The sequence below is a fragment of the Komagataeibacter saccharivorans genome (genome assembly GCF_003207825.1).
Lineage (GTDB): Bacteria > Pseudomonadota > Alphaproteobacteria > Acetobacterales > Acetobacteraceae > Komagataeibacter > Komagataeibacter saccharivorans.
The window spans coordinates 115,344-164,449 of sequence record NZ_NKTY01000006.1 but is presented as its reverse complement, the minus strand read 5'-3'; the positions used below and the strand labels follow the sequence as shown (position 1 = coordinate 164,449).

At 62.0% G+C, this 49,106-nt stretch carries 48 protein-coding genes (1 of these 48 only partly in view); 24 read left to right on the top strand and 24 right to left on the bottom strand.

Going from position 1 to position 49,106, the window contains the following annotated elements:
• From CFR79_RS16010 to spt, 5 genes are all read left to right on the top strand, one after another.
• Positions 1-261: hypothetical protein (locus CFR79_RS16010; RefSeq protein ID WP_220030239.1), on the top strand; the 261-nt coding region annotated here is incomplete at its 5' end.
• 458 nt (positions 262-719) lie between these two features.
• On the top strand, positions 720-1,853 hold the full coding sequence (locus CFR79_RS06095) for a sensor domain-containing protein (protein ID WP_110547254.1): 1,134 nt from the start codon (positions 720-722) through the stop codon (positions 1,851-1,853).
• A gap of 53 nt (positions 1,854-1,906) precedes the next feature.
• On the top strand, positions 1,907-3,646 hold the full coding sequence (locus CFR79_RS06090; RefSeq protein ID WP_181417367.1) for a fatty acyl-AMP ligase: 1,740 nt from the start codon (positions 1,907-1,909) through the stop codon (positions 3,644-3,646).
• A gap of 192 nt (positions 3,647-3,838) precedes the next feature.
• Positions 3,839-4,090: an acyl carrier protein gene (locus CFR79_RS06085; protein WP_025812499.1), complete on the top strand. Its 252-nt coding sequence runs from the start codon at positions 3,839-3,841 to the stop codon at positions 4,088-4,090.
• Between the two features lie 6 nt (positions 4,091-4,096).
• On the top strand, positions 4,097-5,299 hold the full coding sequence (gene spt / locus CFR79_RS06080) for a serine palmitoyltransferase (protein WP_110547252.1): 1,203 nt from the start codon (positions 4,097-4,099) through the stop codon (positions 5,297-5,299).
• On the opposite strand, the gene CFR79_RS06075 is transcribed toward spt, so the two are convergent.
• Both CFR79_RS06075 and CFR79_RS06070 read right to left on the bottom strand, forming a co-directional pair.
• A complete protein-coding gene (locus tag CFR79_RS06075) occupies positions 5,283-6,251 on the bottom strand; it encodes a hypothetical protein (protein ID WP_162900379.1) in 969 nt (322 codons plus the stop codon). The genes spt and CFR79_RS06075 overlap by 17 nt on opposite strands.
• Before the next feature lie 12 nt (positions 6,252-6,263).
• Positions 6,264-7,244, bottom strand: coding sequence for a diacylglycerol/lipid kinase family protein (locus CFR79_RS06070; RefSeq protein WP_110547250.1), 981 nt, complete (start codon positions 7,242-7,244; stop codon positions 6,264-6,266).
• 158 nt (positions 7,245-7,402) lie between these two features.
• On the opposite strand from CFR79_RS06070, the gene CFR79_RS06065 reads away from it, so the two are divergent.
• The 8 genes from CFR79_RS06065 to CFR79_RS06030 all read left to right on the top strand — a co-directional run bounded on the left by CFR79_RS06065 (position 7,403) and on the right by CFR79_RS06030 (position 14,496).
• Positions 7,403-8,317, top strand: a complete 915-nt coding sequence (locus CFR79_RS06065) for a metallophosphoesterase family protein (RefSeq protein WP_110547263.1) — start codon at positions 7,403-7,405, stop codon at positions 8,315-8,317.
• Positions 8,318-8,370: 53 nt separating this feature from the next.
• Positions 8,371-9,549 carry an LptF/LptG family permease gene (locus CFR79_RS06060; RefSeq protein WP_102324296.1) on the top strand — a complete coding sequence of 393 codons (1,179 nt, stop codon included), beginning with the start codon at positions 8,371-8,373 and terminating at the stop codon, positions 9,547-9,549.
• On the top strand, positions 9,546-10,655 hold the full coding sequence (locus tag CFR79_RS06055; RefSeq protein WP_102324297.1) for an LptF/LptG family permease: 1,110 nt from the start codon (positions 9,546-9,548) through the stop codon (positions 10,653-10,655). The genes CFR79_RS06060 and CFR79_RS06055 overlap by 4 nt, the downstream gene beginning before the upstream one ends.
• The gene (locus CFR79_RS06050; protein WP_102324298.1) at positions 10,652-11,434 is read left to right on the top strand and encodes a sterol desaturase family protein; all 783 of its coding nucleotides are present in this window, start codon (positions 10,652-10,654) and stop codon (positions 11,432-11,434) included. Before CFR79_RS06055 ends, CFR79_RS06050 begins: the two co-directional genes overlap by 4 nt.
• Before the next feature lie 8 nt (positions 11,435-11,442).
• On the top strand, positions 11,443-12,210 hold the full coding sequence (locus CFR79_RS06045) for a nucleotidyltransferase family protein (protein ID WP_110547249.1): 768 nt from the start codon (positions 11,443-11,445) through the stop codon (positions 12,208-12,210).
• An 18-nt stretch (positions 12,211-12,228) separates the two neighbouring features.
• Positions 12,229-12,729 (top strand): MmcB family DNA repair protein, encoded by a 501-nt coding sequence (locus CFR79_RS06040; RefSeq protein WP_110547248.1) that lies wholly within the window; start codon positions 12,229-12,231, stop codon positions 12,727-12,729.
• Between the two features lie 25 nt (positions 12,730-12,754).
• The gene (locus CFR79_RS06035) at positions 12,755-13,540 is read left to right on the top strand and encodes an inositol monophosphatase family protein (protein WP_102324300.1); all 786 of its coding nucleotides are present in this window, start codon (positions 12,755-12,757) and stop codon (positions 13,538-13,540) included.
• A 128-nt stretch (positions 13,541-13,668) separates the two neighbouring features.
• On the top strand, positions 13,669-14,496 hold the full coding sequence (locus tag CFR79_RS06030) for a lipid-binding SYLF domain-containing protein (RefSeq protein WP_456305869.1): 828 nt from the start codon (positions 13,669-13,671) through the stop codon (positions 14,494-14,496).
• Positions 14,497-14,534: 38 nt separating this feature from the next.
• Here the strand turns inward: CFR79_RS06030 and mltG are convergent, their stop codons facing one another.
• The 10 genes from mltG to CFR79_RS05980 form a co-directional block, all read right to left on the bottom strand.
• Complete coding sequence (mltG, locus tag CFR79_RS06025) at positions 14,535-15,539, bottom strand: endolytic transglycosylase MltG (RefSeq protein WP_110547247.1); 1,005 nt, start codon at positions 15,537-15,539, stop codon at positions 14,535-14,537.
• A 49-nt stretch (positions 15,540-15,588) separates the two neighbouring features.
• On the bottom strand, positions 15,589-16,872 hold the full coding sequence (fabF, locus tag CFR79_RS06020) for a beta-ketoacyl-ACP synthase II (protein WP_110547246.1): 1,284 nt from the start codon (positions 16,870-16,872) through the stop codon (positions 15,589-15,591).
• Positions 16,873-16,947: 75 nt separating this feature from the next.
• Positions 16,948-17,187, bottom strand: a complete 240-nt coding sequence (locus CFR79_RS06015) for an acyl carrier protein (protein ID WP_003618476.1) — start codon at positions 17,185-17,187, stop codon at positions 16,948-16,950.
• Between the two features lie 256 nt (positions 17,188-17,443).
• On the bottom strand, positions 17,444-18,199 hold the full coding sequence (gene fabG / locus CFR79_RS06010; RefSeq protein WP_102324304.1) for a 3-oxoacyl-[acyl-carrier-protein] reductase: 756 nt from the start codon (positions 18,197-18,199) through the stop codon (positions 17,444-17,446).
• Positions 18,200-18,265: 66 nt separating this feature from the next.
• Entirely contained in the window at positions 18,266-19,237 is a 972-nt protein-coding gene (gene fabD, locus CFR79_RS06005) for an ACP S-malonyltransferase (protein ID WP_102324305.1), read from the bottom strand.
• A 75-nt stretch (positions 19,238-19,312) separates the two neighbouring features.
• Complete coding sequence (locus CFR79_RS06000) at positions 19,313-19,837, bottom strand: YdcF family protein (protein WP_110547245.1); 525 nt, start codon at positions 19,835-19,837, stop codon at positions 19,313-19,315.
• Positions 19,838-19,842: 5 nt separating this feature from the next.
• Positions 19,843-21,120, bottom strand: a complete 1,278-nt coding sequence (locus CFR79_RS05995; RefSeq protein WP_408884561.1) for a class I SAM-dependent methyltransferase — start codon at positions 21,118-21,120, stop codon at positions 19,843-19,845.
• Between the two features lie 12 nt (positions 21,121-21,132).
• Entirely contained in the window at positions 21,133-21,891 is a 759-nt protein-coding gene (locus CFR79_RS05990; RefSeq protein WP_110547243.1) for a glycine betaine ABC transporter substrate-binding protein, read from the bottom strand.
• Between the two features lie 35 nt (positions 21,892-21,926).
• Positions 21,927-22,565, bottom strand: coding sequence for a Dabb family protein (locus CFR79_RS05985; protein ID WP_110547242.1), 639 nt, complete (start codon positions 22,563-22,565; stop codon positions 21,927-21,929).
• Between the two features lie 37 nt (positions 22,566-22,602).
• Positions 22,603-23,427, bottom strand: a complete 825-nt coding sequence (locus tag CFR79_RS05980; protein WP_110547241.1) for an acyl-ACP desaturase — start codon at positions 23,425-23,427, stop codon at positions 22,603-22,605.
• Between the two features lie 179 nt (positions 23,428-23,606).
• Here CFR79_RS05980 and sucC point away from each other — a divergent pair, with 179 nt between their 5' ends.
• The 7 genes from sucC (at position 23,607) to CFR79_RS05945 (ending at position 30,293) form a co-directional block, all read left to right on the top strand.
• Positions 23,607-24,806, top strand: a complete 1,200-nt coding sequence (gene sucC, locus CFR79_RS05975) for an ADP-forming succinate--CoA ligase subunit beta (RefSeq protein ID WP_102324311.1) — start codon at positions 23,607-23,609, stop codon at positions 24,804-24,806.
• A 4-nt stretch (positions 24,807-24,810) separates the two neighbouring features.
• Positions 24,811-25,683 (top strand): succinate--CoA ligase subunit alpha, encoded by an 873-nt coding sequence (sucD, locus tag CFR79_RS05970; RefSeq protein ID WP_110547240.1) that lies wholly within the window; start codon positions 24,811-24,813, stop codon positions 25,681-25,683.
• A 111-nt stretch (positions 25,684-25,794) separates the two neighbouring features.
• Complete coding sequence (bioB, locus tag CFR79_RS05965; protein ID WP_110547239.1) at positions 25,795-26,814, top strand: biotin synthase BioB; 1,020 nt, start codon at positions 25,795-25,797, stop codon at positions 26,812-26,814.
• 83 nt (positions 26,815-26,897) lie between these two features.
• Positions 26,898-27,533, top strand: coding sequence for a 7-carboxy-7-deazaguanine synthase (gene queE, locus CFR79_RS05960; protein ID WP_110547238.1), 636 nt, complete (start codon positions 26,898-26,900; stop codon positions 27,531-27,533).
• A gap of 2 nt (positions 27,534-27,535) precedes the next feature.
• A complete protein-coding gene (gene queC / locus CFR79_RS05955; RefSeq protein WP_102324315.1) occupies positions 27,536-28,273 on the top strand; it encodes a 7-cyano-7-deazaguanine synthase QueC in 738 nt (245 codons plus the stop codon).
• Entirely contained in the window at positions 28,266-28,793 is a 528-nt protein-coding gene (locus tag CFR79_RS05950; protein ID WP_110547237.1) for a 6-pyruvoyl trahydropterin synthase family protein, read from the top strand. Before queC ends, CFR79_RS05950 begins: the two co-directional genes overlap by 8 nt.
• A gap of 30 nt (positions 28,794-28,823) precedes the next feature.
• Complete coding sequence (locus CFR79_RS05945; protein WP_110547236.1) at positions 28,824-30,293, top strand: SulP family inorganic anion transporter; 1,470 nt, start codon at positions 28,824-28,826, stop codon at positions 30,291-30,293.
• Between the two features lie 151 nt (positions 30,294-30,444).
• Here CFR79_RS05945 and CFR79_RS05940 read toward each other — a convergent pair whose 3' ends face one another.
• From CFR79_RS05940 to CFR79_RS05900, 9 genes are all read right to left on the bottom strand, one after another.
• Positions 30,445-31,323: a hypothetical protein gene (locus tag CFR79_RS05940; protein ID WP_408884560.1), complete on the bottom strand. Its 879-nt coding sequence runs from the start codon at positions 31,321-31,323 to the stop codon at positions 30,445-30,447.
• Positions 31,324-31,325: 2 nt separating this feature from the next.
• On the bottom strand, positions 31,326-32,276 hold the full coding sequence (locus tag CFR79_RS05935; protein WP_110547234.1) for an MlaD family protein: 951 nt from the start codon (positions 32,274-32,276) through the stop codon (positions 31,326-31,328).
• A complete protein-coding gene (locus CFR79_RS05930; protein WP_102324320.1) occupies positions 32,276-32,971 on the bottom strand; it encodes a P-loop NTPase family protein in 696 nt (231 codons plus the stop codon). The genes CFR79_RS05935 and CFR79_RS05930 overlap by 1 nt, the downstream gene beginning before the upstream one ends.
• Before the next feature lie 2 nt (positions 32,972-32,973).
• Positions 32,974-33,870, bottom strand: a complete 897-nt coding sequence (locus tag CFR79_RS05925; RefSeq protein ID WP_373280085.1) for an MlaE family ABC transporter permease — start codon at positions 33,868-33,870, stop codon at positions 32,974-32,976.
• The gene (locus CFR79_RS05920; RefSeq protein WP_110547233.1) at positions 33,867-36,209 is read right to left on the bottom strand and encodes an adenylate/guanylate cyclase domain-containing protein; all 2,343 of its coding nucleotides are present in this window, start codon (positions 36,207-36,209) and stop codon (positions 33,867-33,869) included. The genes CFR79_RS05925 and CFR79_RS05920 overlap by 4 nt, the downstream gene beginning before the upstream one ends.
• A gap of 94 nt (positions 36,210-36,303) precedes the next feature.
• Positions 36,304-36,984 (bottom strand): DNA polymerase III subunit epsilon, encoded by a 681-nt coding sequence (gene dnaQ, locus CFR79_RS05915; RefSeq protein WP_110547232.1) that lies wholly within the window; start codon positions 36,982-36,984, stop codon positions 36,304-36,306.
• On the bottom strand, positions 36,981-37,610 hold the full coding sequence (coaE, locus tag CFR79_RS05910; RefSeq protein ID WP_110547231.1) for a dephospho-CoA kinase: 630 nt from the start codon (positions 37,608-37,610) through the stop codon (positions 36,981-36,983). Before coaE ends, dnaQ begins: the two co-directional genes overlap by 4 nt.
• Before the next feature lie 11 nt (positions 37,611-37,621).
• Positions 37,622-38,488, bottom strand: coding sequence for a shikimate dehydrogenase (locus CFR79_RS05905; RefSeq protein WP_110547262.1), 867 nt, complete (start codon positions 38,486-38,488; stop codon positions 37,622-37,624).
• Between the two features lie 11 nt (positions 38,489-38,499).
• The gene (locus CFR79_RS05900) at positions 38,500-39,348 is read right to left on the bottom strand and encodes an N-formylglutamate amidohydrolase (protein WP_110547230.1); all 849 of its coding nucleotides are present in this window, start codon (positions 39,346-39,348) and stop codon (positions 38,500-38,502) included.
• Between the two features lie 231 nt (positions 39,349-39,579).
• Here CFR79_RS05900 and argH point away from each other — a divergent pair, with 231 nt between their 5' ends.
• Both argH and CFR79_RS15795 read left to right on the top strand, forming a co-directional pair.
• The gene (gene argH, locus CFR79_RS05895; protein WP_102324325.1) at positions 39,580-41,007 is read left to right on the top strand and encodes an argininosuccinate lyase; all 1,428 of its coding nucleotides are present in this window, start codon (positions 39,580-39,582) and stop codon (positions 41,005-41,007) included.
• Positions 41,004-41,174: a hypothetical protein gene (locus CFR79_RS15795; RefSeq protein WP_181417369.1), complete on the top strand. Its 171-nt coding sequence runs from the start codon at positions 41,004-41,006 to the stop codon at positions 41,172-41,174. Before argH ends, CFR79_RS15795 begins: the two co-directional genes overlap by 4 nt.
• A 10-nt stretch (positions 41,175-41,184) precedes the next feature.
• Here the strand turns inward: CFR79_RS15795 and CFR79_RS05890 are convergent, their stop codons facing one another.
• Positions 41,185-41,583 (bottom strand): cytidine deaminase, encoded by a 399-nt coding sequence (locus tag CFR79_RS05890; protein WP_110547229.1) that lies wholly within the window; start codon positions 41,581-41,583, stop codon positions 41,185-41,187.
• A gap of 79 nt (positions 41,584-41,662) precedes the next feature.
• Here CFR79_RS05890 and lysA point away from each other — a divergent pair, with 79 nt between their 5' ends.
• Together lysA and CFR79_RS05880 are read left to right on the top strand one after the other, a co-directional pair.
• Complete coding sequence (gene lysA / locus CFR79_RS05885; RefSeq protein ID WP_110547261.1) at positions 41,663-43,033, top strand: diaminopimelate decarboxylase; 1,371 nt, start codon at positions 41,663-41,665, stop codon at positions 43,031-43,033.
• Positions 43,030-45,780 (top strand): DUF4175 domain-containing protein, encoded by a 2,751-nt coding sequence (locus CFR79_RS05880; RefSeq protein ID WP_110547228.1) that lies wholly within the window; start codon positions 43,030-43,032, stop codon positions 45,778-45,780. The genes lysA and CFR79_RS05880 overlap by 4 nt, the downstream gene beginning before the upstream one ends.
• 316 nt (positions 45,781-46,096) lie before the next feature.
• Here the strand turns inward: CFR79_RS05880 and CFR79_RS05875 are convergent, their stop codons facing one another.
• Together CFR79_RS05875 and CFR79_RS05870 are read right to left on the bottom strand one after the other, a co-directional pair.
• Positions 46,097-48,721 carry a cation:proton antiporter gene (locus tag CFR79_RS05875; RefSeq protein ID WP_110547227.1) on the bottom strand — a complete coding sequence of 875 codons (2,625 nt, stop codon included), beginning with the start codon at positions 48,719-48,721 and terminating at the stop codon, positions 46,097-46,099.
• 222 nt (positions 48,722-48,943) lie between these two features.
• On the bottom strand, positions 48,944-49,106 hold the end of the coding sequence (locus CFR79_RS05870; protein WP_110547226.1) for a thiamine phosphate synthase. 458 nt of this gene lie beyond the right edge of the window; the window shows 163 of its 621 coding nt (coding positions 459-621); its start codon lies off the right edge, out of view; it ends in the stop codon at positions 48,944-48,946.

The window sequence follows — 49,106 nt, the reverse complement described above, 5'->3', positions numbered from 1 at the left end:
AGTCTCACCCAGTCCAGACCGCCAATCATCGCCCCTAAGAGCAACAACCGCGCCGCCAGCATATCCCTTCCAGATACTCTCATATTCTCTTGTCAAAGACCCGCCGGAGCAGCATCGCCGTCCGGTGAAGGGGCTTTTACGGATATAAGCCCCCCCTGTCAACGCTCCGCTAAAAACGCTAAAAAGGCAGGGAATTCAGCCATAAAACAGCAGTTCCATTCCCTATCCGAACCAAAAAACCAGAAGAAAAATGAAAAATAAATGAAAAAAGGAGGGGCAAGCCCCTCCTTTCCTCAGATATCGAAAAACAGGGCATGTCAGATGAAGCCCCCCTCTCCCGACCGGCGGATCAAGAAGGCCGCCATGAAATGATCTGATGCCCACACCTAATCTATATAGATCAGCGCCGCACGCAGTCCGATGCCCCTTCCATGATGGACCTGAAGCCAAAGGATGTTCTGCTTTCGCCATGCAAACAGCATTCCCCGCAGCAGGCATCGTAATTATGCCACGCTGCCTGCCGCTCACTCATGCGCGTAAGCTGAAATGCCAGGGACCGCAAAAGACCAAACGACACCAGCGACCCGGATCACGTTAAAAATCGACGCCGGGCGCGATAACATATGTTACCTTAAAGCGTGTTTCGTGCCTGCCATAACAAGGATAAAATTCATCTTAAGATTGTGCCCCAAGCTCAGATGAACAGGCTCTTTAATTAAGTGTCCCATATTCTGTTTCCATACATCGCCCAACCCCATCAGGAATTCCACTCGCTCCCGATCGCGCTGGAGATGAGCCGCCTTTACCCGGAAATTCAGGTTCATATTGCCAGCCTGACGCCCGAGCGGGATGGGCGGATACGCATCCTTTCCCAACTCTATCCAAAATCATCGGTCACTTTTGACATTCTCGAAATGCCAGACTGGGCTCGTCGCCACATTGCACGCCATGGCCCCACCCCTCTGACCAAGATAATGGTCCTTTTTTTGAACAGAAATTATTTCCGCAGGTTTCAGGCGATCGTCGTTCCCGAACGGACATCGCTCTATTTACGCAAGATGGGTGTGCACGAGCCCCGCCTGATCTGGACCCGTCATGGCGCGGGAGACCGTGCCATCGGCTTCGCCAGCGACGTGCGTAAATTCGACTACATGCTGATGGCAGGCCGCAAAATAGAAGAACGCATGCAACAGGCCGGTGTCCTGCGGAAAGGACACTATACCACTGGCGTATATGCGAAATTTGACCTGGTCCGTCGCCTGCATGCCGGGCACGAGGCGCTATTTCCTAATGAACGGCCCACGGTCGTGTATAATCCGCATTTCAGTCACAGCCTGTCTTCGTGGCCACGTTTCGGCATGAAAGTTCTTGAATATTTTGCCCGGCAGACAAAATACAACCTGATTTTCGCCCCCCATTATCGCCTGTTCGATACCAACCGCCAGAAAAGCATGGAACGGCTCGCCCCGTTTACCGGTCTGCCGCATATGATTATTGATCCGGGCAGTGATAAAAGCGTAGATATGACCTACACCATGGCGGCTAACCTGTACATGGGTGATGTCAGCAGTCAGGTTGGCGAATTCCTGATAAAACCACGCCCCTGCCTGTTTCTGGATGCCCACGGAACCCAATGGCAGGGCAACCCCAATTACGAAAGCTGGACGCTGGGACCGGTTGTGGACAATCTGGATACTCTGGGAACGACGCTGGACAATGCTTTTCTGTCACATGCAAATTTCCTTGATCGGCAAAAAGAGTATATAGGCGATACATTCGGCTTTGCAGAACCAACCGAGACGGCAGCCAAAGGCGCGAAATCGATTATTGACTTTTTGAAGCCAATTGGTTGAAGACCGCCCATTCGCCGTTCCAAGCTACGTCAATGGAAGTCACGTTACCGGAAATGATAAGCCTACCGACCCCCTCCGATTCTGGTCTGCCCCGTCGTTACGGCGATTTTCCGACGTTCCCGGCGGCGCTGGATTATGCCGCCCAGGGCGAAAGCGGCTTCAATATCTATTCCGGCAAAGGTGTCCTGCTCGAAGCGCTGCCTTACAGGACGCTGCGTGAACAGGCGATCGAAACCGGCAAGCGCCTTCTGTCCCTTGGCCTGAAGCCGGGCGACCGGGTCGCCATCGTGGCGGAAAGTGATGGCGATTTCGCCCGTATTTTCTTTGGCTGCCAGTATGCGGGGCTGGTATCTGCCCCGCTGCCACTGCCTGTCGCCTTTGGCGGGCGTGAAGGCTATGTCGGCACCCTGCGCGGCATGATTGAAGGGGCGGCGGCCTCCGCCGTGGTCATAGCCTCGATCATTTCGTCATGGACGGATGAAATCACGGCAGGTCTGGACCTGAAATTTGCTGGAACACCGGCAGAACTTCTGGAAACACCGATCACGGTGGACACCCTGCCCGCCATCAATGCCGAAGATCTGTCCTATCTTCAGTTTTCATCCGGCAGTACCCGTTTTCCCATGGGGATTGCGGTAACGCAGCGTTCCGGTCTGGCCAATGCCCATGCCATTGCCCTTAACGGGCTGAAGGTGCGTGAAACGGGCGATCGCTGCGTGTCGTGGCTGCCGCTCTATCATGACATGGGGCTGGTGGGCTTTTTCCTGACGCCCATGACGTGCCAGCTTAGCGTCGATATGCTGCCGACGCGGGAGTTTGCCCGACGCCCCCATGTATGGCTGGATCTGATCAGCCGGAACCGGGGCACGATTTCCTACAGCCCGTCCTTTGGTTACGAATTATGCGCCCGGCGCGCCACGTCGATCGAGCTTGACCTCTCGTCATGGCGGGTTGCGGGGATTGGTGGCGATATGATCCGCTATCATATCCTTGAGGATTTTGCCCAGCGCTTCGCATCCTCCGGGTTCGACGCGGGTGCGTTTACCGCCAGCTACGGCATGGCTGAAGCAACGCTTGCCATCAGTTTTGCGCCGCTTGGATCGGGTATCCGCACGGATACGATCGACCTGCGTGCGCTGGAGACACGTGGCGAAGCGATCCCTTCCAACGATCCCGCGCGCGCGCTGCGCACCTTTGTGCTGTGCGGTGAAGTGCTGCCCCAGCATGAACTCGAAGTCCGTAATGCGCAGGGGCAGGTCCTGAAGGACCGCGAGATCGGCACCATTTTCGTGCGCGGCCCCAGCCTGATGCAGGGATATTTCCGCAGGCCGCAGGAAACCGCGCGCGTGCTGGACTCCGCAGGCTGGCTGAATACTGGTGATCTGGGCTACATGCTGGATGGTCAGGTGGTCGTAACCGGTCGCGCCAAGGATCTCATCATCATCAATGGCCGCAATATCTGGCCGCAGGACCTTGAATGGTCGGCTGAAACCGAAATCAGCGCCCTGCGCAGCCGGGACGTTGCCGTATTTTCGGTTGATGAGGATGAGGGCGAAAAGATCGTGGCCCTCGTTCAGTGTCGTGCCTCCTCCCCCGAGGCACGCGAGACGCTTAAAACCGAAGCCGCCAACCTGTTCCGTCGGCAGCACGGCGTGGATGTCTCCATCATTCTGGTCCCGCCCCACACCCTGCCGCAGACATCTTCGGGCAAGCTAACACGGGCGCGGGCAAAGGCGATGCTGCTGTCCGGCGCGTTCCAGCCGCTGGAAACAACGTCTGTTTCGGTTGGCTGAGGGGTTACCCGCTGACCCTTCCCCCTTTGGGCAGGGCTGAAACGCGGGACTGGTCAAAAACCTGTTTTTCGATCATAAGACTTCCGGTTAAGAACAGATTACAATCCCAACCCGCGGTCCCGGATCGCGGGCAGGCCATTCATGCTGATCCCCTGCCCCACGGCAGGCCGGACGTGCGATAAGGATGTAGGAATGACTGAAACGGTAGCGAGCGTCTCCGCGCTGATCGTGAAGACGCTGCTGGCGAACCCCAAGGTTCCCCGTGATATCAATGGCAGCAGCAAGATCGTTGAGGATCTGGCCTTTGATTCACTGGCCGTCATGAACTTTGTCATGGAAATCGAGGATACCCTTGATGTTTCCGTGCCGCTGGACCGGCTGGCCGATATCCGTACCATCGATGATCTGGCTGCCTGCATCGTATCTCTCAAGCAGGCATCCTGACGCATCATGTCCATTTTCTCAAAATACGAGGGACTGGCGACAGCACTGTCGGCAGTGACCGCCGGTGGTGGCCGCAATCCGTTTGATGTGGTTATCGAAAAGCCCATTTCTTCTACTGTCGGGCTGATCGAAGGGCGGGAAACGCTCCTGTTCGGTACCAATAACTATCTTGGCCTCAGCCAGTCTCCTGCCGCCATTGAAGCTGCGGTCGAGGCTGCGCGGGCCTATGGTGTGGGCACAACCGGATCGCGCATCGCCAACGGAACCCAAGGCCTGCACCGCCAGTTGGAAGACCGTCTGGCAGCGTTCTTCCGCCGTCGGCACTGCATGGTATTCTCCACTGGCTATCAGGCCAATCTGGGCACGATTTCCGCACTGGCCGGCAAGGATGATTACCTGCTGCTTGACGCGGACAGTCATGCCAGCATCTATGACGGCAGCCGCCTGGGCCATGCACAGGTCATCCGTTTCCGCCATAACGATGCTGATGACCTGCACAAGCGCCTGCGTCGCCTTGAAGGTACGCCGGGATCGAAGCTGGTGGTTGTGGAAGGCATCTATTCCATGATGGGCGATGTCGTGCCCATGGCGGAATTCGCAGCGGTCAAGCGGGAAACCGGCGCATGGCTTCTGGCTGATGAAGCCCATTCCGTTGGCGTGATGGGTCAGCATGGCCGTGGCGTGGCGGAAGCCGATGGCGTGGAAGATGATGTGGACTTTGTTGTCGGCACTTTTTCCAAAAGCCTTGGCACGGTTGGCGGCTATTGCGTATCCAACCATGCGGGCCTGGACCTGATCCGGCTCTGTTCGCGTCCCTATATGTTTACCGCGTCCCTTCCGCCGGAAGTCATCGCCGCGACCATGGCGGCACTGGATGAACTGGAAAACCGCCCCGAACTGCGCGTGCGCCTGATGGACAACGCCCGTCGGCTGCATGCCGGACTTCAGGCTACCGGCCTGCGTACCGGTCCGCAGGCCAGCCCGGTGGTATCCGTCGTTCTGGACGAAGTCGAAACGGCGGTAGCGTTCTGGAACCGGCTTCTGGACCTAGGGGTTTATGTAAATCTCAGCCTGCCGCCCGCAACACCTGACCAGCATCCGCTGCTGCGTACCTCCGTCATGGCGACACATACGCCCGAACAGATCGATCGGGCGGTTGAGATATTCGCTGCTGTCGCAGGGGAAATGGGGATCAACCCCGCCGCCTGAAGAACCCTGCCTGCCGTAGCGACCATAACAGATACGGCAGGCAGATCAGCGGATGCCGCTCCGAAAACGGCCCCAGCGGCAGTTCAATGCCTGAATGGCGTCGGATCTTCCACGCGATGTAGCGTGCGCCACCTTCAAACGTGAACGCCCCCTTGAACAGGCGGCTGACATTCAGGACCGTACCCAGCCGGTCACGTAACCACCACCCTTCCCGCATGGCGCGACGCTGTTCCGCAGTCAGCCGGGGGTGCAGGACCGCGCCATCGCGCGTAAAAGCCACGCCATCGGCCAGCCAGATATCGGGTAACAGCGCATTATAGCGCTGTTCATGCCCCTGTAGCAGGGTCCGGGGCCTGCGTCCGTTTTCGACCCGCAATTCGGCCCCATAGGTATGGGCAAAAAGCGCCAGCCAGAATTCGGCGGCCGTGCCCTGTTCCGGCCCCAGCGCTGCGGCCCAGCGCCCGGCCTGCCCTACCGCGCGGATAATACAGCCCAGAATGGCATCCGCCGCTTCTGGTCCCCTGACCCATACCAGCCTTACGGGCTGGCAGAAACGCGCCCATACGGTGGTATCGAGTGTTGCGCGTCCCGTCATGCGGCGGAACTGAGTAATGGACAGAATGGCCACCTTGGCGCGGATGATACGGCCTTCCACAGGAATCTCGTGATATTCCACATTGGGCGGCAGGAGTTGATTGGCCTTGCGCGCCAGATAGCCTGACTTCCAGTCCGTCAGATCTTCCACCACCACATAGAAATCCAGAATACCGTCCGGATCTGGCTGGCGCAGGGCTGACCCGTAAAAGATCACGCCCATGGGGCGGGCCGCACCAATCAGTCGTGTCACGAACTGGGTGACAAACGGCGCAACGGGCTGGACCAGATCATCTGCCAGCGCATGGGCGATGCGACCGGCGGCGGCGGCACGGCTGGACGGGATGGGCTGGGACATGCTCGTCATTCCTCAGGCGTGGATAAAATCAATGGGAGCGGTGGAGGACAGGATGATCCGGCGTGCAGGACCGGGGGAAAAAACTTCCCCGTCCAGCACGAAGTCGGAGTCCAGCGCCATTTCGATACGCTGCTCGCACCCGCTGCAGTAATCGGGATTGTCCCGCAGCCACGCGGGATGCCGCCCCCGGAGCAGCGCCCATGACGCCGCCACCAGACGGGAGGGCTGGCCTGCGACATGAAGGTAATTGATGGCGTCGTCACGCGCACCGTCCGCCGTCCAGAATGGCCATATGCCATGGGGCAGGAACTGCAGTGTGGTGGACAGGAACAAGAAGCAGTTCCCCTGCCGCCGCACGCGCTCCCCCGCCTGTATCGTAATCGGGTCCCCACGCATCCATTGCTGGCGGGAACGGCGTTTGAGCAGATGGGCGACCGAGGACAGGAAGGAGACCACAACGGCCATTTCATGCGCATAATTGTTCAGGATCGCCGGCTGGTGAGCCAGTTCGATCCCGCGCGTGAACGCCGCCGCCCCGTGGAACATGCCGACAACCGGTTCGCGCGCATCGCTTTCGGGCCATTCCACAACCAGTCCGCAGCGCCTGCGCACATTGCGCCGCAAGGTGTCGGACGCAGCCAGATGCTGGAGACGTTCGAGCGCTTCAAGCCCGCGCATGCCGAAGCCCACATCCCCCGCGATCAGGTTGGTATTGCCCGAAGGCAGGACCGCAAGGGCGGGAAGGCGGTCGGGGGCATAATGGCGGCGGACTGCCGTCAGTACGTCGCTTACGGTGCCATCGCCCCCGTCTATGACGATACAGTCCATATCGCTCGCTGCCAGTTCGGCAATATGGGCATCCAGACGGATGCGGTCGGCAGGATCGATGAAATTCTCTCCCAGCAGGTTACGGGCTGTCTGGGCATATAAGCTGCCATCGCTCATATTCCGCCGGCTGCGCGGGTTGTAAACAAGCGCAAAACGTCCGGTCACTGATTATCCCATCCCTGTCTGAAATTTGACGTACAGGCCATAAGCAACCATCTGCCTTCTATTGCAAGGCAGGAAAAGACGGAGCGCCCCCACGCGCGGGCAGGCATAACATGCGCCCGCGCCACGATGGCCGCCAGAAGGCGGGGAAAGAGGTCAGCTTGAGCACGATCACAATAGCCCATATTTCGGACCCGCACCTTCCGAGCGAAATGGCGCCGCCACGGCTGACCGAACGGCTCAACAAGCGCATGTTCAGCTATCTTTCATGGACAAGGCGCCGCCGTTTCATACATCGGCCGGAAGTTCTGGCGCGCGTGATGGAGGATATCGCCACCAGTCAGGTAGATATGATCGCCCTGACTGGTGACCTGACCAATATGGGCCTGCCGGGAGAATGCCGGCAGGCGCGACGCTGGCTGGAACAGATGCCTGCCCCGTGTACAGTCATACCGGGGAATCATGACACCCTTGTGCATGACGACTGGCAGGCGACCGTTGGGCTGTGGCAGCCGTGGATGGGGCCGCTGCCTTTTCCCTTCGTGCGCCGGATCGGCAATGTGGCACTGATCGGTGTCAGTACGGCAGTGCCGACACCATGGTTCCGGGCGACAGGCAGAATTGGCGTTCATCAGTCCAGACGGCTGCGGACAATCCTGCACGGGGCCGGGCAGCAGGGCCTGTGCAGGATCGTCATGATCCATCACCCCCCGGTTCCGGGCCTGGCCGTAACACGCAAAGCCCTGACAGATATCCGGAATTTTTCTGAATGTATTGCACGCGAAGGGGCGGAGATGATCCTGCACGGGCATATCCATCTTTCCACCCTCTCCTCCCTCCCCGGTCCCGCGGGCGGTGTGCCGGTCATCGGAATCGCTTCGGCTTCGGCCCGGTCAGATGACCCGCTGAGGGCGGCGGGCTGGAATCGTATTACGGTCAGCCCCCGTGGGAATAGCTACGAAATTGGTGTTACAAGACGTTTCTTTCCTGCCGACGGCACTGCAGGCACAACGCGGGAAACTATTTTTGATCCATCCCCTCCATCCCGCTGTTTTTCCGGTATAAGCACGCCTTGATGAGCCGCACGTCCTCTCTGCACCGGATATTGGGAAAACTGGCACCCAGCACGATGGATCGCTATCTGCTGCGACAGGTGGTGCCACCGTTCTCCATCGCCCTTGGCGTGGTGATGGCTGCCCTGCTGCTGGAACGGCTGCTGGTGCTGTTTGACATTCTGGCTGCCAATGGCAGTTCGATGAAGACCTTCTTCGGGCTGCTCAGTGACCTGATCCCCCATTATCTGGGTCTGGCGCTGCCTGCGGCCATGTGTGTAAGCGTGTTTTCCGTCGTCCGACGCATGAGCGCGAACCATGAGATCGACGCACTGACCGCAAGCGGCGTGTCCATTTTCCGCATATGCCAGCCTTTTGTCCTGACCGGAGCGGTATTCGGCGTTCTGGCTTTTTCGCTTTACGGGTTCATCCAGCCCTATGCGCGCTATGATTATCGCGCGGCCTTCTATTTCGCCAGCCATGCCGGGTGGACGCCCCACCTGCAGTCCAAGATGTTCGCGGCATCCGACGATGTCCTGCTGACGGCTGAAACGGTCGACCATGCCGGGTCGCGGCTGTGGCATGTCTTTATCCGCGACAACACGGACAAGGCGCATGTCCGCCTGATTTCCGCACAGAAGGGTTATCTGTACAACCCTGCCGATGGGTCGCGCATGCGGCTTGATCTGGTGGATGGCACCATCATAACCGACAGTCAGGACAAGCCCCCCTCGATCACCAGTTTCACCCGCACCACGCGCCTGATCTCACGCGATGCCAAGATAGATGAGGAAGCGTACCGCAACCGGGGCGAAAGCGAACGCGAACTGACCGTGCCGGAGCTGTATTACGGCATAAAGCATGGCTATCCGGGCATCAGCCATTCCTACATGGTGGCCGAACTGCATTTCCGTCTGGCGCGTACCATCGCCATTCCTTTCATTCCCATACTGGCCTGTGCACTGGCAGGCGTGCGCAAACGCCAGCGTGGCAACCCCGGTCTGGCCATTGCCGCCATTACGCTGGTCGGTTTTGACCATACCCTTCAGATGGGAATGAGCTTTGTGGCCAACATGCACATGTCGCCCCTGCTGGTGATGTGGCTGCCCACTTTCGGCTTTGCCATCATCTGCACCGGCATGCTGATCCGGCAGGCTGGCGGGCTGCGCATCCTGCTTACCAAAGGTCCCGCCCTGCCCCCCCGCGAGCTTTCGGCTGATGGACTGCCGCGCCACATTGCGAAAGGTCGGGCATGAAGCACAGGCTCCGCCTTGGCTGCGGCACGGTCCTGCTTGGTTACCTGTCGCGTGAACTTCTGACCAAGGTGTTCACCACGGCCGTCATCGTGGTGTCGCTTATGGAGATCCTCGCCCTGCTGGAGCAGGTGACGGAAATCATGCACCGTCATCTCGGCCTGTCCGGGGTGCTGTATTACGGGGTGATGCACCTGCCGCTGCTGTTCGGCAACGCCATGCCGATCGCGGTGCTGATCGGGGCGCTGCTGACCCTGCTGCAACTGACCACATCGAACGAGATTTCGATCATGCGCGCGGCGGGCCTGTCCACGCCGGGGCTGATCAAGCTGTTCCTGCCCACCATTCTTGCGCTGGGCGTGCTGAGTGGCGTCGTGGATGACCAGCTTACCCCGCGCAGCGAACTGGCCCTGGCGCGCTGGTGGAACGAGACAACGCCCGGCGCGATCAACAACTGGCACAATTACTGGATCCGGTCGCATGATGACGTGATCAACATCAACTATCTCGATCATGGCGGGGCGCACCTGAAAAACGTGACCATCTATCACCGGGACCACCAGTCCCTGCTTCAGAAGGTCACGACATTATCCGACATGCACTACGAACACGGGCATTGGTATGGCACCCCTTCGCGCATACTGAGTGTCATAAGCCCGGCGCGCATCGACCTGCTTGATACCCCGCCGGGGCAGACGGTGCGCGTGGACTGGCCCCCTTCCCTCACGCCGGACCATATCATCCAGCTTACCATCAGTTTTACCCAGTCGGTCGGCACGATGCTGGATGAACAGCGGGGCACGCTTGCGTCCAGCCAGTCGCCATCCTTCTTCATGACGGAAATACTGGGACGCATCATGTTACCCGTGACATTTACGGTAATGCTGTTACTCGCGGTGCCGGTGGTCTATATCCCGCCCCGGGCCGGTACGCGTAGCTGGCTTCCAATATGGTGTCTGGGTGCAGGTCTGCTATTTGTTGTATTCCAGGGTCTGTTACGTGCCCTGGGAAATGCGGGAACGTTGCCCTCTCTTATGGCAATATGCGTCGGGATCCTGATTTTCATCCTTGGCGTCATCACCGTGCTACTGAGGATCGAAGAGCGATGATTACGAATACCCTGAAGAATAGTTCCATTCGCACGGGCCGGAGCTTCGACCTGGGCAAAATGAACCTTCGGCAGCTCTGGATTGCCTACCTCACCTATCCCACCATCATGCTGTATTTCGTGCTGGCCATCGCCAGCTACGCGGTCATGGTCCTTAGCTGCAAGTCCCTGCTGCCCATCGCGATCAGTATCGTATCCGTCATGCTGGTCTATCCGCTGGTATGGTACTGTATCCATCGCTTCATCCTGCATGGCCGGTTTCTCTATCGCATGAAATGGAGCGCCTCCCTGTGGAAGCGCATCCACTTCGATCACCATCAGGACCCGCACCTGCTTGATGTCCTGTTCGGCTCGCCGCTCAACACGATTCCGACCATAGCCATCGTGACCATTCCCATCGGTTACGCGATCGGCAACATGGCGGGAGCCGCTGCGGCCTTCGGCGCGGGGCTTACCATCACCTGCATCTATGAATTCTTTCACTGCATCCAGCACCTGAACTACAAGCCCCGCATGCGCTGGATCCAGCGCATGAAGCAGCGTCACGTGCTGCACCATTTCCATAACGAGAACGGCAATTACGGCATCACCAGTTTCGTGGCTGACCGACTGTTCCGCAGCTACTATGTCGATGCCCGCAGCTTCCCGCGCAGCCCCAGCGTCTTCAACCTGGGCTACGACGTGAAGGAGGCACAGCAGTATCCGTGGGTCATGGAAGAAACCGGCGCGCCCCCGCGTGACCGGCCCGATGGGGCGAACGTCACCCGTAACGCGGCGTGAGCGCCGGGATGGGGCTGAACGTACTCGTGCTGGCGGGCAGCAGGCCCGGCCGCATCGACCCGATGGCGCAGGCCGCGGGCATTTCACACAAGGCCCTGCTGCCGGTCTGTGGCATCCCCATGATCCAGCGGGTCATCCGTGCGCTCCAGTCAGTCGAGGCGATTGACCGGATCAGCATCTGTATCGAGCAGCCCGAGGTGCTGACTGGCATTGTACCCGATACGGTCACCTTCATTCCCCCTGCACCCGGACCGAGCGCCAGCGTGATGAAGGCGCTGGACCTGGTGGGCACGCCACTTCTGGTCACGACAGCCGATCATGCGCTGCTGAAGCCGGAATGGATACGCAGCTTCATACAGGCAGCACAGGACAGCGATTGCGACGTAGCAGCGGGGATTGCGATGGAAGATGCCATCCAGCGCGATGTACCGGGCACAAAGCGCACCATGATCCGTCTGGCCGACGGTGCCTTTTCAGGTTGCAACATGTTCCTGTTCCGCACGCCCGCAGCTTACGGGGTGATCCGCCTGTGGCAGAAGCTGGAAGCCGAACGCAAGCACCCGCTCAGGATGGCCCGCATTCTTGGCCCCGGCATCCTGCTGCGCTTCGTGCTGCGCCGCCTGACGCGCGCTGATGTCTGCCGCCGGATCGGGCAGCTTTCGCATGCGCGCGTCGCCATGGTCCCGCTCCCCGATGGACGCGCTGCCGTGGACGTGGACAAACCGGCCGATCTGGATCTGGTGGTCCGCCTTCTGTCCGCAGCGCCCGCGCACTGATACTGCTCCCGCGCGCCCATGCTTCGCCCTTCCGCGCCGCAGGTCCAGTCAGCCATCCGCACTGGCGCCAGCCAGCTATGCAGGCTGCATGGATGGGCGGTCTTGCATGAATTCATCCTGCCGGACCGCAGGCGCGCGGATATCATGGCCCTGACACCGGAAGGCCGCCTGATCTGTATCGAAATCAAGTCGGGCCTGCCTGATTTCCGTGCCGACCATAAATGGCAGGACTACCTGCCATGGTGCGACGAGATGTATTTTGCGGTCAATCACGACTTCCCCCGTGCGGTCCTGCCTGAAAACACCGGCCTTATCATTGCCGCGACCGGCAGCAGTCGCGCCGGGGAGGAAACCTGCATTGACTGTGCGATCATACGCCCTGCGCCGACCGCTCCCCTCGCCCCGGCGCGCAGGCGGCGGCTGACGCTGCAGTTTGCGCTACAGGCTGCATACCGTCTGGGTCAGATGGAAATGCCACAGGTGGAACAGGCGGTAAAAACGGCATTACGTGTAGACTAGATTTCTGACAGGAGAGATTACCCCGATGACACAGGCAATTCTGACCCGCTTTGAAGCCGCACGTTCGGTCGTGCGCGATGCCGCCGCGCTGGCCATGAAAATGCGTCCGGCCCCCGGCGGCCCCAAGGGTACCCAGAAAAGTGCGCAGGACTGGCTGACCGAAACGGACGGGGCGGTGGAATCCTTCATTTCGGAACGAATCGGTGCCCTGTTCCCACAGGACGGTTTTCAGGGTGAAGAAGAAGGGCGCACCCGGACCGGCAGCCTGCGCTGGGTCGTGGACCCGATCGATGGCACGTCCAACTACGCGCGCGGGCGCAACCGGTGGTGCATATCGCTGGGCCTGATGGATGGTGACACGCCTGTCGCCGGCATTATTGAAGCCCCTGCGCTGGGCGAAACCTATACGGCGGTGCGGGGTCACGGGGCTTTCCTTAACGGACAGCGTATCCATGCCTCCCCCGTAACCGACACCGCATCCTCCCTGATCGAGATGGGGTGGAGCAACCGCGTTCCGCCCGGCGTGTTCCAGGAAAAGATTGACGCCATCCTCAACCTTGGGGCCATGCCACGTTCGGGTGGTTCAGGGGCCATCGCGCTGGCGGAAGTCGCATGCGGGCGGCAGGACGGCTATCTGGAAATCCGCATCAACCTGTGGGATGTGGCGGCTGCCCTTGTGCTGCTGGAAGAAGCCGGTGCGCGTGTCTCCCCCTTCCTGCGCGATGGCGGTCTTACGGACGGCATCAGCATTCTTGCTGCCGCCCCCGGTATTGCCGATGCCCTGTCGGATGCGGTTGGGGTATCCTTTTAACCACGACGAATATATTCGCCCCGATGGGCTTGCCTAAGCGGCCATGATTCAGCCATGAAAACGGACCACTCCAAAGCACGGGCCGTTTGGGTGAATCTGCCGTTACGAATCGGAAGGGGAGGACGGGTTTGAAGACGTTTCATCTTATCAGGACATCACTCGCCACTCTGGCCCTTATGATGCCCCTGCATGCAGCCTTCGCGGCCAGCATGGAAGAAGAACAGAGTCTGGTTGACCGCGCCACCCTGACCGTGCGTGACATGTTCTCCACCGCGACGGCGGGCAGCAAGGTGACACGCTATCTTGCCGATTCACGCGGCGTAATCATCTGCCCATCGGTCTTCCGCATGTCGATCGCCTTTGGCGGCGGCGGCGGTGGATGTGTTTTCCTGACGCGCGATGCCCATGGATCATGGTCCGATCCGGCATTCTACCGCATGTCATCCGCCAATTTTGGCCTTCAGTTCGGCATGCAGGATGTGGAAGTCATGCTGTTCGTCATGACCGATCAGGGCGTGCAGTCCCTGCTGGACAGCCAGATGAAGCTGAGCGCGGACGTGGGAACCTCCTTCGCATCGTCTGGCTCCGGGCTGGAAGCCGGCACGGCGGGCGAACACAACACGTCCATCAAGGGCGTGCAGAAGTCCAAGGGGCTGTTCGCCGGGGCCGCGATTGGCGGGTCCAAGATGCGGGTAAACAGCCCTGCCAACCGCGCCTACTATAACCAGATTGTCGGGCCGGAAGACATTGTGGTGTCGATGCGGGTCAACAATTCAGGCGCCGACCCGCTACGCGCCGCCCTGAGCGAGGTCCTGACCACGGCACAGGCCCGACCGGACAGGAACGGCCAGACCACAACGCCTGCCGCAGCAGCCACCCATGGCAGCGCCGACACACTCCCCATGAACACCGCCCCTACGGGCGCGGTTACGAGCCAGAGCCTGCCGCCACAGTAACTGTCGGTATTTCCTGATTATCTATAGCAGGCAGTCCGCTATTTTTTAGGCTGGACTGCCTGTTGGGCGTGCTTCGTGGCCCGGAAGACCGAAACATGCCGATTATGGTCACTCAGGGTGGATGCAAAATCATGTCCCCCATGACCGTTGGCCACGAAGTAAAGCTGGTCGCCCTGTGCAGGATGAGCCGCCGCGTAAAGCGAAGCCATACCCGGTGAACAGATCGGCCCCGGCGGCAGCCCCGTAATGACATAGGTATTGTAGGCGCTGGGCTGCAAAAGATCGGCATGCGACAGGGCGTGCCCAAGCGGCCCTGCCCCCTGATTAAGCCCGTATACCACGGTAGGGTCCGACTGAAGCCGCATGCCATCATGCAGGCGATTGAGGAAGACACGGGCTATGACAGGCCGCTCATCCGCAACAGCGGTTTCCCGCTCGATCATGGAAGCCAGAATCAGCAGGGCGTGCCGGTCCACAATGGCCGGGTCCACTTCACGGCCTTCCCATGCCTGATCCAGCGCGTGGTCCATCTCATGCTGCATGCGCGCAAGCATCTGCGCACGCGGCATGCCCCATTCATAATCGTATGTCAGGGGCATGACCGATCCCTCTGCCGGGAACGGAAAACTCCCTTCCATATACGGCGCGCGTTCCAGCAGGGTCGCCACCTGAATGGCGGACAGCCCCTCTGGTATGGTCAGCCTGTGTACGACCGGCTTGCCATGCCGCAGCACCAGCAGGACCTGACGGATGGATGCATGGGCGGGAAAGACCAGTTCGGCGGCATGAAACGCGCCGTCCACACGGGTCAGGGCGGTGGCGCCAGTGAAGACCCTGCGTGTCAGGCTGCCATCGTCCAGCACGCCAGCCTGTTGCAGGGTGGCCAGCACCTGCAGCGTGCCACCATGGGGAATTACAACCGTGCGTTGGTCCGTCAGCGGGCCGGGCGCATCATAATGCCGCAGCGCGACAAAGCTGATGCCCAGACCTGATACGACAAGCAGCAGGAATACCAGCCCCAGTGCTGCCAGAACCCTGCGCACGGTGTCTCCTTAACTTTTTTGAAGAAAGAGGTGCCCGCAGGCACCCCCGTCATACGCCGCGCAGGATCACGCTGGCGTTCGTCCCGCCAAAGCCGAAGCTGTTGGACAGGATGGTATCAATCCTGCGTTCCTGCGCCGTATGCGCAACGCGATCGATCACGCTCTCGCGCGAAGGATTGTCCAGATTGAGCGTCGGCGGTGCGACATTGTCGCGGATGGCGAGGATGGAATAGATCGCCTCGATCGCACCGGCAGCCCCGAGCAGATGCCCCGTAGCCGATTTGGTGGACGACATGGCCAGCTTGCGCGCATCATCGCCGAACAGACGCTCGACTGCTTCCAGTTCAAGGTCATCCGCCATGGTGGACGTGCCATGGGCGTTGACATACTGGATGTCCGCCGTGGTCAGCCCCGCGCTGCGAAGCGCGTTCTGCATGGCGCGATAGGCACCTTCATGCCCCGGTGCGGGCGCCGTGATGTGATGGGCGTCGCCGGACATACCGTAGCCGATCACCTCGGCATAGATCTTCGCGCCACGCGCCCTGGCGTGTTCGTATTCTTCCAGCACCACAATGCCGGAACCCTCACCCATAACGAACCCGTCGCGATCGCGGTCCCACGGACGCGACGCCTTTTCCGGCGTATCGTTGAAATGGGTGGAAAGGGCCTTGGCGGAACAGAACCCCGCAATGCCCAGCGGGCATACGGCGGCTTCCGCCCCACCCGCAACCATCACGTCCGCGTCATTGAGCATGATCATGCGGGCGGCATCGCCAATGGCATGGACACCGGTGGCGCATGCCGTGACGACCGAATGGTTCGGTCCCTTGAATCCGTATTTGATGGAGACATGCCCGGATACAAGATTGATCAGGGCGGACGGAATGAAGAAAGGCGACAGGCGACGGGCCCGACCTTCCTTTACCGTCACGGATGCCTCGTAGATGGTCTGGAGACCACCAATCCCGGCACCGATCATGACACCGGTGCGGCAGCGATCTTCTTCCGATTCCGGCTTCCAGCCCGAATCCTCGACCGCTTCGGTCGCGGCAACCAGACCCAGATGGATAAAGCGATCCATCTTTTTCTGGTCCTTGACCGGCACCCAGTCCGAAAGGGTCAGGCCGCCACTTCCCGTCGGCCCCGCGGGCACTTCGCCCGCGACCTGCGCCGGCAGGTCGGACGCATCGAACGCTGAAATACGGCCAAAGCCATTTTCCCCGGCCACCAGACGTGACCAGTTGCGCTCAACACCCAGTCCGAGAGGGCTGACAATGCCCATACCGGTTACGACAACGCGTCGCTGTCCAGATGTCAATCCGGTAGACTGCATCAACCCGTCCTGCTCCCTGAAAGTAACGATACCTGACTGAATTCGTATAATACCATGATCGGAACCAGAGGCCGATCAGGCAGCCTTCTGCTTCTCGATGTAGTCGATCGCGTCCTTGACGGTCGTGATCTTCTCGGCGGCGTCTTCAGGGATCTCGACGCTGAAAGCTTCCTCGAAAGCCATGACCAGTTCGACCGTATCCAGGCTGTCCGCGCCCAGATCGTCGATGAAAGACGCATCCGGGGTGACCTTGCTTTCGTCAACACCAAGGTGCTCGACTACGATCTTCTTAACCTTATCGGCGATTTCGCTCATCTGTCTCTGCTTCCTGTCTGCCCCTGAAAACCGGGCGGTTCGAAACGTGTTCGTCCTGTAACGTCCCTGAAAACCGGTAGTGCGTACCGGCCCTGCTTCGGACGAAGCTGCGGGCGATTAGCACGGTTTTGATGCCACCGCCAAGGCGGCGATTGCATTTCGTGTCCGTTCGCCCCGCAATTAGGGGGACAGCCGGGCTGTCAGGACTATCTTTTTTGTCACTTCAAGCCCGCTGTCCAGCAAAATATCACATCCGTCAGACCATCGCCATGCCGCCGTTGACGTGGAGGGTGGCCCCGGTAACCCATCCGGCCTCGTCCGAGGCAAGGTAGACCACGGCTGGCGCGATATCCTGCGGCTGGCCCATGCGGCCCAGCGGGATGGAACCCACCAGCTTTTCCTTCTGCGCATCGGGCAGCACGTCGGTCATGGCGGTCTGGACAAAACCGGGGGCGACGGTGTTCACGGTCACGCCGCGGCTGCCCGCTTCCTGCGCCAGCGACTTGCCCATGCCGATCATCCCGGCCTTGGCCGCCGCGTAATTGGCCTGCCCCGCATTGCCCGTCACCCCCACGACGGAGGCGATATTGACGATCCGTCCGGCCCGACGGCGCAGCATGCCCTTGAGTGCTGCGCGACACAGGCGGAAGGGGGCCGCCAGATCCACATCCAGTACGCGCTGCCAGTCATCATCCTTCATACGAATCGCAAGCGTATCGCGCGTCAGACCGGCATTGTTGACCAGAATGGCCAGCGGCGCGCCCGCCTTTTCCTCCGCGCTGGCAATCAGCGCATCAGCCGCGGCAGCATCCGACAGGTCGGCAGCACAGACATGCAGCCGCTCCGCCCCGCCCTGCTCGCCTATGCTGGCCGCCACGTCCTCCAGCACGCCCTGCCGTGTGCCAGACAGCACGACAACCGCCCCCTGTGCATGCAGCGCGCGGGCGATCTCGCGCCCGATTCCACCCGAAGCCCCGGTAACGAGCGCAACTTTTCCATCCAGCCTGAACATAATCCGTCTGTTCCCCTAACTATCCATCACCCGGACATGACCCGCGCATGCGCGGGGTTCCATTTTTTAGCGTGCAGCCAGAAAGGCCTCGATATCGGCAGGGGTCCCGACCGAACGGGTCGCGACATCGCCATTGATGCGGCGCACCAGTCCGGCCAGCACCTTGCCCGCGCCGATTTCGACAAAACTGTCGACACCCATGCCCACCATCGCCTCGACACTCTCGCGCCAGCGCACCGTGCCGGTAATCTGGCGCACCAGCAGGTCACGGATCATGTCCGGTCCCGTTACCTTGGCTGCCGTAACATTGGCCACAACGGGCACGACAGGCGCGTTGATGACGGCATCGGCAAGGGCTGCGCGCATTTCCTCTGCCGCCGGTTCCATCATGGAACAGTGGAAAGGTGCGGAAACCGGCAGTTTCAGCGCGCGCTTGATGCCCTGTTCCCTGGCGATGGCTATGATGCGGTCGATCGCCGCCATCTCGCCCGCCACGACCACCTGGCCGCCACCATTGTCGTTCGCGACCTCGATTACCTGCCGGTGCGTTCTGCCTGCCTCATCGGTGAAGTCGGCGGCTTCCGCGCACAGGCTGGCGGCGCGATCCATATCAACACCGATCAGCGCGGCCATCCCCCCCTTGCCGACCGGCACGGCCTTCTGCATCGCATTGCCCCGCACACGCAGCAGGCGTGCGGTCTGGGCGATACCCAGCGCGCCGGTTGCGGCAAGGGCGGAATATTCACCCAGCGAGTGACCGGCCACCAGCGCCACATCGCGCTTCATGTCCACGCCGCCTTCACGTTCCAGCACCCGCAGCACGGCGAGAGAAACCGCCATTAGGGCGGGCTGGGCGTTGTCGGTCCGGGTCAGGTCTTCCATCGGTCCTTCGAAAATGATCTTCGAAAGGTGCTGGCCCAGCGCGTCATCGACTTCCTGAAACACTTCCCGCGCAGGGGCGAATGCCTCGGCCAGATCGCGTCCCATCCCAACTGACTGACTTCCCTGACCGGGGAAAACAAAGGCTTGCACAGGCATGACTTCCATCCAGACTAGTAGTGTTTTTCAGATTACCCGCGTGATGCGGGTTGCGGCAGGCAGTGTCAATCATCATCACTTTTCCCGCCGCAGCAGGTGAACCGCCAGAAGCAGCGCATCCCATGGCAAGGCCGCCACCTCCCGCCCCCGCCAGAACCATCGCCTGCGCCAGTCCTGCGCGGCGGGTAGCCGTGGCGGCGGCACGGAGCGAACCCGCCATCCCATCATGCGCATGAGCAGCAGGCAGCGCGGCAGGTGATAGGCGCTGGTGGCGACAGCTACCGGCCCGACATGTCCACGCTGGCGCAACAGGCGTGAGCAGGCGAGGACGGATGCAAGGGTGTCGCGGGCCGTCTCCTCAGCCAGTATGACGTCGGGCGGCACCCCAGCCCCGACAAGCTGCCTTTCCATGACCGCGGCTTCTGTCAGGCCCGAAGGAAAGGATGGGCCGCCGGTGGGCATGTACATCACCCTGCCCTGCCCCATACCAAATACATACGCGGCTGCGACACGCATGCGCAGGGTACGCGTCGCCGTGCCATCAGGTCGCAGTCTTGCCCCGAATATGACCACGGGCAGAATGGCCGTATCCCGCGCCATCAGGATCAGTGCGGCGCGCGCAGAAGCACCCGGTTGAGCGATTCCAGCGTGGTGAACACCTGCGCCCATACTTTCGCGAACCGCGTGGCGGACAGGCCGCGTGTATCCATGATCGCCGCGATATCCCCCACTGTCCGTTCCCCATCAATCAGCGGCAGGATGCCCCGCGCCTGCGGTGGAAGGGGAATGGCGACCTGCAGGGTACCAAACGCGAAGGGCAGCCGATCATCCCCCCCCATCATGCGGGCCAGTTCGACGCCGGGTATCTCGCGCATAACGGGCACCGCATCCATTGCCAGGCCATTCGCGCGCTGTACGGGTTCGGATGCCCGACGCACATAGGCGACGTGGGTTGCCATATTGCCTGCGATATCCTCCGCCACGGCCTGACGGTCCCGTTCAGGCAGGGCCGCCACCCGTTCGCGCAGGCGCGGGTCCGCAAGCAGCAGGGCCGGATCGTAGCGCGCGGGTTCCATAAGGCATGTCGCAGCCAGTCCTGCCCGGTCCAGCAGGCCATGGAAGGCCGTGATGTCATAGGCCCGGTCGCGCGGGTTGAGCAGCAGGTCATACAGGCCGGCGTCACCTCCGGTCAGGTGATCGCCAAAATTGGTGTTCTGCCGCAGCCATGCCGTTGCGGGCAGATGCCGCATGACCCGCCGCGCGGTGTCCAGCCGCTGGGCAGGCATCTCCCCCACCGGGGCAAGGCGTTCGAGCGCGTCCTGCAGCATATAGACGCCCGTGCGCCCGTACGGGGCGTAAACCATAAGCCCCATACCGCCACCGGGGGCCAGAACGGCCTCAAGTGATGCCAGACCAGCATCCGGATCGGGCAGATGATGCAGCACGCCGCAGCAGTCGATGTAGTCAAACGGTCCCGGTGCGATCGCGCCAAGGTCCGCCAGATCGCCCTGCACGAAGCGCATGTTGTCCAGTCCGCGCACCTGCGCACGCGCACGGGCGGTATCAAGGGCTGCCGTGGAACGGTCCACGCACAGCACTTCCCCCTGCCGCCCCGCACGCGCCATATGGGTGGCCAGCATGATTGCGCCATCACCCGTACCGCACCCCGCGACCAGCACCCGCAACGGCAGGGATTGCGGGCGCATTGCACCGAAAACCCAGTAATCGATTTCCCGCAGGTGGCTGGGGCTGCCGATCAGCAGCCTGCCTTTTTCATCCCGCGGGTCACGCGCGGGATAGGGATACTGCTCGTACTGGGCCTGCAGGCCAGCGTCGCGCGTATCGCGGGCGCTGGCGTCATCCGTCATGGGGCTGGTTGTCATGGTTATCGGGTCTCAGCGCGGCAGCAGCTTGCCGCGCTGCCATGCCTCGGCAGCATCTTCGGCACTCATGCCTTCGGAACGCATGGCATGGTCCAGCGCGCTGACGACCTTGTTCCCCAGCGTCAGTTCATCGAGTTCGTCCATCAGGTCCGAATCCATTTCAGCCCGGATGGCGGAGCGCACCAGAATGCGGGCATCCTGTTCCGCGCCATAGGCCCCCTTGGGATCATCAAGCTGGATCAGGCGGTTACCGTAATGCAGGAAGGAAGGCTGCCAGGCAGGAATGATTTCCGGCAGGCCGCTTTCCAGAATATGGGCGGCATGATCAAAAGCTTCCGCATCCGGACGGGCGGCAATGGTGAAGCCTGCTTCCGTCAGGTTATAGGCCGCGACAACCTGACGCACCCGATCCAGAACGGAAGCCGGGGTCACGATTTCCCGCCCGACCGCGCCGCCATCCGTTGCAAGCTGCGCCAGTGAGGTCATGCCGCACGCCGCGGCTTCCGGCAGGGACCAGCCAAAGGCGGGACGGTAAAGCTGGCCGAAAGCCTGCATGCCCAGTTCCGGGGCCAGGAAGGCCGCATCAACATCCGGCAGCCATGCGGATACGAACAGGTCCACATCGCCACGGCGGACATGTTCCTCCATTTCCGCGCGGGGCGCCGATACATATTCTATTTCAAGATCATAGGCTTCCAGCACGCGTGCCACGGCTGCGGCCGATGCCTGCTGCACGGACGTATCCAGATGCCCGAGGGTCACGGTTGTCATGTAATCTCAACTCCTTGAAGGGGATGCGCGGCCTGTCAGCCCTGCAGTTGGGGAACCTGCACACGTCCCGTACGAACCGGCGCCTTGCGCGGGACGGATTTGGGGGGAATGGCGTAGTCAAACACGACAGTCGCGATGACATACGGCGCTGCGAATTTCTTGAATGCCTCATGCGCCGGGTCGAAATAGGCAGGATCGGTCACCACCGGGCGGCCAACATAGTAGTTTCGGTCCCCTTCGGAACGGAAGGTGACAAGGAATGCCTGCTGCAGTCCCTCATCCACCCCTTCCCCGCTGATCTGCGCGCCGGTTTCGATTGCCGCGACAACGGGGGAGCCATCCTCCCGCCGCGAGATCTGACCCAGCGCCATGAACCGCCGCACCACTTCCGCCCGCTGCGCGTCGGTAATGGTGGGCAGGAAACGGAACAGGACGATATGACGCACCGTGCCGGGATGGAAGCCTGCAGACGTAAAGACACGCAGCCCGATCTGGGATGCCATGAGCCGTTCCGCACGCGTGGCGTCGCTGATCTGCTCCGCCGCCACGTTGCCCGTTGCCCCCGCGGCCGGGGCGGAAGCCGGGGCTGTATCCGCATGAAGCGGCCCGGCGAATGAAAAACAGCCTGCTGCGAAAAGGGTGGCACCAACGGTATTTGTAAACTGAAGCTTCATCCTGCCTGTCTTTATTCCTGTATTGGGGTGGCGACCATCATGCCGTGGCCATAAGGCGCGCGAATTTGCGCTGGCGCATGCGCAGCAGGTGATACACCACCCTGGCGATCAGCGCATGCAGCCGACCATGGGGCGCCCACCCGATCGTCTTGAGGATCATCCCCGTCACCCGCACCGCGTGGCGCGGCTGATAGAACCGCAATGCGCGCGACATGTAGGCCGCGATGCAGCGTTTGTGGTCATAGGGCATGCCGGGCGGTTCGTTGGTGGTGTGGAAGGCGGAGGCCAGTTCGTCGTCCTCGCTTTCCGTAACCCGGCCCAGCGCAATGCGCGTGCGCTGCCAGACGCCCAGATGCTCGCGCTGCAGGTAGCGGTGCATATGATCGTAGAACAGCTTGAAATGCCGGTATTCATCCGCCGCGATCTGCTTGCAGATTGCCTTGAGCAGCGGTTCCTCCGTCGCATCGGCCAGCGCGGTATAAAAAGACGACGTACCCGTTTCCACCATGCAGCGCGCGATCAGTTCCCCCGTCCGCGACCCCCTGATGGACGCATCCACGTCCAGATCCAGCCGGTAGGACTGCCGGTACCGCTCGAACGCCGCCATGTAATCCCATGACGGATCGGCCATCATGGCCCACCGCCCCAGGGCATCGCCGTGCTGTACTTCTTCCTGCGCCCAGTTATCCGCCGCCTGGCTGAAATCGGGATCATCGGCAAAGACGTTCTTCAGGTATTGGGCGTAGTCAAGACCATTACGCTCGACAACCGATGCGGCCTTGATCAACGGGACAATATCGGGGTCCACCCGCTGCGGGTCGAAACGGTCCCAGTTCATCTGTTCAATGCGCCAGTGTTTCATCGCAACCTGTCTTCTGTCTCTTCTCCACCATGGCGCATAACGCACGCCCCTGCCGGGAAGGACATGACACATGTTTCATCTTTACGCCAATCCCGCGCCTGCCCCCTGTCATAGCGGGCGCATATCGTGCTAGGGGCGTTGCCCGACACCGCTAATAAGAAAGACAGATTGGGTCGCACATGAACATTCACGAATATCAGGCAAAGGCGCTGCTGCGCTCCTACGGCATGCCCGTGCCTGAAGGACGTGCTGCCACCACCACGGATGAAGCCATCGCCGCCGCCCGCGCGCTGGATGCTGCTGTTACCGTGGTCAAGGCACAGATCCACGCCGGCGGCCGGGGTGCCGGACATTTTGCCGACAGGCCCGAAGGCAAGGGCGGCGTACGTCTGGCCCGCAGCATCGAAGACGTTGCGGATGCGGCCGAAGCCATGCTGGGTTCGGTGCTGGTTACGCGCCAGACCGGGCCTGCGGGCCGTCTGGTGCGCACGCTGTATGTCGAATCCGGCTGCGACATCGCGCGCGAACTGTATTTTTCCATGCTGGTGGACCGCTCGACCGGTCGGCTGGTCATCGTGGCCTCGCCTGACGGCGGCATGGAAATCGAGGAAGTCGCGGCGAACACGCCCGAGCGCATCTTCAAGGAAAGCATCGACCCGGCAAAGGGCCTGTGCGATTACCAGTCGCGTGACCTTGCCGTGCGCCTTGGCCTGAAGGGCCGTGAAATCCGCGCCTTCCAGAACGTGGTGCGTGCGGCCTATACCGCCTTTACCGGACTTGACGCCGCGATCGTGGAAATCAACCCGCTGGTCGTGACCGGTGCGGGCGACCTGCTGGCGCTGGACGCGAAGATGTCATTCGATGACAATGCCCTGTTCCGCCATCCCGCCCTGGCCGAACTGCGTGACGAGAACGAGGAAGACCCTCGCGAACGCGAAGCCGCCGAATACGGGCTGGCCTATGTCGGTCTGGACGGCAATATCGGCTGCATGGTCAATGGCGCAGGCCTTGCCATGGCGACGATGGACATCATCAAGATGGAAGGCGAGGAACCGGCCAACTTCCTTGATGTCGGTGGCGGTGCGTCGAAGGAACGCGTTGCAGCGGCCTTCCGCATCCTGATCGCCGACCCCAAGGTACGCGGCATCCTTGTCAACATCTTCGGCGGCATCATGCGCTGCGACGTGATTGCGGAAGCCATCATCGCCGCGTCGCACGAAACCGGCCTGAATGTACCGCTGGTCGTGCGTCTGGCAGGCACGAATGTCGAACGCGGCAAGGCGCTGCTGGCTGAATCCGGCCTGACCATCATCCCCGCTGACGATCTGGGCGATGCCGCGCGCAAGATCGTATCCGCCGTCCGTAATGCCGGAGCCTGAGTGAATGTCCATTCTTGTCAACAGTTCCACCAAGGTGATTACGCAGGGCTTTACCGGCGCGCAGGGCACCTTCCATACCGAACAGGCCATCGCCTACGGCACCCGCATGGTTGGCGGCGTGACGCCGGGCAAGGGGGACAGCCTTCACCTCGGCCTGCCGGTATTTGATACCGTAAGGCAGGCGCGTGAAGCCACGGGGGCCGATGCCTCCGTCATCTACGTGCCGCCCGCCGGTGCAGCCGACGCCATTCTGGAGGCGATCGCCGCTGGCATCCCCCTGATCGTGTGCATCACCGAAGGCATCCCGGTGCAGGACATGGTGCGCGTGCGCGCAGCCCTGGAATGTTCCGAAAGCCTGCTGATCGGCCCGAACTGCCCCGGCATCATCACGCCTGATGAATGCAAGATCGGCATCATGCCCGGCCCGATCCATCGCCGTGGCCATGTGGGCATCGTCTCGCGCTCCGGCACCCTGACATATGAGGCCGTGGCCCAGACTTCCGCCATCGGGCAGGGGCAGAGCACCTGTGTCGGCATTGGCGGCGATCCGGTCAAGGGCATGGACTTCACCGATGTACTGGAACGCATGATCGCGGACCCGGACACGCATTCCATCGTCATGATTGGCGAAATCGGCGGCACGTCCGAGATCGAAGGCGCCGAACTGATCCGCGCCAGCGGCACGCGCAAGCCGGTCGTGGGCTTCATCGCGGGCGCCACTGCCCCTCCGGGCCGGCGCATGGGCCATGCGGGGGCCGTGATTACCGGTGGCCACGAGACCGCCAGCGCGAAGATCGAGGCCCTGCGTGAAGCCGGTATCCATGTCGCCCCCAGCCCGGCGGAACTGGGCACGACACTGGCGCGCGTTCTGGGCTGATCCCTTCTTCCGGCAATGACCCCATAACGATAAAAGTGTGGTCATTGCCGGTTTTGTATGGCACAGCCAGAACGGTTTTCCACCCCCTGACCGCCAGAGGATACCCGACCGATGCCCGACGGGAGCAGCCCGGACACCCTTCACGCGCCTGCCAGCGCCACCAGCCTGCCCCCGGTAAGGACGGACTGGACGCGCGATGAAGTCGCGGCCCTTATGGCCCTGCCCTTCCCCGACCTGATCTATCGGGCGCAGACGGTCCACCGCGCGCGGTTCGACCCCACGGAAATGCAGATTTCCACCCTGCTGTCGATCAAGACGGGTGGCTGCCCGGAAGACTGCGCCTACTGCCCGCAGAGTGCGATGCACGAGGACGGCGGCGTCAAGGCCAGCCGCCTCATGGCCGTGGAAGAAGTGCTGAAGGAAGCCCGCGCCGCCAAGGCTGCCGGGGCCGCACGCTTCTGCATGGGGGCCGCGTGGCGCAGCCCGAAGGAACATGACCTGGAAACCGTGTGCGCCATGGTGGAAGGGGTCAAGGAACTGGGGCTGGAAAGCTGCGTGACGCTGGGCATGCTCGACAACAGGCAGGCGCACAGGCTGAAATCCGCGGGGCTGGACTACTACAACCACAACATCGATACCTCGCCTGAATATTATGGCGACATCATCTCCACCCGCACGTTTCAGGATCGTCTTGATACGCTGGAAAACGTGCGTGATGCCGGTATCAATGTCTGCTGTGGCGGTATTGTCGGCATGGGGGAAGACACCACGGACCGCGCTGGCATGATCGCAGCCCTTGCCAGCCTGCCCCGTCATCCCGAAAGCGTGCCCATCAACATGCTGGTCCGGGTGGAAGGCACGCCACTGGCCAAAAACACCGATGAAACGGTGGACCCGATTGAATTCGTGCGCACCATCGCCGCCGCCCGCATCACCATGCCCGCCAGCCGGGTACGACTGGCCGCCGGGCGTGAGGACATGACGGACGAAGCGCAGACACTGTGCTTCCTTGCGGGCGCCAACTCCATTTTCTATGGCGAGCGCCTGTTGACGACGCCAAACCCCGCCGCCACGCGCGACCGGCAGTTGCTTGACCGGCTGGGCATGCATACATCCGATCAACACGGCTAACCCGACGCAGCCGGGCGCGGGACCGGCTGGGACATTTCCCGTGCTGGTCCCCTGCTGGCCGCGCGTAATACGAAATCTGGAATATGTCCTACACCGTAAAGGAAATCTTCCCCACCCTTCAGGGTGAAGGGGCGCAGGCGGGCCGCACGGCGGTATTCTGCCGCTTTGCGGGATGTAACTTGTGGTCCGGTCTGGAACGCGACCGGGCGCAGGCGACCTGCCGGTTCTGCGATACCGATTTCATCGGCACCGATGGCGTCAATGGCGGTCGTTTTGCGGACGCGGCACAGCTTGCGGATGCGATCAGCCGGGCCTGGCCCGTGCCGGATACCGGACCGGCCTTTGTCGTCTTTACCGGCGGTGAACCGCTGCTTCAGCTTGATGATGCGCTGATTGCCGCCATGCATGCCCGTGGTTTTGAAATCGCGGTGGAAACCAACGGCACCCTGCCCGCGCCCACCGGCATCGACTGGGTCTGTGTCAGCCCGAAGGCGGGCGCGCCACTGGTGCAGAAAAGCGGCGATGAACTGAAACTGGTCTATCCGCAGCCTGACCTGCTACCGGAGCAGGTGGCGGATCTGAACTTCCGTCAGTTCTGGCTACAGCCGATGGATAACGCCGAACGCAACCACAATACCGCCGCCGCGGTTGACTACTGCATGCATCATCCGCAATGGCGTCTGTCATTGCAGACCCACAAGCTGATCGGGATACCCTGAGCATGAGCGTTCCCCCTCCCCCCTCCCGCCCTGAAAACGAAGCCGCACTGGTCCTGTTCTCCGGTGGTCAGGATTCGGCCACATGTCTTGCATGGGCGCTTTCGCGTTTTGGCCGGGTGGAAACGCTGGGGTTCGATTATGGCCAGCGCCACGCGGTCGAACTGGAATGCCGCACCGCGCTGCGCGATGGCATGGCGATCGAAAATCCGGACTGGGCCGCACGCCTGGGCGCGGATCACACGCTTGACCTTGCCGCCCTTGGCACCGTATCGGACACCGCCCTGACGCGGGAGGCGGAGATCGCCCTGACCGAAGGCGGCCTGCCCAACACCTTCGTGCCGGGACGCAACATCATTTTCCTGACCTTTGCCGCTGCACTCGCGGCACGGCGCAATATCCGCCATATCGTGACCGGCGTGTGCGAGACGGATTATTCCGGCTATCCGGACTGCCGGGACGATACGATGAAGTCGCTTCAGGTCACGCTCAATCTGGGCATGGACAGCCATTACATAATCCATACCCCGCTCATGTGGATCGACAAGGCCGAAACATGGGATCTTGCCCTTCAGCTTGGAGGCAACGCGCTGGTCCGCCTGATCAACCATGAAAGCCATAGCTGTTACCTTGGCACGCGCGGCACGCTGCACGCGTGGGGACATGGGTGCGGAACATGCCCGGCCTGCCAGTTGCGCAAGGCGGGATGGGAACGGTTCGTGGCACAACATCCCCATGTTTGAACTGGTCTTTACCCGGCGCTTTTCCATGGCGCACCGGTTGCTGGCGGGGGAGAGCGAACGCTGTGCCCTGCCGCATGGTCATAACGAATACGTCCGCGTCAGCCTGCGCGCCACGAATCCCGGCGTACTGGACGGCCACACCAATATGGTCCTGCCGTTCCAGCGCGCAAAGGAAACATGGCACCGCTTCATCGATGAACAGGTCGATCACGCGCTGCAACTGTCCGAACATGATCCCCTGCTGGACTGGTTCGGCAGGAACGAACCACAGCGCGCGCGGCGCATACTGGTAACACCGGGCGACCCGACGACGGAACTGCTGGCCTGCCTGCTGATGGCCAAGCTGAATGCTTTCCTTGCCGATGATGGCGGCCTGCTGACCTGCGCCAGCATCGAGATCGAGGAAACACCCACCAACACAGTCCGGTACACCGGCAATCCGTTTGCGGTGCTGCCGCAGCCGCGCCCCGCCCCGAAATGCTGGTGGCGACGTGCGGACATGACCATTGCCGATACCTGATCCCCTTTCCTGAAAGGCACTGCTTTATTTATGTCCGCTCTTGCCCGTTACCGTGAGGAATGGTTCGGCAACATCACGCGCGATACGCTGGCCGGAATGGTCGGCACGTTCGCGCTGATACCCGAAGTCATCGCATTTTCATTCGTTGCGGGCGTGGACCCTGCGGTCGGGCTGTATGCTTCTTTCGTAATCAGCGTCGTCATTGCCCTGACGGGGGGCAGGCCGGGCATGATTTCCGGTGCGGCCGGATCAGTCGCCCTTGTGGCCGCAGCACTGGTGCGCGGGCACGGCGTGCAGTACCTGCTGGCCGCGACACTGTTATGCGGGCTTCTGCAGGTTACATTCGGCCTGCTCAGGCTGCATGTTCTCATGCGCTATGTCTCACGCCCGGTGCGGACGGGCTTCGTCAATGCGCTGGCCATCCTGATCTTTTCCGCGCAGGTTCCCCACATGCTGCATGTGACATGGCACAGCTACGCCATGATCGCGCTGGGACTTGCCATCATCTATTCCGTGCCGCGTGTCTTCTCCGCCATCCCGTCGCCGCTGATCTGCATTGTGGTGCTGACGGTCATTTCCATCATCTATCCCATGCCACTGCATACCGTGGCCGATCTTGGTCGCCTGCCGGACAGCCTGCCGCATCTTGTCTGGCCAGATGTTCCGATGTCGCTCGATACGCTTGAAATCATTGCACCCTATGCGCTGGCCATGGCTGCGGTGGGTATGCTCGAATCCATGATGACCGCGCGCGTGGTTGACGACCTGACCGAAACCACCAGCAGCAAGCGGCAGGAATGCACGGGTCTGGGTCTGGCCAATATCGCGGTCGGGCTGTTTGGTGGCATCGCCGGCTGCGGCATGATCGGCCAGACGGTAGGCAACCTGCGTTATGGTGGCCGGGGGCGGTTATCCACCTTCGTGGCGGGGGCATTCCTGCTGTTGCTGATGGTCGTGCTGCGCCCGTGGGTGGCGCAGGTGCCGGTCACGGCACTGGTCGCGATCATGATCATGGTGTCCGCCAGCACATTCTCCTGGTCGTCCCTGCGCGATCTGGCGCATCATCCACGCACCACCAGCGTCATCATGCTGGCAACTGTCGCTGTCGTGGTCGGCACGCATGACCTTGCGGCTGGCGTAGCGGTGGGTGTCCTGCTGAACGGCCTGTTCTTTGCATTTCAGGTTTCCAGCATGCTTGACGTCAGCAGCACGATTTCCGGCGATGGGACCACGCGTACCTATGTGGTGAAAGGGCAAATATTCTTTGCCTCCACCGATGGTTTTACAGATGCTTTCGACCTGCACGACACGACCTCCAGCAAGGTCATCATCGACCTGACCCATGCCCATCTATGGGACATGACCGCCGTGGGCGCGCTGGAAGAACTGGTGGGCAAGATGAAGGCCCGGGGCATGCTTGTGGAGCTTGACGGACTGAACAGCGCCAGCGCCACGCTGGTGGCACGCCATACCACGCTGCTGCCGCGTGATGAGGTATAAGACGCCTTACCAAAAGGCTTCTGTGCGATTTATCAAATGTTTGTCGGGCGGCCTTCAATGGCTGCCCATTGACCGACTGATGGAAAAAAGGCCTGTCCGGCTATAAGCTGGACAGGCCCTTTCCCATTGGACAAGCCGTTTTCAGACCGGCCTATTTCTTGCGGGCTGGAGCCGCGGGCAGCACGAACGGGTCAACCGCCGCTGATGATCCGGCCTGTCGTGCCCAGCGTTCAGCCGCAACCTTGTCACCTGCCTGCCCTGCGCTCTGGCTGGCGCGGGTGTAAAGCTGCGCGGCGGCCTGCGCATCACCTGCCTTGCTGGCAGCCATTGCGGCGACACCCAGAGCACGCGCCATATCGCGGTAATCCACCTGTTGCTGGCGGATTGTCGCGGCCTGCAACGCATCCTGCCATGCTGTCCGGGCACTACCACCCGTGGCAAGCAGGTTGCGGGCAGCCATTTCCCTGGCATCCGCACTCCAGCCTGCGGGCACCTTGCCCGTCAGCGTCGCGAAATAGGCCGCAACCGATGCCAGCGTGGCCTGATCGCCCCCATCATCTGCGATCAGGCCACGGATGAACTGGCCTTTTTCCGCAATATCCACATCCTGCGCCGCTGCCGCGCGTGCTGCGACGGATGCCGCTTCCGCATTGCGGCCAAGACGGTACAGCGCCCCGGCCTGCACCAGATCCAGTCCGGCATCATCCCCGGCCTGCCCGCGCACCTGCAGCGCAGAACGGGTAGCCGTGATGGTGGCCAGCGCATCCTGTGGCCTGTTTTCGTCCAGTTCGACCGTCGCAAGATTATAGCCTGAATCGCCTATGGCCGTGACATCATCACGCGCGATCGCACGCTCACCTGCCGCGCGATACTGCTGTTCGGCTACCGAAAGACGTTCCAGGCTTACGGCGTCACGGGCCGTCTCCATGTCCTGCGACAGGGTGCTGTCGGTAGGGGATGCCGCTTTTTCACCCCCGCCACATCCGGCCAGCGCAAGCACCAGCCCCAGTGCCACATAGTCTTTTTTCATGATCACGGCTGCACCTTCTGCGCTGGCAGGCGGGCATGGCCATGCTTCGCCTTGTTTCCATTACCACCCAGTATCCACAGCCCCCGCATCTGGTCGACCAGCTTCTGCAGGCTGGCAGCGGTGGACTGCGCCTGCACCAGAAGCACCGGAAGCTGCTGGCTGGCATCCTGCAGGTTATGGGTGATGGCGGGCGTTGCGTTGCTCAGGTCGCCCGTCGCCTTCTGCACGTTGGTCATGCTGGCACTGGCCTTGTCCATGACGCCTGCAAGCTGCTTTTCAATCGGCGCAAGCTGGCTGACCGTGGCATCGAGCGTGGTGATCATCTGCTCGGCCTGACGGATCAGGTCATCATTGGTCATAAGCCGCCCGATGGAGCCCTTGCCCGCATGCATGTCCGTAATGGTGGCGTCCAGCGTCGCCATCATGTGCTGGGCATTATCCAGAACGGGAATGACGCGGTCACGGATATCGCTGAAGGTCTGGGTAATGGTATCCGCCGGGTTGGGGGCATTTGTGGCGCTCAGCACCGCGTAGCTCCAGTCCAGCTTTTCACCCGCCCCGCGCGAGATGTCGATATAGGTCGCGCCGGCCACGACAAAACGCTTGCGGATGATGGCCGAACTGTCATGACGGATATAGGGTTCGATATCGGGATCGATCTCCGCAATCGCATACATGCCGCCCGACGGATTGATGCGCACGCGACGCACGGTGCCCGCGTGAATGCCCATCACCTCCAGATCATCGCCCACGGCAAGGCCGCTTACGCCATTTTCAGGCAGCACGATCCTCAGCCTGCCCGCAGGTCGCAGCCAGTCATGGAGCACACCGGCTTCAATCACCGCGCCGAACAGGATGACAAGCGACAGCAGGACAAGAATACCCACCCATTCATCGGCGTAACGGACACGCACAAGCTGCCGGATTCCGTCTGACTGTTGTTTCTGGACCATTACATCACCCGCATGGGAAAAAGACCTTCATCGAGAAGGCGCATGTGGAGATTGACCGCCTTGCGATACTCACGCCACGCGACCGCGGAGCGGACAAACCATAGCACGCCACACCCCCGGTCGCGTGCTGCGGTCATCATTTCAAAAAACGGCAGCACATTTTCTTCAGGCAGCACGTCGGATATGTCTTCCAGCACCAGCAGGTCGGGCCGGCCGAGGAATGCCCTTACACATGCCGCCCGCGCCTGATCCGCTGCCGAAAGCCGGTCCGGCGCCGTAATCGGCAGGCCGGGAAAACCGAACCTGCGGCCCAGTTCGGTGGCATGTTCAACCACGTTATCCAGCGGGTCGTTGGTATGGTACAGGTGCGGCAGCATGATGTTGAGATGCGTGCCGAACAGGTTCAGCCAGCTTCCACTGCGTGAAATACGGCCAATACGGCCCCGCAGTGCATTAAGCTGCCTGTCGCGTAACGTGGTCCAGTCCAGCCCCATGAACCGGATGCTACCCTGGCTGAGTGAAATCATGCCCGTGCACAGATCTGCAAATACGGCAGCGCGGTTTTCATCACGGCAGTCGATGACCACGCATTCGCCGGGCATGATGCGCAGGTTGTAAGGTGCGGGCATAAGCCCGCTCTCCTCGAAGGTGGGCACAACGTCGCGCAGTTCCAGCAGGGGTGCATTGGCTGTCATGGTCAGAAATCCAGCATGAAGAGGATATTGACCACCAGCACCAGCATGATCCCGCGCGCAAAACCACGCGGCATGATGCTGGCCATGGTGTCATTGCTGCTGACGGTCAGCCCTGAAATGCACGCGCCCAGCCCGACGAAGAAGCCGACCAGCACGAATTTAAGCGGAATGATCAGGTAATCCCACGTGGTCATGGCCCCGAGAACGTTGAAAAAGAACGTCCAGACCGAGGATGTGATGGCCCCGCTCGCATGCGCCACCATGAACCCCATGAGCAGCGACACGACCGAGAAGATCATCCCCAGCGTGAAGCCCCCGACCGTGAAGGCAAAGGTGCGCGGCATGACCAGCGCCAGAAACGGATCGATCCCCCGCGCCTGCAGGCCGCGCACTTCGCCACCCAGCACCAGCATCCCGATTTCCGTCAGGCACAGCATGCCACTACGCCCCATAAGGATGATCCCCACAAGGATGGGCGAGATTTCGCGCACCAGAACGGAAACAAGGATGGACCCGGTCATCTGCGCCATGCCGGCATAGCCCAGCCAGTACGCAGCCTGCGACACGACCATGAGGCCGGTCAGCGTGGCCGTGACCACAATGCTGAGGAAACCGCCGCCGACGACCTGCCGCAGGGTCGCCCGGAATTCATAGATAACCGGCCTGCGCCATGAATTGGGCCGCAGGCTTTCGCGCAGCGTGCCCCAACCCGCCCCGATCAGCAGTAGCGTGAAACGGACCTGATGGCGCGTCAGGCGTCCGATACTGGCAAGCCACGGCGCAAAACGCCGCAACACCAGCATGACGCGGCCCGCCTTATCAGGCTCCGACGGTCCCATGCCGGGTGTCTGCCCGCCCTGGGGCATGCTGGCCTGCCCTGAGGTGGGAATATCCGTCATCGCCGTCCGGCCAGCACATAGGTACGGGTCAGACCGACACCGGGGATAAAGAAGCGTCCACGCTCACGGAACAGGAAATTCTGCCGCAGGGCGACATACACTTCTTCCGATACCTGAATGGTGCCCACATCCGGCGCGCCCTGCGCCATCATCTCGGCCATGCCCATGGCGTCGCCCCACAGGTTGAATGCCTGCGGTTCCTTGCCCAGCATGCCGCCAAATACCGGCCCGACATCAATACCGATACGGAAAACCGGGTCCATGTCTTCCTTCGCCAGCATGGACAGCGTGCTTTCACGCATCATGAGCGCGGCGTTGGCCATGCGATACGCGGCCCCCTTGTCCGGCACACGCGAACAGCCCGCAACGCAGACCACGCGATGCCCCAGCATACGGATGGAATACAGCCCGCACTGATGGGCGATATCCTGCAATATCCCCGCCATGGTATCGATCAGCTTGATATTCGCGGTCGGATCGTCCTGCGCCGTCATCACGATGTCCGACAGGCTGATGACCATGATGGCCACGGCGGGATAGAATCCGTCCACCTTGGTCATGTCCGTCGCGGACGGCTGACCTTCCGCCGTCATGGCGGCGGGTTGCAGAAGGAAACCCTGGCTAGGGTCGCGTGGTTCTTCCTCCGCCGTGGGTTCGGACTCCAGTTCTTCCCTTGCCGCAGCTACGGCCGTATAATGCTGCGCGGAAAAACGGGCGGCAGCCACACCGGCGATCATGTCCACGAAATGGGAGACCATTTCCGCCCGCGGCGCATCTTCCAGCGTGATGACGCCTACCGGCCCGCTGCTACCCAGAATGGGATTGCAGAACAGCGCCCTGCTGCCGAAGGCGCGCATATAGACCCGGTAGAAGGCGGACGTACGGTCATCATCCGCCGCGCTGGCTATGACCAGCGCATCCCCGTGGGATACGGAATCAAAGAAGCTCTTGAGATCCGTGGTGGCCATTTCAAAGCCACCGGAATGCACGTCCTGCTGCCGGTCGTAGGAATCGATGCACATCAGGGTGTGCCCGTCATGCAGGATACGCCATATGGCAGCACGCCGGGCCAGCGACTGATCGGCCAGTGCCTCGGTCAGGATCAGGGCATTATCTTCGGGATTGAACAGTTCGGGATAGGCCGCAACGGATTGCAGGGCATGGCTTTCATAGTTGGCCACGGCATGCGCCTGCTCGATCTGACGGTGCATGCGCTCGCCCCTGCGGGCCTGAAGGAACAGCAGGAAACCCAGCCCCGACGCCATCAGCACCACGAGGATGGAGAACAGCAGGTTCTGCCGCCCGTCCGCCATGGCGAAGCGCGAAAAATCATCTTCCGGCGCGACCAGCAGCAGCACCCAGCTATCCGTCCCCACCGGCAGGTTGGCCGTGATGGTGACATAGTTCCGGTTCTTCACGCGGACGGTGCGCGCGCCATAACCATGAACCCGGTACTGGTCGAATGCCTTGCTCATGACCGGGAACTGGCTGGGATCGAGCACCATCTTCAGCGGGTCGCCATTGGCTCTGGCCAGCGTTTCCTTCATGGCGTGTCCGGCCAGAACATGCCCGTCATGATCCATCAGGATGGCGTTGCCGCTCTGACCGATCTTGAGCGAATTGAGGAAGCTGTTCAGATGGTCGAGCGAGAGGTTGATGGCATAGACATAGGTCTTGTTATCCAGCCCCTTGTACGGGACCGCCGCCGTTAGCGTCAGTTCCCGGGTCATTTCCACAAGGTAAGGGTGGGTCCAGTATTCGCGTCCCGCCTTGATCGTATCGGTGAACCATCCGTGCCCGCGCGGATCATACTGTTTCGACGGGGTCTGCCATTGCCGGACGGTCTTGCCCTGCGCGTCGCGCTGTTCATGCGCAAAGACCGAGTTGTCCGTTCCGGGGTTCTGCAGGGTTGTAATGGCTACACCCTGTCCGTCCGGCCCACGCTCCAGTTCACTGAAATTGCCATCACTGTCGGCCAGATAGAAAGACTGGATCTGTGGTACGTTGCGCAGCATGGTACTGCTGTAGGCATTGAATATCTTCTGTTCGACCGCGGGTGCGCCGTGTTCAAGCATGTCCCGCGCCACGATCGCCCCCGCCGAAGCGGGCATGAGGAAGGAACTGACTTCCTTGGCGATATAGTCCTGCTGGCTGACCAGCAGGTCATGCGTAAGCGCAAGGGCGCCGGTGCGCACCGTGCGGTAGGAATGCCACCCTACGCCAGCAATAACGGCGATGACCGAAACGACGCCGGCCACCGGAATACCGATATGGAGCAGGAAGCGCCTGAACTGATCGGAAGGGGCAATCGTGGGATCGACAATCTCGTCCGTGGACAATGCTCTCTTCCTGTTCAAGACATCCGGTACGATTAACGTCCCGACCCTAACCCAGACGGGCTGGCTGACCAACCCTTTGTTACATGCCGTATCCTCATGCCAGCCACAGCGGATCGGATAATCGCTTCACAAATGCCTGATGGGCCTCGATTTCCGCTTCCGTCGGCTGGACACGCACCGGCTGGTGACCTGCGGGACGCGCATAGGTATAGGTGGCGATGCCGCCACTGCCTTCTTCCACCGCCAGCCCCAGCCCGCGCTGCCTGCCACCGGTCAGCTCCAGATAGACGGCGGCCAGAAGCCGACAGTCCAGCAGGGCGTTATGGGTCGTACGTTCGGACAGGTCGATGGAAAAGCGGCGGCACAGGGCATCGAGGCTGTTGGGCATGCCGGGAAAGCGTTCGCGCGCCATGTCCAGCGTATCGACCATGCGCCCCATGTCGAGTTCCGGCAGCCCGGCCCGCCCAAGCTCCGCATTAAGGAAGCCGAAGTCGAAGCGTGCGTTATGCGCGATCAGGGCATCATCGCCGACGAAATCCAGAAACCCTTTTGCGATCTCGGCAAATTTGGGCTTTCCCTCAAGGTCGGCACGGGTGAAGCCATGCACGCGGGATGCTTCCTCGGGCACGTCCCGTTCGGGATCGATCAGCACATGGAAGTTGTTGCCGGTGGGCAGGTCGCCCATCAGTTCCAGCGCCGCGATTTCAATCACGCGGTCACCCTTGAGCGGATCAAGCCCGGTGGTTTCCGTATCGAACAGGATGGAACGCTTCATGCTGACTTCCTTCTGGCCTGCGCCCATGCGATGGGCGTATCTTCACGCATGGCGCGCAACAGCCGCCGGACCTGTCGCACCGTATTGAAACGTGACAGGCCGGTTTCAATAATCACATCCGCCTTACGCCGTCGCAGCCGGTCGGGCATCTGCCGCGCCAGCACTGCATCGATCTGGGCCGGTGTCATCCGCCCACGGCGCAGCACGCGCGCGCGCTGCACTGGTGCAGGCGCACTGACGACCGCGACACGGTCACACAACCGCTCCGCCCCAGTTTCAAACAGCAGCGGAATGTCCAGCACCACCCAGCGGCATCCATCACGCCGGGCGCGCTGCAGGAACTGCCGCCGCGCCGCACTGACCATGGGATGGATGATTTTCTCCAGCCCGCGCATGACAGCCGGATCGGACAGGGCCGCGCGCCGCAATGCCGACCGGTCCAGCACATTGTCCTGCACGGAACCGGGCACCAGATTTTCAATGGCAGGCAGCGCACGCCCATGCGGGGCCTGAAGGGCGCGGACCACGGCATCGGCATCGAACAGCCGCACGCCCGCCCGTTCCAGCATGGCGGCGGTCGTGGACTTGCCCATACCGATCCCGCCGGTAAGCCCGAGTACGCGCATTGCCCGTCCGATCAGCCCGCGCGGGCACGCCGCAGATCGGCATCCAGCAGGGCTTCGACCTCCGGTCCCATGTCCGGCATCGCGCCGAACCATTTGCGAAAGCCTTCCCCGGCCTGATGGATCAGCATACCCAGCCCATCAACCGTGCGCAGCCCCCGTGCGGCAGCCTGTTCCAGCAGGCCCGTCTGTCGTGGCACATAGACAATATCACATACCACAAGATCAGGGCTGGCCTGTTCCAGGCTGAACGGGAAAGCCCCGTCGGCCACCCCTTCCATGCCGATGGAGGTCGTATTGACCAGAAGCGTGCATGACGGAAGGGCCTGCCCGGCCTGTTCCCAGTCAATCACCTCTATCCCGTCAAGGGAGGCCGCAAGCACCTGCGCACGCGCACGGGTGCGGTTGGCGACAATGACCTTCACCCCCCGGTCCAGCAGGCTTGCGGCAATGGCGCGCGCCGCGCCGCCAGCCCCCAGCAGCAGGGCACGGCCGCCCGCGACTTCAATGCCATGCGCCTCGACATTGGCGACGAAACCGTCACCATCGGTGGAATATCCTTCAATCGTCCCGTTTTCGGCGAAGACCAGCGTATTGACCGAACCGGAGCGTTCAGCCGAACGGTCCAGCCGGTCCACGATCCGGTAGGCCGCCTCCTTATGCGGGATGGTCACGTTCACGCCCCGGAAACCGGCCGCCCGCAGGCCATGCACGGCGGTCTCAAACTGCCCCGGCGCCACCGGCAGGGGCACATACACCCCATTGACGCCACTTTTTTCCAGCCAGAAATTATGCATGAGCGGGGAACGCGAATGCGCCACCGGCCAGCCGATCACCCCGGCCAGAAGGGTATGCCCGTCGATACGCGGCCTCTGTTCCATTATCTTTTCCATCAGGCTGTCTGTTTACGCGCGCCCATGGCCTGACCGCTGAACTCCTGCCATGCCTGCGGCAGGATACGCGCAAGCCGCGTCGCCCATTCCGCCTGCCCCTCCGGCCCGGAAATCAGGTCCTGCCGGATCTCGATTTCAAGATAGGGTAGGCCGCGCCCTTCGGCATGGACCGGCACGGTATAATCGCTCACATCCGTCAGGGCATAGGGTTCGTTGCTTCCCACAACCAGTCCCTCTTCCGCACGCAGCAGGTCGCGCACCCGCAGCCCGAAGGCCGGGTTACGGTTGTGCAGAACCCCCGTATGCCATGGCCTCGCCTGCCCGTTCATGCGGTCGGTAAAACTGTGCAGGGAAATCAGCACCACGGGCAGGCCCGCATCCAGACGGGCGGAAAGTTCGGCCCCGATCCGCTGGTGATAGGGCAGGAATATCTCCTCTACCCTGCGGCCTTCCTCATGGGCGGTAATGTCGGCATTGCCGGGCACGACCGTGCCATCACTATGCCGCACGATGGATGTCGGATGTCCCGGCGCACGGTTACAGTCAATGACAAGGCGGGAATACGCCTGTTCGATCAGGACACAGTCCAGTTCCTGCGCCAGCAGCCGCCCGGTTTCGGCCATGCCGATATCACAGGCGATATGACGATCCCGGTCCCGGTCGCTTACGCCCATATCGCCCAGCGTGGCGGGAATGGCGCGACCGGCATGGTCGCTGACCAGCACGAAAGGCAGACCGGGAGGGAGCGCCTGCGCCCCGATGGCCGAGGTGCCGAACTGGATGACGGGTGCCGGATCATCCTGCGTCAGCAGACGTGACGGCTCTTGCGCAGGGGCTGCATGCTGCATTGTGGCGGGGCGTCCTATGCCATGGGCGGGTTGAAACATGACCCTACAGTCCCCACGGCATGAGTAAAAGACCCCACGCCGCAACCCTCCCCCTGCATGACAGGACGGATGCACCTGAGCAACGGGCCACAGCAAAGATTGTGTCGGACGCATCACACCGGTAGGGTGCGGCTGCCATGGCATGATGCCATATATAATCCTTCATCACACTTGGGGTAGCTGGAACACAGGATGCCGGGGAACGCGAAAAAGCTGACGGATCAGGACGCGCAGAAAGCAAACGCGCAGTGGGGCGGGCGCTTCGCCGGGGGGCCGGCCGCGATCATGCAGGACATCAATGCCTCGATCGGCTTTGACCAGGCATTATGGCGGCAGGATATCGCGGGTTCCAAGGCCCATGCCGCCATGCTGGCCAGAACCGGCATCATTTCCGACGCCGATGCCCGCGCCATTACCGAAGGGCTGGATGAAATCGGGCGCGAGATCGCGGCGGGCACGTTCGAATTCAGCACGGCGCTGGAAGATATTCACATGAATATCGAAGCCCGCCTGTCCGACCGGATTGGCGAGGCTGGCAAGCGCCTGCATACCGCGCGGTCACGCAACGATCAGGTGGCGACCGATTTCCGCCTGTGGGTACGCGACGCCATTGATGGTCTTGACCAGCAGGCCGCATCCCTCATGCGCGCACTGGCGCGGCGCGCAGCGGAACATGCTGCCACCCCCATGCCCGGCTTCACCCACCTGCAGACCGCCCAGCCCGTGACCTTTGGCCATCACCTTATGGCCTATGTGGAAATGCTGGCGCGCGACCGGGGGCGGCTGCTGGATGCCCGGCGCAGGCTGAATGAATCGCCACTGGGGTCCGCAGCCCTGGCAGGGACCTCCTTCCCCATCGACCGGGAAATGACGGCCAGCGCCCTTGGTTTCGACCGCCCGACAGCCAACTCGCTCGATGCCGTATCCGACCGTGATTTCGCGCTGGAATACCTCTCAGCACTGTCGATCATGGCGGTACATCTGTCCCGTCTGGCGGAGGAGATCGTGATCTGGTGTTCCGCCCCCTTCTCCTTCATCCGTCTGTCGGACGCCTTCACCACGGGTTCGTCCATCATGCCGCAGAAGCGCAACCCCGACGCGGCAGAACTGGTCCGCGCCAAGGGTGGGCGCATTACCGGCGCGCTTGTCGGGCTGCTGACGGTCATGAAGGGTCTGCCGCTGGCCTATGCCAAGGACATGCAGGAAGACAAGGAACCCGTATTCGCCGCGACGGATGCCGCGGCACTCAGCCTTGCTGCGATGGACGGCATGATCCGTGACCTCAGCGTCAATGCGGAGCAGATGCGGGCCTATGCGGGGTCGGGATTCTCGACCGCAACCGATCTGGCCGACTGGCTGGTGCGCGTGCTCCGGGTGCCGTTCCGCACCGCCCATCACGTAACCGGACGGCTTGTTGGCAAGGCGGAAGCGAAGGGCGTGGGTCTTGCCGACCTGACGCTGGAGGAAATGAAGGCGGAAGAACCCGGCATTACCGAAGATATCTTTTCGGTGCTGGATGTCGATTCCTCCATCGCGTCACGCACCAGCCATGGCGGCACTGCGGCAGATAACGTCCGCGCCCAGTCCGCACGCTGGCTGGAAACGCTGGGGGCGGAATGATGCGCCTTCTTGCCATCCTGCGCGGGCGGATCGCCGGAATCATGCTGATGGTAGGCGTGCTGGCGGCCATGGCCACAACGCTTGACGCCTGCGGGCGCATCGGCGCGCCCCATCAGCCCGCGCGGTCAGATGGGTATTACAGGAGCTATCCCAGCCCCGACCGCTGATACCGCGCGGTCAGGACAGGCTGCCCGGCCCGAAACTGTCGGGCAGCAGGTCCGCCAGCGTGCGCACCAGCAGCACGCCTCCCTGCGGCGATACCATGGTGACCGTGGTATCTGGGCCTGCGAATTCCCTGATCTTCTGCCGACATCCACCGCACGGCGTGCAGGGCGTATCCAGTCCGCCACACACCACCACGCGCCGGATTTCACGCGCGCCCGCCGCAGCCATGGCCGCGATGGCGCCTGCCTCGGCACAGGTCCCTTCCGGGTAGGCCGCATTTTCCACGTTGCACCCGGCGAACATCCTGCCATCGGCTGTCTCGACCGCCGCGCCAACCTGAAAGCGTGAATACGGGGCGTAGGCCCGCAGCCTTACCTCCACCGCCGCCTGCACAAGAGGGTCATTTTCCATGACTGATTTGTGCTTCCCATCCTTTCATGCGTCAAGCACCTTGGAAGCGGCGGAGCAAGGCGGTATCGTAGCGGCCATCATGGCTGATGCTCCCCTCACCTGTCCCGGACAGGACCCCTCCGTTTCCGATCTTCTGGCCGTCCGTCCGGCGCTGTCCATGCATGCCGTGGACGGGCTTGTGCTGGAAGACGTGCCCCTTAATGCCATTGCGGATGCGCTGGGCACACCCACCTGGGTCATGAGCGCGGGCACGCTGCGCGCACGTTACCGGCGGCTGGCCACGGCGTTCGAGGGAACGGACACCCCTGTCTCGATCCATTTCGCCGTCAAGGCCAACGATCATCTGGCCGTGCTGCGCGTACTGGCCGCCGAAGGGGCCGGGGCGGATGTGGTCAGCGGTGGCGAACTGCGCCGGGCCATGGCGGCGGGCATCCCCGCACGCCGGATCGTCTTTTCGGGCGTTGGCAAGACGGCTGATGAAATGCGGCTGGCCCTGCGCGCGGGCATTGCCCAGATCAATGTGGAAAGTGCGGAGGAACTCGATCTTCTTTCCGCCGTTGCCGTGGATGAAGGACTGGATGCGCCGGTTGCCCTGCGCATCAACCCCGATGTGGATGCCGGTACCCATGCCAAGATCACCACGGGCCTTGCCACCAACAAATTCGGCATTCCCTACAACCGCGCGGCGGAGCTTTACGCCCATGCGGCAGCCCTGCCCGGCATCCGCGCCGTAGGGCTTGCCATGCATATCGGCAGCCAGATCACCCGTATGCAGCCTTACCGCACCGCCTACGCGAAGCTTGCGGAACTGGTGCGCACCATCCGCGCGCGCGGTCTTGCGGTTGACGTGCTGGACTGCGGTGGCGGGCTTGGCATTTCCTACCGCGATGAAGGCGAGGGGGCGCCCGAAGCCCTTGCCAGCGCCATCCATGCCGAACTTGGCGATCTGGGCACGCGCCTTGCCATTGAACCGGGCCGCTGGCTGGCCGGACCTGCCGGGGTGCTGCTCAGCACCGTCATCCTGCGCAAATCCGGCTATGACGGCATGCCCCCCTTCCTTGTGCTGGACGCGGCGATGAACGACCTCATGCGCCCCAGCCTGTACGATGCGTGGCACGGAATCCTGCCGCTTTCACCCTCGGAAGCCTTCGCGCCGGTCGAACAGGTGCATGTGGTGGGACCGGTATGCGAAAGTGGCGATACCTTTGGCCATGACCGCAGCCTGCCACATATGGAGGCCGGTTCGCGGCTCGCGCTGCTGGACTGCGGCGCCTATGGCATGGTCATGAGTTCAACCTATAACGCCCGCCCGCTGGCGGCACAGGTCATGGTGGATGGCAACCGCTGGTCCGTCATCCGCGACCGTCAGCAGACGGAAGAACTGTGGGGTGCCGACCGCATTCCCGAATGGGTGGATACCGCGCTCCTCCCCGCTGGCGGAGGCCTATGACAGCGGGGCAGGACAGCACCCAGCCCGGCGGCACCACCCTGCCGCGACGTCTGGCCCATGCGCGCCAGCAGGCCCGGCGTGCCCTGTGGGTGGAGCGGCTGTGGCCGCTCATGCTGCCTGCCGCCAATGCTGTCATGGGTATTGCGGCGCTGGGGCTTACGCGCCTGCCCCAGTCCATGCCCGATGGGCTGCACGGTCTTGTCCTGGCAGCGATCCTTGGCGGCACGGCCTATGCGACGTGGCGGCAGTGGCAGCGTATCCGCCCCCCTACCGCACACGAAACCGACCGGCGGGTGGAACGCGCATCGGGCCTGTCCGGCCAGCAGCTCAGCACATTGCAGGACCATCCTGCCAACGCGACCACGCCACAGATCGCCTATCTGTGGCAGGTGCATCTGCAGCGCACCGCCGCATCACTGGGGCGACTGCGTGGCGGCTGGCCGCACCCGAACCTGCACACAACCGGCGGGTGGCAGGCTACACCCCTTCTTGCCGCCGTGCTGGCAGGTGGTCTGTTATGGACGGGTGGTCATGCTCCCAGCCGGATCATGGCAGCCTTCGTGCCCGGCGTGGATGATGCTGACACCCCCGCGCCACAGGTCAATGCATGGATCACCATGCCAGCTTACGCCCCCGGCGCGCCGGTCTTTCTTGACGCCGCCCATACGGACGCAACCGTGCCAGCGGGCGCGCAACTGACCGTAACGCTGAACGGACTGAACGGCAGGCCCGTCCTGCGGGTGCGGCGCGACGGTCGGCAACCGGTCATGGGCGCGCATACCTTCCATGCGCTGGGACAGGCAAGCTGGAATACCGAATCGCCCCTGTTGGCCAGCGGCACGCTGACCCTGCGCGGCCGTGGGCGCACGCTGGCGCAATGGAACCTGAAGGTAACGCCCAACCCCGCGCCTGAAATCGCGTGGGGCAAAGACCCGGGCAGTCATGAGGGCGAATGGCGGACCCGCCTGCCCTATCATGTATCGCAGCCCTACGGCATCACCAGCCTGCATGCGGAACTGATTGCGCCTGATAGCGGACAGCTCATCACCTCCGTACCGATCCCGCTCAATGGTCATCCGCGCGTGGCGGATGATGTGGCGACACCTGACCTGTCCGAAAATCCGTGGGCGGGAGAAGAGGTGACAGCCCGGCTGGTGGCCACCAGCAGCAGCAATGTCACCGCGACATCCACCCCCATCCGCATGCGCATCGGGGCACGTTCATTCACCAATCCGGTGGCCAAGGCGATACTTGATATCCGCAAGCGCATGGCGCTGCACCGGGAAAACCGGACACAGGGCAGCCGGGAACTGCTGGCGCTGGGACAGACCGACACCGTGCTGACGCATCAGGCAGGCTTCATGCTGGCCCTGACCAGTACGGCAGCCGTGCTGGATAGCGAGGACGTAAGCGATGAATACGCCCTTGCGCAGGCAACCGGACGACTGTGGTTTCTTGCACTCGATATCGAGCATAAGCGCCACGACATAAATAACGAACAGGCCGATTTCGGCGTACAGGCGGCGCAGGAAGCCGTGCGCGAACAGCTTGAACATATGCGCCAGATGGGCGCCGCCGGTCAGGGCGCGGACCAGCAGGCGGAACTCCAGCACCGCATGCAGGCCCTCAAGGATGCCCTTTCGCGCAAGATGCAGGCACTGGCGCAACAGGCGATGCGGGAACATTCGGCCATGCCCGCCATCCCGGAAATGACAATGCGGGGTGAACAGAACCTTGGCCGCATGATGCAGCAGTTGCAGGATGATGCTGCCAATGGCCGCGATGCGGACGCGATGCAGAAACTCCAGCAGATGGAGGACATGGCCGAAGGCATGCGCAACGCCACCCCGCAGGACATGGCCCAGCTTGCCCAGCAGATGCAGGCCCGCCAGCAGGCGCGCGAACTGCGCCGTGACCTGCGCGATCTGACCACGCGCCAGTCCCAGTTGCTCGATCACGCACAGTCACGCATTGATCAGGAACAGCGCGAACAGGAACGCAATGCCGCCCGCCGCCAGACCGACATGGACGAGGATGGCTCCGACCTGTCCACCCTTTCCACGGCCGACCTGCTGCGCCAGTTGGGCATTACGCCCCCCGATGCCGCGCCTTCGCCCGCCCCGGCCCCCACCACGACGCCACCACCGGAAAGCATGTCCCCTGAAGCCCGCACCATGCAGCAGCATGCCGACCGGGCCGTGCAGCATGCCCTTGCCCGTGCCCTGCATGAACTGCGCAATGAGTTCAAACAGGCAGGCGGCAAGGATACGCCTGCGCTGGACAGGGCACAGACGGATATGAAAGCCGTCCGCGCCGCCCTTGGCGCAGGCAAGGACACCGACGCGGCGGGGGCGGAGAAAAAAGTGCTGGCCGATCTGCAGCAGGGCGACCAGCAGATGCGCCAGTCCATGCGCAACCAGAGCGCGCGCGGCGGCATGACCGTTTTCCTGCCCATGGCATCAGGCGGAAATGGCAAAGGCGGCAAGGGCAGCGGTGGCATCCATCCCAGCGATCAGGACGATGAGGATGATGACGACCAGCAGGCCACGGACAAGAATGACCGTGATCCCTTGGGCCGCAAGACGGGTGATTCCCACATGGGCATGGATAACGAAACCCATGTGCCCGACAACGCCAGCCGCGAACGGGCGCGCGAGATTGAACAGGAACTGCGCCGCCGCGATTCCGACCGCACCCGCCCGCCAGAAGAACTGGAATATCTTGATCGTCTGCTACGGGCTTTCTGAAGGTCCGTAGCCCTCTGCTTTCACACCGGAAGCCCCGGCGGTAGCAATCCGGAACACAGGCGCCTGCATACCGTTTCCCTCACCGGGGTTTCATCTATCTCGCACGCGCAGAGATCTGTCTGGAATGCATCAGGACGTTTTTTGGTGAAGCTTTTTTTCAAGAAGCTTCACCAAAAACGCCGCCTTTTTGAAAAAAGGCGGCACCCCAAAACCTGTCGTGTTTTTTATTCAGGCTCTCTTTTCCCGCCACGCCGGATCGAACACACCCGCGCTTAGCTTCAGGCTTTCAGCAGGCGTCTATTACGCAGGATGAATGTCAGGCATCGGTCGCCTGACTATCCTGCTTGACGGGGATCGCCCGGTTGACCGGTGCCGTGGCCAGGGCGATGGCGTCGTATGAAGGCGTGGCAACGTCTTCCGCCTCCCCATCCTGCGGCAGCAGGGCCGCATCGGGCAGTTCACCCTTGGCACAGGCCTGCACGATCCGTTCAAGGTTTTCCCCGATACGCGGATAATCAGCAACCAGCTTGCAGAAATCCCGGGCGCTCATGGTCATGAAGTGGCCAAACTGCAACGACCGGCAGGTCGCGGCCACGCGCCCGCCACGAAGCGCTTCTTCCGCACCCAGCACCGCGCCTGCGCCGAAGCGCACATCATGTTTGGGGAAATGGGTTTCCGCCAGTCCGGCACTGATGAAATAGACCGTGCGCACGCTCTGCCCCTGCCGGTACAGCCGTTCACCGGGGGACGTGAAGTGAAGGGACATTTTCATGGCGATGTCATGCAGCACGCCATCGGCAACCCCTTCAAACAGGGGGAAGTTGCGGATACGGCTTTCAATACCGGCACGGATGTTGAATTTCAGCCTGAAATCAAGCTGCTCGCGCCGATGACCGACATCGCGGTGCAGTTCGCGGTGCAGTTCTTCGCTCAGCAACGATTCGGACATCAGCGTATCGTATTTTTCCTCTTCCAGACGCAGGGCGATCTGGCGCAGCATCCGGTTTTCCAGTGCCTCGGAATAGCCATGATAATGCAGTCGCAGGGTCTGGAGCGCTTCATCAAGCAGTTTGCACTGCCGGTCCAGCACTTCGCCCACGATCTCGCTGATACGGTGGCCCAGTGTCGGCTCCATGCGCTGGCGCATGAAACGCGTCAGCGACAGGGATACGAAATAGGCGATCATCAGCATCTCGAAGCGTTCCGTCATGCAGTACATGAGCGGCGTATCGAAATTGAAACGGTGATGGATCATCTGCGCGATACGGAAGCGCAGCGATGGCCGCAGCCTGCGCCGCAGCGCGCGCACATAGCCGAAACGCCCTTCGAGACGCGCGCCATCGACCATTGCCTCGGCGGAACGCAGCAGCGTTTCCATCACCCGCCGCGACAGGCCCTGTATGCGGAACAGGTCCAGCAGGATGGAACGCTCCCGGTTGGCGATGACGATCAGGGCCAGCGTCACGCGCTGCCGGTCACCCAGCGCGGTATCGAATGTGTTGGCCTGTTCTTCCGCATGGACGCGGCGATCAAGCACATCCACCACCGTGCCGGTTACGGTAGGGGAGAAGCCCAGTTCACCCGCGACCTCACGCGTCTGGTCGCGCACTTCTCCAAGCCCGATGGCAAGGATCTGGTGCCGTAGCGCCTGATCGATGGCAGGTAGCTGGTCCAGTTTGAGGAACAGCACCAGATACCGCAGCGACAGCCCGTTCACGAACAGCGTAATCAGCACGAAGCCCGTTGCGATGATACCGATAAAATGCGCGATGCTGCTGGAGACGTGCTCGTTTTCCGTCACGGCCAGCGCCAGCGCCAGCGTAATGGCCCCACGCAGTCCACCCCATACCATCGTTACCTTGAACGGTGTCGGCACGGGCGGTGACAGCTTGGTGGCGGCAAGGATGGGCAACATGCCGAACACCACGGCCCCACGGGCCAGCAGCCCTGCGCCGGCGGCCAGCAGGATCAGCACGCAGTCCCACCGCGTCATGCCCACCAGCAGGCGGGGCACCAGCATGGATGCCAGCACGAACACCAGCGATCCCGCCCAGAAGACAAGCTGCTGCCATAGTTCGTTAAGGAACCGCCATGTCTGGGGCCGGAAGGTGGACGGACCGTAAATGGAAATGGTCAGGCCCGAAGCCGCCGTCGCCACCACGCCTGAAAAACCGAGGAATTCATCACACACGATGTAAGACAGGTAAGGCAGCGCCACGGTCAGCGTCACCTCCGCCGCCGGGGCCGCACCCAGTGCGGGGATCATCATGAGCGTGAGCCGCCCGAATACGATACCGATAATCAGGGCGCCGATGAAGGAGACAAGGAACTCCAGCACCGCGCCACCCAGCATGATCTTGTGATGCGAGGTGATGGAGCCAAGCAGGATGGTGAAAATGGAAATCGCGGCGGCGTCATTCAGCAGCGCCTCCCCCTCCACAAGGCGGGTCAGGCGGCTGGCGGCCCCGATTTCCTTGAAGATCCCCGCCACGGCGGATGGGTCTGTCGTCGCTACGATCGAGCCCAGCAGCAGGCACACCGCCAGCGGCACACCCGCAAAGGGATAGAGCGCGAACCCGATGGTGGCGGTGGAGACGGCAACGGCCACGACGGCCAGAAGCAGGACGGTCGCGGTTTCATGCGCAAGTCTGCGCACATCAATGCCCAGCGCGCCCTGGAACACCAGTATGGGCAGGAAGATCAGCAGGAAGGCTTCGCTGTTAAGCGGAAAATCCAGAAGCGTTTCCGCAGCCCCGCTGAAAATTTCCAGATGGGTATTGCGCAGCACCAGATCGGCCGCGCCACCGATCACGATGCCCACGATGGCAAGCAGAACGGTTTCCGACAGTTCCAGACGGCGGGCAAGCGGCTGGACCGCGCTGACCACAACAAGCAGCACGGCAATAGCCATCAGAATTGCTGCCAGACCCGCTATCTCCATTCAAAACCCTCAACTTTCGGCCATATCATAATTATAGCCTTATCCTACCGGCTGACCATGAACAGATTATGTCCATTGTGTTACAGAGCGGTAGAAACCGGATTATCGAACCAACGCCCGGATGAGAAAGATGTTTTCCGTCGCCCTCGATAATCGAGTATCAATAATGCCACACAGAAGTTGCATTAACAACACGGTCCATATCACATTGCCGTCCGTTTTTCATACGCAGGCCGTATCCGACGTGGCATGAAGCCATGCCTTCACCTGCCCTTCCGGGTCGGGCATGCGGATGAAGTCGGACACGGCGGCAACACAGTCCGCTCCGGCAGACAGGCACAGCGGCGCGCGCTCCAGCGTCACACCCCCGATCGCAACCAGCGGA

Bases quoted from the DNA above. Each gene is read 5' to 3' on its own strand.
- CFR79_RS06090 (WP_181417367.1), top strand. From the start codon at position 1,907: ATGATAAGCCTACCGACCCCCTCCGATTCTGGTCTGCCCCGTCGTTAC.
- CFR79_RS06085 (WP_025812499.1), top strand. From the start codon at position 3,839: ATGACTGAAACGGTAGCGAGCGTCTCCGCGCTGATCGTGAAGACGCTG.
- spt (WP_110547252.1), top strand. From the start codon at position 4,097: ATGTCCATTTTCTCAAAATACGAGGGACTGGCGACAGCACTGTCGGCA.
- CFR79_RS06075 (WP_162900379.1), bottom strand. From the start codon at position 6,251: ATGTCCCAGCCCATCCCGTCCAGCCGTGCCGCCGCCGCCGGTCGCATC.
- CFR79_RS06060 (WP_102324296.1), top strand. From the start codon at position 8,371: ATGGATCGCTATCTGCTGCGACAGGTGGTGCCACCGTTCTCCATCGCC.
- CFR79_RS06055 (WP_102324297.1), top strand. From the start codon at position 9,546: ATGAAGCACAGGCTCCGCCTTGGCTGCGGCACGGTCCTGCTTGGTTAC.
- CFR79_RS06050 (WP_102324298.1), top strand. From the start codon at position 10,652: ATGATTACGAATACCCTGAAGAATAGTTCCATTCGCACGGGCCGGAGC.
- CFR79_RS06045 (WP_110547249.1), top strand. From the start codon at position 11,443: ATGGGGCTGAACGTACTCGTGCTGGCGGGCAGCAGGCCCGGCCGCATC.
- CFR79_RS06040 (WP_110547248.1), top strand. From the start codon at position 12,229: ATGCTTCGCCCTTCCGCGCCGCAGGTCCAGTCAGCCATCCGCACTGGC.
- CFR79_RS06035 (WP_102324300.1), top strand. From the start codon at position 12,755: ATGACACAGGCAATTCTGACCCGCTTTGAAGCCGCACGTTCGGTCGTG.
- fabF (WP_110547246.1), bottom strand. From the start codon at position 16,872: ATGCAGTCTACCGGATTGACATCTGGACAGCGACGCGTTGTCGTAACC.
- CFR79_RS06015 (WP_003618476.1), bottom strand. From the start codon at position 17,187: ATGAGCGAAATCGCCGATAAGGTTAAGAAGATCGTAGTCGAGCACCTT.
- fabG (WP_102324304.1), bottom strand. From the start codon at position 18,199: ATGTTCAGGCTGGATGGAAAAGTTGCGCTCGTTACCGGGGCTTCGGGT.
- fabD (WP_102324305.1), bottom strand. From the start codon at position 19,237: ATGCCTGTGCAAGCCTTTGTTTTCCCCGGTCAGGGAAGTCAGTCAGTT.
- CFR79_RS06000 (WP_110547245.1), bottom strand. From the start codon at position 19,837: ATGGCGCGGGATACGGCCATTCTGCCCGTGGTCATATTCGGGGCAAGA.
- CFR79_RS05995 (WP_408884561.1), bottom strand. From the start codon at position 21,120: ATGACAACCAGCCCCATGACGGATGACGCCAGCGCCCGCGATACGCGC.
- CFR79_RS05990 (WP_110547243.1), bottom strand. From the start codon at position 21,891: ATGACAACCGTGACCCTCGGGCATCTGGATACGTCCGTGCAGCAGGCA.
- CFR79_RS05985 (WP_110547242.1), bottom strand. From the start codon at position 22,565: ATGAAGCTTCAGTTTACAAATACCGTTGGTGCCACCCTTTTCGCAGCA.
- CFR79_RS05980 (WP_110547241.1), bottom strand. From the start codon at position 23,427: ATGAAACACTGGCGCATTGAACAGATGAACTGGGACCGTTTCGACCCG.
- sucC (WP_102324311.1), top strand. From the start codon at position 23,607: ATGAACATTCACGAATATCAGGCAAAGGCGCTGCTGCGCTCCTACGGC.
- sucD (WP_110547240.1), top strand. From the start codon at position 24,811: ATGTCCATTCTTGTCAACAGTTCCACCAAGGTGATTACGCAGGGCTTT.
- bioB (WP_110547239.1), top strand. From the start codon at position 25,795: ATGCCCGACGGGAGCAGCCCGGACACCCTTCACGCGCCTGCCAGCGCC.
- queE (WP_110547238.1), top strand. From the start codon at position 26,898: ATGTCCTACACCGTAAAGGAAATCTTCCCCACCCTTCAGGGTGAAGGG.
- queC (WP_102324315.1), top strand. From the start codon at position 27,536: ATGAGCGTTCCCCCTCCCCCCTCCCGCCCTGAAAACGAAGCCGCACTG.
- CFR79_RS05950 (WP_110547237.1), top strand. From the start codon at position 28,266: ATGTTTGAACTGGTCTTTACCCGGCGCTTTTCCATGGCGCACCGGTTG.
- CFR79_RS05945 (WP_110547236.1), top strand. From the start codon at position 28,824: ATGTCCGCTCTTGCCCGTTACCGTGAGGAATGGTTCGGCAACATCACG.
- CFR79_RS05940 (WP_408884560.1), bottom strand. From the start codon at position 31,323: ATGAAAAAAGACTATGTGGCACTGGGGCTGGTGCTTGCGCTGGCCGGA.
- CFR79_RS05935 (WP_110547234.1), bottom strand. From the start codon at position 32,276: ATGGTCCAGAAACAACAGTCAGACGGAATCCGGCAGCTTGTGCGTGTC.
- CFR79_RS05930 (WP_102324320.1), bottom strand. From the start codon at position 32,971: ATGACAGCCAATGCACCCCTGCTGGAACTGCGCGACGTTGTGCCCACC.
- CFR79_RS05925 (WP_373280085.1), bottom strand. From the start codon at position 33,870: ATGACGGATATTCCCACCTCAGGGCAGGCCAGCATGCCCCAGGGCGGG.
- dnaQ (WP_110547232.1), bottom strand. From the start codon at position 36,984: ATGAAGCGTTCCATCCTGTTCGATACGGAAACCACCGGGCTTGATCCG.
- coaE (WP_110547231.1), bottom strand. From the start codon at position 37,610: ATGCGCGTACTCGGGCTTACCGGCGGGATCGGTATGGGCAAGTCCACG.
- CFR79_RS05905 (WP_110547262.1), bottom strand. From the start codon at position 38,488: ATGGAACAGAGGCCGCGTATCGACGGGCATACCCTTCTGGCCGGGGTG.
- CFR79_RS05900 (WP_110547230.1), bottom strand. From the start codon at position 39,348: ATGCAGCATGCAGCCCCTGCGCAAGAGCCGTCACGTCTGCTGACGCAG.
- argH (WP_102324325.1), top strand. From the start codon at position 39,580: ATGCCGGGGAACGCGAAAAAGCTGACGGATCAGGACGCGCAGAAAGCA.
- CFR79_RS15795 (WP_181417369.1), top strand. From the start codon at position 41,004: ATGATGCGCCTTCTTGCCATCCTGCGCGGGCGGATCGCCGGAATCATG.
- CFR79_RS05890 (WP_110547229.1), bottom strand. From the start codon at position 41,583: ATGGAAAATGACCCTCTTGTGCAGGCGGCGGTGGAGGTAAGGCTGCGG.
- lysA (WP_110547261.1), top strand. From the start codon at position 41,663: ATGGCTGATGCTCCCCTCACCTGTCCCGGACAGGACCCCTCCGTTTCC.
- CFR79_RS05880 (WP_110547228.1), top strand. From the start codon at position 43,030: ATGACAGCGGGGCAGGACAGCACCCAGCCCGGCGGCACCACCCTGCCG.
- CFR79_RS05875 (WP_110547227.1), bottom strand. From the start codon at position 48,721: ATGGAGATAGCGGGTCTGGCAGCAATTCTGATGGCTATTGCCGTGCTG.